The sequence below is a fragment of the Sphingopyxis sp. genome (assembly GCF_035565275.1).
Taxonomy (GTDB): Bacteria; Pseudomonadota; Alphaproteobacteria; order Sphingomonadales; family Sphingomonadaceae; genus Sphingopyxis.
This window is the reverse complement of record NZ_DATMST010000075.1, coordinates 1-50891: the sequence shown is the minus strand read 5'-3', so window position 1 is coordinate 50891 and position 50891 is coordinate 1. Positions and strand designations below refer to the sequence as shown.

65 protein-coding genes and 4 tRNA genes are annotated in these 50891 nt (G+C 62.6%); 40 read left to right on the top strand and 29 right to left on the bottom strand.

The window, feature by feature from the left end:
• Positions 1 to 262 precede the first annotated feature (262 nt).
• Positions 263 to 1297: a DUF7146 domain-containing protein gene (locus tag VN047_RS05865; RefSeq protein ID WP_062183721.1), complete on the bottom strand. Its 1035-nt coding sequence runs from the start codon at positions 1295 to 1297 to the stop codon at positions 263 to 265.
• A gap of 249 nt (positions 1298 to 1546) precedes the next feature.
• Positions 1547 to 2191 carry a hypothetical protein gene (locus VN047_RS05860; RefSeq protein ID WP_325540993.1) on the bottom strand — a complete coding sequence of 215 codons (645 nt, stop codon included), beginning with the start codon at positions 2189 to 2191 and terminating at the stop codon, positions 1547 to 1549.
• Here VN047_RS05860 and VN047_RS05855 point away from each other — a divergent pair.
• Positions 2181 to 2384: a hypothetical protein gene (locus tag VN047_RS05855; RefSeq protein WP_325540991.1), complete on the top strand. Its 204-nt coding sequence runs from the start codon at positions 2181 to 2183 to the stop codon at positions 2382 to 2384. The two genes, VN047_RS05860 and VN047_RS05855, sit on opposite strands and share 11 nt — an antisense overlap.
• A gap of 127 nt (positions 2385 to 2511) precedes the next feature.
• Here VN047_RS05855 and VN047_RS05850 read toward each other — a convergent pair whose 3' ends face one another.
• From VN047_RS05850 to VN047_RS05755, 20 genes are all read right to left on the bottom strand, one after another.
• Positions 2512 to 4107, bottom strand: coding sequence for a hypothetical protein (locus tag VN047_RS05850; protein WP_062179236.1), 1596 nt, complete (start codon positions 4105 to 4107; stop codon positions 2512 to 2514).
• A gap of 786 nt (positions 4108 to 4893) precedes the next feature.
• Positions 4894 to 6093 (bottom strand): tyrosine-type recombinase/integrase, encoded by a 1200-nt coding sequence (locus tag VN047_RS05845; protein WP_325540986.1) that lies wholly within the window; start codon positions 6091 to 6093, stop codon positions 4894 to 4896.
• A 299-nt stretch (positions 6094 to 6392) separates the two neighbouring features.
• Positions 6393 to 6608, bottom strand: a complete 216-nt coding sequence (locus VN047_RS05840) for a helix-turn-helix transcriptional regulator (protein ID WP_325540984.1) — start codon at positions 6606 to 6608, stop codon at positions 6393 to 6395.
• Between the two features lie 148 nt (positions 6609 to 6756).
• On the bottom strand, positions 6757 to 7005 hold the full coding sequence (locus VN047_RS05835) for a hypothetical protein (protein ID WP_325540982.1): 249 nt from the start codon (positions 7003 to 7005) through the stop codon (positions 6757 to 6759).
• Entirely contained in the window at positions 7002 to 7259 is a 258-nt protein-coding gene (locus tag VN047_RS05830; protein ID WP_325540980.1) for a hypothetical protein, read from the bottom strand. Before VN047_RS05830 ends, VN047_RS05835 begins: the two co-directional genes overlap by 4 nt.
• Positions 7256 to 7498, bottom strand: coding sequence for a hypothetical protein (locus VN047_RS05825; protein WP_325540977.1), 243 nt, complete (start codon positions 7496 to 7498; stop codon positions 7256 to 7258). The genes VN047_RS05830 and VN047_RS05825 overlap by 4 nt, the downstream gene beginning before the upstream one ends.
• On the bottom strand, positions 7495 to 7686 hold the full coding sequence (locus tag VN047_RS05820) for a conjugal transfer protein TraR (RefSeq protein WP_325540975.1): 192 nt from the start codon (positions 7684 to 7686) through the stop codon (positions 7495 to 7497). Before VN047_RS05820 ends, VN047_RS05825 begins: the two co-directional genes overlap by 4 nt.
• Positions 7687 to 7924: 238 nt before the next feature.
• Entirely contained in the window at positions 7925 to 8308 is a 384-nt protein-coding gene (locus VN047_RS05815; protein ID WP_325540973.1) for a hypothetical protein, read from the bottom strand.
• Between the two features lie 139 nt (positions 8309 to 8447).
• Positions 8448 to 8771 carry a hypothetical protein gene (locus tag VN047_RS05810; RefSeq protein ID WP_325540971.1) on the bottom strand — a complete coding sequence of 108 codons (324 nt, stop codon included), beginning with the start codon at positions 8769 to 8771 and terminating at the stop codon, positions 8448 to 8450.
• A complete protein-coding gene (locus VN047_RS05805) occupies positions 8768 to 8989 on the bottom strand; it encodes a hypothetical protein (protein WP_325540969.1) in 222 nt (73 codons plus the stop codon). Before VN047_RS05805 ends, VN047_RS05810 begins: the two co-directional genes overlap by 4 nt.
• Before the next feature lie 450 nt (positions 8990 to 9439).
• Positions 9440 to 10573, bottom strand: coding sequence for a DUF6551 family protein (locus tag VN047_RS05800; protein ID WP_325540967.1), 1134 nt, complete (start codon positions 10571 to 10573; stop codon positions 9440 to 9442).
• Positions 10570 to 10794 (bottom strand): hypothetical protein, encoded by a 225-nt coding sequence (locus VN047_RS05795; protein ID WP_325540965.1) that lies wholly within the window; start codon positions 10792 to 10794, stop codon positions 10570 to 10572. The genes VN047_RS05800 and VN047_RS05795 overlap by 4 nt, the downstream gene beginning before the upstream one ends.
• Complete coding sequence (locus VN047_RS05790) at positions 10791 to 11495, bottom strand: hypothetical protein (RefSeq protein ID WP_325540963.1); 705 nt, start codon at positions 11493 to 11495, stop codon at positions 10791 to 10793. Before VN047_RS05790 ends, VN047_RS05795 begins: the two co-directional genes overlap by 4 nt.
• Before the next feature lie 109 nt (positions 11496 to 11604).
• Complete coding sequence (locus VN047_RS05785; protein WP_325540961.1) at positions 11605 to 11802, bottom strand: hypothetical protein; 198 nt, start codon at positions 11800 to 11802, stop codon at positions 11605 to 11607.
• Positions 11799 to 12146 (bottom strand): hypothetical protein, encoded by a 348-nt coding sequence (locus tag VN047_RS05780; RefSeq protein ID WP_325540959.1) that lies wholly within the window; start codon positions 12144 to 12146, stop codon positions 11799 to 11801. Before VN047_RS05780 ends, VN047_RS05785 begins: the two co-directional genes overlap by 4 nt.
• On the bottom strand, positions 12143 to 12502 hold the full coding sequence (locus tag VN047_RS05775; protein ID WP_325540957.1) for a hypothetical protein: 360 nt from the start codon (positions 12500 to 12502) through the stop codon (positions 12143 to 12145). Before VN047_RS05775 ends, VN047_RS05780 begins: the two co-directional genes overlap by 4 nt.
• Positions 12499 to 12828, bottom strand: a complete 330-nt coding sequence (locus VN047_RS05770) for a hypothetical protein (RefSeq protein ID WP_325540955.1) — start codon at positions 12826 to 12828, stop codon at positions 12499 to 12501. Before VN047_RS05770 ends, VN047_RS05775 begins: the two co-directional genes overlap by 4 nt.
• On the bottom strand, positions 12825 to 13160 hold the full coding sequence (locus VN047_RS05765) for a hypothetical protein (protein ID WP_325540953.1): 336 nt from the start codon (positions 13158 to 13160) through the stop codon (positions 12825 to 12827). Before VN047_RS05765 ends, VN047_RS05770 begins: the two co-directional genes overlap by 4 nt.
• The gene (locus VN047_RS05760; RefSeq protein ID WP_325540951.1) at positions 13157 to 13939 is read right to left on the bottom strand and encodes a hypothetical protein; all 783 of its coding nucleotides are present in this window, start codon (positions 13937 to 13939) and stop codon (positions 13157 to 13159) included. Before VN047_RS05760 ends, VN047_RS05765 begins: the two co-directional genes overlap by 4 nt.
• A 192-nt stretch (positions 13940 to 14131) precedes the next feature.
• A complete protein-coding gene (locus VN047_RS05755) occupies positions 14132 to 14833 on the bottom strand; it encodes a S24 family peptidase (RefSeq protein ID WP_325540949.1) in 702 nt (233 codons plus the stop codon).
• A 310-nt stretch (positions 14834 to 15143) separates the two neighbouring features.
• On the opposite strand from VN047_RS05755, the gene VN047_RS05750 reads away from it, so the two are divergent.
• From VN047_RS05750 to VN047_RS05600, 31 genes are all read left to right on the top strand, one after another.
• Complete coding sequence (locus VN047_RS05750; RefSeq protein ID WP_325540946.1) at positions 15144 to 16136, top strand: CHC2 zinc finger domain-containing protein; 993 nt, start codon at positions 15144 to 15146, stop codon at positions 16134 to 16136.
• Complete coding sequence (locus tag VN047_RS05745; RefSeq protein WP_325540944.1) at positions 16133 to 17566, top strand: replicative DNA helicase; 1434 nt, start codon at positions 16133 to 16135, stop codon at positions 17564 to 17566. The genes VN047_RS05750 and VN047_RS05745 overlap by 4 nt, the downstream gene beginning before the upstream one ends.
• Positions 17559 to 18335 carry a DUF1376 domain-containing protein gene (locus VN047_RS05740; protein ID WP_325540943.1) on the top strand — a complete coding sequence of 259 codons (777 nt, stop codon included), beginning with the start codon at positions 17559 to 17561 and terminating at the stop codon, positions 18333 to 18335. The genes VN047_RS05745 and VN047_RS05740 overlap by 8 nt, the downstream gene beginning before the upstream one ends.
• Positions 18325 to 18597 (top strand): hypothetical protein, encoded by a 273-nt coding sequence (locus VN047_RS05735; protein WP_325540941.1) that lies wholly within the window; start codon positions 18325 to 18327, stop codon positions 18595 to 18597. Before VN047_RS05740 ends, VN047_RS05735 begins: the two co-directional genes overlap by 11 nt.
• Positions 18597 to 18992: a hypothetical protein gene (locus VN047_RS05730; protein WP_325540939.1), complete on the top strand. Its 396-nt coding sequence runs from the start codon at positions 18597 to 18599 to the stop codon at positions 18990 to 18992. The genes VN047_RS05735 and VN047_RS05730 overlap by 1 nt, the downstream gene beginning before the upstream one ends.
• A 31-nt stretch (positions 18993 to 19023) precedes the next feature.
• Positions 19024 to 19437: a hypothetical protein gene (locus tag VN047_RS05725; protein WP_325540937.1), complete on the top strand. Its 414-nt coding sequence runs from the start codon at positions 19024 to 19026 to the stop codon at positions 19435 to 19437.
• Complete coding sequence (locus tag VN047_RS05720) at positions 19421 to 19975, top strand: hypothetical protein (RefSeq protein WP_325540935.1); 555 nt, start codon at positions 19421 to 19423, stop codon at positions 19973 to 19975. Before VN047_RS05725 ends, VN047_RS05720 begins: the two co-directional genes overlap by 17 nt.
• 274 nt (positions 19976 to 20249) lie before the next feature.
• Positions 20250 to 21581, top strand: coding sequence for a terminase (locus VN047_RS05715; RefSeq protein WP_325540933.1), 1332 nt, complete (start codon positions 20250 to 20252; stop codon positions 21579 to 21581).
• Positions 21578 to 21754 (top strand): hypothetical protein, encoded by a 177-nt coding sequence (locus VN047_RS05710; RefSeq protein ID WP_325540930.1) that lies wholly within the window; start codon positions 21578 to 21580, stop codon positions 21752 to 21754. Before VN047_RS05715 ends, VN047_RS05710 begins: the two co-directional genes overlap by 4 nt.
• A gap of 150 nt (positions 21755 to 21904) precedes the next feature.
• Positions 21905 to 21980 (top strand) — tRNA-Pro (locus VN047_RS05705).
• A gap of 12 nt (positions 21981 to 21992) precedes the next feature.
• Positions 21993 to 22066 (top strand) — tRNA-Trp (locus VN047_RS05700).
• A 1-nt stretch (position 22067) separates the two neighbouring features.
• Positions 22068 to 22141, top strand: a tRNA-Gln gene (locus VN047_RS05695).
• A gap of 60 nt (positions 22142 to 22201) precedes the next feature.
• Positions 22202 to 22492 (top strand): hypothetical protein, encoded by a 291-nt coding sequence (locus VN047_RS05690; RefSeq protein WP_325540928.1) that lies wholly within the window; start codon positions 22202 to 22204, stop codon positions 22490 to 22492.
• The gene (locus tag VN047_RS05685) at positions 22492 to 23229 is read left to right on the top strand and encodes a LamG domain-containing protein (protein ID WP_325540926.1); all 738 of its coding nucleotides are present in this window, start codon (positions 22492 to 22494) and stop codon (positions 23227 to 23229) included. Before VN047_RS05690 ends, VN047_RS05685 begins: the two co-directional genes overlap by 1 nt.
• A 63-nt stretch (positions 23230 to 23292) precedes the next feature.
• Complete coding sequence (locus tag VN047_RS05680) at positions 23293 to 23487, top strand: hypothetical protein (RefSeq protein ID WP_325540924.1); 195 nt, start codon at positions 23293 to 23295, stop codon at positions 23485 to 23487.
• Between the two features lie 183 nt (positions 23488 to 23670).
• Entirely contained in the window at positions 23671 to 23829 is a 159-nt protein-coding gene (locus VN047_RS05675) for a hypothetical protein (RefSeq protein ID WP_325540922.1), read from the top strand.
• Positions 23822 to 25513 (top strand): portal protein, encoded by a 1692-nt coding sequence (locus tag VN047_RS05670; RefSeq protein WP_325540920.1) that lies wholly within the window; start codon positions 23822 to 23824, stop codon positions 25511 to 25513. Before VN047_RS05675 ends, VN047_RS05670 begins: the two co-directional genes overlap by 8 nt.
• Positions 25514 to 25780: 267 nt before the next feature.
• Positions 25781 to 26587 (top strand): hypothetical protein, encoded by an 807-nt coding sequence (locus tag VN047_RS05665; RefSeq protein WP_325540918.1) that lies wholly within the window; start codon positions 25781 to 25783, stop codon positions 26585 to 26587.
• 13 nt (positions 26588 to 26600) lie between these two features.
• Positions 26601 to 27635: a major capsid protein gene (locus VN047_RS05660; protein ID WP_325540916.1), complete on the top strand. Its 1035-nt coding sequence runs from the start codon at positions 26601 to 26603 to the stop codon at positions 27633 to 27635.
• Positions 27636 to 27659: 24 nt separating this feature from the next.
• Positions 27660 to 28082, top strand: coding sequence for a Bbp16 family capsid cement protein (locus VN047_RS05655; protein WP_325540914.1), 423 nt, complete (start codon positions 27660 to 27662; stop codon positions 28080 to 28082).
• A gap of 15 nt (positions 28083 to 28097) precedes the next feature.
• Positions 28098 to 28568: a hypothetical protein gene (locus tag VN047_RS05650; protein WP_325540912.1), complete on the top strand. Its 471-nt coding sequence runs from the start codon at positions 28098 to 28100 to the stop codon at positions 28566 to 28568.
• Between the two features lie 231 nt (positions 28569 to 28799).
• Complete coding sequence (locus VN047_RS05645) at positions 28800 to 29465, top strand: hypothetical protein (protein ID WP_325540910.1); 666 nt, start codon at positions 28800 to 28802, stop codon at positions 29463 to 29465.
• Complete coding sequence (locus VN047_RS05640; RefSeq protein ID WP_325540908.1) at positions 29465 to 30115, top strand: ubiquitin-activating E1 FCCH domain-containing protein; 651 nt, start codon at positions 29465 to 29467, stop codon at positions 30113 to 30115. The genes VN047_RS05645 and VN047_RS05640 overlap by 1 nt, the downstream gene beginning before the upstream one ends.
• Positions 30115 to 31884 carry a hypothetical protein gene (locus tag VN047_RS05635; protein ID WP_325540902.1) on the top strand — a complete coding sequence of 590 codons (1770 nt, stop codon included), beginning with the start codon at positions 30115 to 30117 and terminating at the stop codon, positions 31882 to 31884. Before VN047_RS05640 ends, VN047_RS05635 begins: the two co-directional genes overlap by 1 nt.
• Complete coding sequence (locus VN047_RS05630) at positions 31881 to 32330, top strand: hypothetical protein (protein ID WP_325540896.1); 450 nt, start codon at positions 31881 to 31883, stop codon at positions 32328 to 32330. The genes VN047_RS05635 and VN047_RS05630 overlap by 4 nt, the downstream gene beginning before the upstream one ends.
• Positions 32331 to 32332: 2 nt before the next feature.
• Complete coding sequence (locus tag VN047_RS05625) at positions 32333 to 32833, top strand: hypothetical protein (RefSeq protein ID WP_325540893.1); 501 nt, start codon at positions 32333 to 32335, stop codon at positions 32831 to 32833.
• Positions 32833 to 34962, top strand: a complete 2130-nt coding sequence (locus VN047_RS05620) for a transglycosylase SLT domain-containing protein (RefSeq protein WP_325540891.1) — start codon at positions 32833 to 32835, stop codon at positions 34960 to 34962. The genes VN047_RS05625 and VN047_RS05620 overlap by 1 nt, the downstream gene beginning before the upstream one ends.
• A complete protein-coding gene (locus VN047_RS05615) occupies positions 34959 to 41060 on the top strand; it encodes an acetyltransferase (RefSeq protein ID WP_325540889.1) in 6102 nt (2033 codons plus the stop codon). Before VN047_RS05620 ends, VN047_RS05615 begins: the two co-directional genes overlap by 4 nt.
• An 86-nt stretch (positions 41061 to 41146) precedes the next feature.
• Positions 41147 to 41374, top strand: coding sequence for a hypothetical protein (locus tag VN047_RS05610; protein ID WP_325540887.1), 228 nt, complete (start codon positions 41147 to 41149; stop codon positions 41372 to 41374).
• Positions 41371 to 41574 carry a hypothetical protein gene (locus tag VN047_RS05605; protein WP_325540884.1) on the top strand — a complete coding sequence of 68 codons (204 nt, stop codon included), beginning with the start codon at positions 41371 to 41373 and terminating at the stop codon, positions 41572 to 41574. The genes VN047_RS05610 and VN047_RS05605 overlap by 4 nt, the downstream gene beginning before the upstream one ends.
• Positions 41575 to 41635: 61 nt before the next feature.
• The gene (locus VN047_RS05600; RefSeq protein ID WP_325540882.1) at positions 41636 to 43582 is read left to right on the top strand and encodes a hypothetical protein; all 1947 of its coding nucleotides are present in this window, start codon (positions 41636 to 41638) and stop codon (positions 43580 to 43582) included.
• A gap of 79 nt (positions 43583 to 43661) precedes the next feature.
• On the opposite strand, the gene VN047_RS05595 is transcribed toward VN047_RS05600, so the two are convergent.
• Positions 43662 to 43838, bottom strand: coding sequence for a hypothetical protein (locus tag VN047_RS05595; RefSeq protein ID WP_325540879.1), 177 nt, complete (start codon positions 43836 to 43838; stop codon positions 43662 to 43664).
• Between VN047_RS05595 and VN047_RS05590 the strand changes: the two genes are divergently transcribed.
• From VN047_RS05590 to VN047_RS05565, 6 genes are read left to right on the top strand one after another with little or no spacing between them, the layout of a single operon-like run.
• Entirely contained in the window at positions 43818 to 44042 is a 225-nt protein-coding gene (locus VN047_RS05590; RefSeq protein WP_325540877.1) for a hypothetical protein, read from the top strand. The genes VN047_RS05595 and VN047_RS05590 overlap by 21 nt on opposite strands.
• Positions 44039 to 44686 (top strand): glycoside hydrolase family protein, encoded by a 648-nt coding sequence (locus VN047_RS05585; protein WP_325540875.1) that lies wholly within the window; start codon positions 44039 to 44041, stop codon positions 44684 to 44686. Before VN047_RS05590 ends, VN047_RS05585 begins: the two co-directional genes overlap by 4 nt.
• The gene (locus VN047_RS05580; protein ID WP_325540873.1) at positions 44683 to 45030 is read left to right on the top strand and encodes a hypothetical protein; all 348 of its coding nucleotides are present in this window, start codon (positions 44683 to 44685) and stop codon (positions 45028 to 45030) included. Before VN047_RS05585 ends, VN047_RS05580 begins: the two co-directional genes overlap by 4 nt.
• A complete protein-coding gene (locus VN047_RS05575) occupies positions 45027 to 45167 on the top strand; it encodes a hypothetical protein (RefSeq protein ID WP_325540871.1) in 141 nt (46 codons plus the stop codon). The genes VN047_RS05580 and VN047_RS05575 overlap by 4 nt, the downstream gene beginning before the upstream one ends.
• Before the next feature lies 1 nt (position 45168).
• Positions 45169 to 45612: a hypothetical protein gene (locus tag VN047_RS05570; RefSeq protein ID WP_325540869.1), complete on the top strand. Its 444-nt coding sequence runs from the start codon at positions 45169 to 45171 to the stop codon at positions 45610 to 45612.
• 28 nt (positions 45613 to 45640) lie between these two features.
• Entirely contained in the window at positions 45641 to 45811 is a 171-nt protein-coding gene (locus tag VN047_RS05565) for a hypothetical protein (RefSeq protein WP_325540867.1), read from the top strand.
• Positions 45812 to 45906: 95 nt separating this feature from the next.
• Here the strand turns inward: VN047_RS05565 and VN047_RS05560 are convergent, their stop codons facing one another.
• The 5 genes from VN047_RS05560 to VN047_RS05540 form a co-directional block, all read right to left on the bottom strand.
• Complete coding sequence (locus VN047_RS05560; protein WP_325540866.1) at positions 45907 to 46416, bottom strand: helix-turn-helix transcriptional regulator; 510 nt, start codon at positions 46414 to 46416, stop codon at positions 45907 to 45909.
• A 329-nt stretch (positions 46417 to 46745) separates the two neighbouring features.
• Entirely contained in the window at positions 46746 to 46955 is a 210-nt protein-coding gene (locus VN047_RS05555) for a hypothetical protein (RefSeq protein ID WP_325540864.1), read from the bottom strand.
• On the bottom strand, positions 46948 to 47358 hold the full coding sequence (locus tag VN047_RS05550; RefSeq protein ID WP_325540862.1) for an HIRAN domain-containing protein: 411 nt from the start codon (positions 47356 to 47358) through the stop codon (positions 46948 to 46950). Before VN047_RS05550 ends, VN047_RS05555 begins: the two co-directional genes overlap by 8 nt.
• Positions 47359 to 47366: 8 nt before the next feature.
• Entirely contained in the window at positions 47367 to 48638 is a 1272-nt protein-coding gene (locus VN047_RS05545) for a tyrosine-type recombinase/integrase (RefSeq protein WP_325540860.1), read from the bottom strand.
• A 183-nt stretch (positions 48639 to 48821) separates the two neighbouring features.
• Positions 48822 to 48907 (bottom strand) — tRNA-Tyr (locus VN047_RS05540).
• A gap of 80 nt (positions 48908 to 48987) precedes the next feature.
• Here VN047_RS05540 and rlmB point away from each other — a divergent pair.
• Positions 48988 to 49755 carry a 23S rRNA (guanosine(2251)-2'-O)-methyltransferase RlmB gene (gene rlmB, locus VN047_RS05535; protein WP_325540857.1) on the top strand — a complete coding sequence of 256 codons (768 nt, stop codon included), beginning with the start codon at positions 48988 to 48990 and terminating at the stop codon, positions 49753 to 49755.
• Positions 49756 to 49758: 3 nt separating this feature from the next.
• Here the strand turns inward: rlmB and VN047_RS05530 are convergent, their stop codons facing one another.
• Positions 49759 to 50076: a 2Fe-2S iron-sulfur cluster-binding protein gene (locus VN047_RS05530; RefSeq protein WP_058802016.1), complete on the bottom strand. Its 318-nt coding sequence runs from the start codon at positions 50074 to 50076 to the stop codon at positions 49759 to 49761.
• A gap of 101 nt (positions 50077 to 50177) precedes the next feature.
• Between VN047_RS05530 and VN047_RS05525 the strand changes: the two genes are divergently transcribed.
• The gene (locus VN047_RS05525) at positions 50178 to 50795 is read left to right on the top strand and encodes a DNA-3-methyladenine glycosylase 2 family protein (RefSeq protein WP_325540851.1); all 618 of its coding nucleotides are present in this window, start codon (positions 50178 to 50180) and stop codon (positions 50793 to 50795) included.
• Positions 50796 to 50891: the final 96 nt, after the last annotated feature.

Sequence of the window (50891 nt, the reverse complement as noted above, 5' to 3'; positions counted from 1 at the left end):
GCCGGCGGGGCCGGCGCCGCACCGCGGCCGAAGGCGGGGGCCGGAGCGTCAGCGGAGGATGGCAAGCCAGCGGCTATTTTGCTTCGCGATGCAAAGGGGCCGACGGCCCCGGCGGAAAATAGCCGCTTGCGCCGCCATTGCGGCTCCCGCCCCGCCTGCCGCAGTCGCCCTCTTGCGAAGGCCGGGGCACGGCCCCGACGGGCGTCCGCGATCCGGTTTCATGTCCTCCCTTTCGCTTCCCTTCTCCGGTTCATCTCTGGCCTCAGAGAAAGAACTGACGGTCCGACGGGTGAAGCTGGCGCTCAAGAGACCGGACGAGGCGATCGCGGCCAAGAAGCATAAGATCGGAGTTGAAATCGCCGCGCTCGGGTTCGAGCGAGATGATTTCGATCCCGACCGGATCGGCGCGCTCTGCCAGTGCTGCGGCCGCTCCGGCCCCCGCGGGATCGTCGTCGCGCGCGACGTATAGGCGACGCAAGACGGGCGGAAAGGCGATCGCCGCGAGATGCGCGGCCGACGTTGCGGCAATCAGGGACATGGTCGGCATCGGCTGGCGGAGCGATAGCAGGGTCTCTATCCCCTCGCCCGCTGCCATGACCGGCGATGCCGGCCCGAAGCGGACGCCATGACCGAGAAGCAAGCCCATGGCGCGGCGAGGATAGGTAACCGGCGCCTTGTCGGCGCCCCCCTTATCGAGCCAGGTCCGATGGACGCCGGTGACATGGCCGTCCTCGTCGGTCACTGCCGCGATCATCGCAGGCCATGCGGACCGACCTCCGGGCTCATCGTCCTTCGAGGGACGATAGAAGCAGCGCGGATGAAAGCGCAGCGGATCGCACTCGCGCACGTCGTTAATCGCCCGGGCAGCGAGATAGTCCCGGACCAAAGTGCCGGCTGTCGGTCGACAACTCGCCCAAAGCCGCTGTGCCGCTTCGGGCGACCCTTGCGCCCCTTTTCTGGCTTTCGGTCCCGCAGGCGTCATCTCCGGCATCGGCAGGCTCAGGAAATGCCGCGCTTCATTAAGCGTGTCGCGAAACCCCATGTGTGCACAACTCGCAGCAATGACGTCGAGAAGATCGCCATGGTCTCCGGTCGCGGCATCGGTCCACTTGCCTGCCGCCCCGCCGCCCGCGGCGCGCGTGGCGAGCCGGACATAGAGACTTCGGCCCGGACTATTGCTTATGTCGCCAACCATCCAGTAATTGCCTTCGCGGCGGCCGTTGGAGAGATAGCGGCGGCACACCGCTTCGGCATTGTCGGCAAGTCGGCGCGCGATATCAGCGGCGGAACTGGTCATGCGGGGCTCCTTCAGGCGGCCTTGCATTCGAGGGCTCGCGCGATCGGAAATCGATCGACGAGCGCCAAGAACACTTCGGCGCCAGCAGCCCCTGCCGGCACGTAGAACTTCAATTTTCACGAGACGATCTCCAAAATCAAGCCCCCAGCGCTCTGCCGATAAGAATCAGCGCGGTCCGGCCCAATATCGGTGAGCCCGACTATCATGCTGCGCTCCACCTGATCGCTGACGAGAGGCACCAAAGCGATATCAAGACGACACCAGCGGACGATAAGGCCCGCCCTCGTCCATATCCTCCGCCCAAACTTCCATTTGGAAGTCGTCGAGAGTGACACCGCACTGCTCAAGCATCCAGGCTGCGAGGGCCGGATGGTCGGCAACGGCCTCGGCGAACGCGTCGCCATGGCTGCGGCGATCGAACCACCAGCGATCATCTTCGACAATGGACGGATCGCGTTCGATCACGAGCTTCGACGCATCGATTTCGAGCATGGCGGCGAGCAGTTTCTCGCAGTGGACGACATCCAGCGTCTCGCGAGGACCGTGCTGGCGTTCATAGCCGACCGAGAGGTTTGTGCATTCGGGAATGATCCCGGCATATTCATTGGTGTCGGTATAGACGCCCGTATTGTCGGGCCTGTAACCGAAGTCCCGGTTGAGCCCATTGAGCTCCAGTGCGAGGCTCGATGCGAAGGCGTCGGAGCATGTTCGACCAAAGCTTTGATGGGTGATCACGTCATCCACTCCGGCACGATCGAATGCGATGGCCGCTTCGATGCCGCAAAGCAGGTCCGGGCTGTTCCGCTCGATCCAGCGAGATCCCAGGCAGCCCTGCTCCTCTCCGCGATGGAAAAGATATCGGCCAGGGAGGGCCGCAGCGATCATGTTGATCATGATCCATAATCCGGCCCCGTCGTCGGCGCCCAGCGACATGCCGGCCTTGCCGTCACACAATGACGCGACGCCATTCTCATCGATCCCCGACAGCCTGCTGCCCGCCTTTGGCAGCTACGGTATCGACGTGGCAGCTCCACAGGACGTGGGGCCGGTCACCGACGGTCAGCATTCTATTTCCGAAGGCATCTGAGCGCATGCCGGTAATTCGGTCGAGATATTCGCGGCAGAAGGCGCGTTCGGTGGCGCTGTCATGGGGGCGAGCCCATGAGAGGATTTCTAGCAGGCCCGCTCGGCCCGACAGGTCATAGGTCATGGAATCAAACTCCTGCGAAGAGTGGAAGTGCGGCAGCAGCCAATTGCGGTGCAGGGACGCGTGACGGATGACCGTCGCCCCGAGACACTTCGAGGTTGGCGGAGACGCAATCGTAGCCGGACCGTTCATGCGATGCACAGCAGGGCGCGTTTTGAAGAGGCTGCTCCCCAGGGTGCTGCGCACGCCGGAGCCACTCTGCGCGCGCCCGATCGCCGGCCGCCTGCCATTTGGCGACCTCAGCCGCGATGCCCGCCATATCCTCTTGGAACTGGCGGAAGGTCAGGACATGAGCGTTGAGCAGGAACGCGTCGTCGTCGGCGAATGCCACGGGAAGATGGTCGTCGCAGAGCCATTCGCCATGATACTCGGTAAGGTCGTCGGCATGGTACCAGTCGCCGCTGGCGTCGCATTGTCGGCAGCAGGTCGCGAGCCACCAATCACCACGATCTTCGACATAGACAGCCCCGAAAGCGTCGACATCCTCCTCGAGCACATCATGCTCGTCGCCATCGGCGAACACGGTGATGAAGGTTTCCGCGTCGCTGTATGGGCGCTCATTGTGGGCGCAGAAGACCGTGTGATCGGTGAAGCAGTGATAGCACCACTCCTCCGACGATCCGTCCCTAAAATAGACGATGTCGTGCTCGCTGCCATCTTGCTCGCAGCGCGGGCAGTACCAGATTCTATCGCCTAGGCCGTTGGTGTTTTCCGACGGAATGCTTCCATGTCCGACAATGAGGAATTTGCCGTCATCGGCCAGATCGTCTCCAGCATCGATGTAGGGGACGACGAAACTGTCGCCGTCCACGATACGCCGAATGCGTGCGCCATTCAGGCTGCCTTTGGAGTACCCCGCATTTTCTAGAAGCAGCTTGAGGCGAGATACGTCACCATAGATGCTGGTATAGATTTTGAGCTCAGGCCAGACCACGCTGCGAGCTCGCGCATCCGCCCGCGAGCCGATATAGGCGATGGCGGTATCCGGACCGGCATAAACCCTCGTCGGATGGCAGAAGCTGTCGAACTCGTTCGTCTCATGCGCCATGCAGCTCGACGGTCCGCCGACATAAACATCTTCTATTTCGTCAGCATCTTGCGTGATTTTGAGCGTGTCTTCATCGAGCTGCACCGAGAGCCGCGCGCACCAGCCCTCAATTGCGTTATTGTCGAGGTCTGAGGAGAAAAAGCGGTGAAGATAGCGCCCGGGCGACATAACTAGCTGGCGATCGACCTGCCCCTTGGCCGCATTTTCCGTGAAAGCAATTTTCCCGAGCTGTTCAGTTGAAACGTGGCAAAAATGCTCTTCATGCCTTGCTTGGTACCAGGCCTCTTCGTGCCAGGGCGTCGGCGCATAGGTGCCATCGGCAAATCTTAGCTTTTCTCGAGTGGGCCAATCGACGTCGCCGATGTCGGCACCCGCAAGTGCGATCCGAAGCTGGGCGCCCGGCGAATTTGCAAGCAATTGGCGCCGGGCCGCCTCAGCCTCCTCGAAGGAGGGCCAAAGATATTGCTGATCGCCTGTCGGAGCGAAACGGAAATCGATGGTTATCGGCCGCCACTCGTTTTCCGAGTGGGGGCACAGGATTTGAAACTGGGCCATGGACGTGACTCCGCGCAGCCGCGCGCATCAAGGCGCGGGCTGGTCTGATCTGTGAGATTTCGGAATGGTGCGGCGGCGCGAGATCAGCCCGCCGGCGGCGACCGCTGGATCTTGCGGGGTGGGCTCAATCGCTCGATAGGAGCGTCAGGAGGCGGACGCGGGGTGAAGTTTGATACCGAATGAACCATGGGTTTTCTCCATGGCGAACCGCCACAAGACTCTCTCTTGGCCTCAGGCTCGCCACGAGAATCCCCGTCTTCTCTCACTCTCGGCCTCGCAGCGCGGGGCCGGCGGCGGGGAGGCACGGCTTCTCGCGGCGGGGAAGGGCTGAATGTGATTACGCGGCCAGCGGCAAACCTCGCCACTGGCCGCCGAACTGACAGGCTGCCGCGGGTGTCGCGGCGGGGCACAGATTACTTGAGAAACAGCATTCGCTTTGAATTCAGCTTCCCGCGAAATGCTTCGGCGCGGATCGCCGGCGCGGCAACGAGCTTCGCCCGGCGGTCACGCTGCCTTACGGCGCAGCCGGATCGGAGCGGGCCAAATAAAGCTGTTGCAGGACCCGCACGACCAACCTTTATCGGGCAGTGGCATGGCGCCAAAACGTTCTACGCGATGCCGCGTGTCTGGATCACCGAGCAGTTCCTACACTCAGGTTTCTCTGGAGCATTGAAGTGAATTGGCTCGCCGCTTGCGATCCAAGCGTCGATGAGAGCGCGGTTCGAATACAAAGAGGACGGGCTAGGCTTCCACCATTAGCTGCTGCGCTTCGACACTTTTCCCACACTAGCCGTTTTCGTCGCCCGCCCCACGAGCGAGGCAATAATTTCCCCATGCGCGCATGAGATCGATACGAGCTCCGGGTTTGTCAGCAGTGCCAAGATATGTTGTGCGGCGATAGGCCGCTTGCACGGCATCGGGGGTCTTGTGGGCGAGCGCCGCTTCCACAACAGCATCGGGAAAACCCTCGTTCGCCGCCCAATCGGTGAATGTCGAGCGAAAGCCATGGACATGAAATGGCTCAGCCATGTCACGTAGCACCTTGAGCAGCGTCATATCGGACATCGTCTTCCCACTTGCACCGGGGAAAATCACGTCTGTGTCCGGGAGCCTGAAAGCATGCGCTTTTGCAATCACTTCCAGCGCGGCATCGGACAGCGGCACGATATGCGACTTGCCACGCTTCATATGATCGGCGGGCACAGTCCATAGCCGCGCTTCGATGTCGAGTTCGTCCCAGGTCGCCCGACGCACCTCCTGGCTGCGCGCACCGGTCAGGATGAGTAGTTCCAGCGCAAGCCTGCTGTAGGATGGCTTGCGCTGCAGTGCAGTGATGAAACCGGGCAAAGCCGCATATGGCATAGCCTTGCGATTCTCGGTCTTCTTGAGTTGCCGCGGCAAGCCACGCCCCGCTTTCAGGCTGCTATTACCTGAGGGAGCCTCGCGTGAACGCCAGCCCTTTGCATGCGCATAATCCAGCACGGTGCAGATCCGGTTGCGCACCTGACGGGCGGTGTCGGGTATCTCCTGCCAGATCGGCGTGAGCACGTTTATGATGTCAGCCGCGACAATCGCACCGGTCTGCTCGTCGCCCAGTTTCGGGAAGGCGTAATTCTCAAGGCTGGAAAGCCATTGGCGGGCGTAGATCTCGCTCTTCCATCCCGCCTCGTTCTCGGCGTGATATTGCCTCGCCGCCTCGCGAAACGTCACCTTGGCAGACGCCTCGTCCTTCCGCTCAGCCAATATGTCGCGCCGGTCGACCTTGACCGCCTTGCGAAGCTCTCCGGCCTTCTCGCGGACCTGCGCCAAAGTGAACAACTTCGCGCTGCCCAGCCCGATGTCCTGACGCTTGCCGTCGCGCTGCAGGCGAAGGGTCCAAGACGCCCCTCCCCGCTTGTCGACCTTCAAAAACAAGCCGTCACCATCCTGATAGGTGCCCGGATTCGCAAGAGCGGCCTTAACCGCAACCGCCGTGAGTTTGCCCATGGGAATCTTCCCCCACACTTTCTCCCCACATTCTGGGGAACACGAGTGTGGGGGAAAGACAATCTTCCCCCACACTTCCCCCACACTACGCTCCGGCTGCAGGCAAATTGCCCCGGACGCATGCGGACGATGCGTGGATGATACGCTAGGTTTTCCGGGATTTCTAGGGGGTTCGGCGGACACCCTCGGATGGGAGGATGGTGGACAGGGCTTCCGTTAAATTGAAGCCCATAAATGGCGCTTTCCAGCCGGTTTCCGGAGGGGGTAGAATTACGATACCCCCTAGCCTACCCCCATTTTTATTTTTGCTCCATTTCGGGAATAGAACCGTGGTTCGATTCGGGAAGCGAATTGAGCCAGTCGAGTATCTCCTGTTCGCGCCAGCAGACAACCCCTCCACCCAGGTCTTGCGACTTCGGGAAGGTGCCTGCTTTCATGCGGGCATAGATCGTCGACGAGCTGAGCGGGACCAGTTCGAGCACCTCTTTGAGGCGGATACGGCGCTGCGATGTCATCGCGATGCCCTCCTTGCTGCGGCGCGCTTTTCACGCCGGTACTCCCGGCCGTGATCGTTGAAGCACCTACGGCAGGCGGTGCCAGCGCCATTGCGGACGATCTTGGTGTTGGCGTCAGATCGAGGGTGGCCGCATTTCCATTCGGCGCTCATTGGCCTACCCTCGCCTCGATCATGGCGCGGTAGATGGCGATGGCATCGAGGCTGTCCGCGCAATCCACGGCGCCTCCGCCTGCCGCCGTCATCTCCTCAGTCGGATCGACCGGAACGATCGCAAAGCCGCAGTAGTCGAGCGCGATTACGACGGTCTTAGCAAGGTCTGCCGACGTATAACTCAGCGGCCGAGGTGACAGGGCAGCGTCGAGCGCGGCGGCGATAATGTCGGTGCTAGATTTCATGCGGTCCTCCGGGGCAATTTGCCGATAGCTTCGATAAGGTGCTGCGATGCGTGGTATTGCGCGGAGTGAATGGTGCTGCGAACCGAGCAGTCACCCGACCGCTGAATGTCAGCCGGGCTGGTCACCTTGCCGCGCAACACCGGATCGAGCAGGACATTGTCGCTGCAAATCTTCATGTTCTCTTCGCCGTAAATCTTCGCCAGTTCGACGACATCGGCGAGGGCCGCGCGGTAGCCGCGATCGAAGTCGTTCATCGCTTGCGCCGCCGTCCGATCTCGACGGCATGGCGAAGGCTCGTGCTGTCGGCCACCATGCTGTCGAGATAATGAAGAGCCAGTTCGGTCGCGCCCGACGCTATGGCGTGGGCGAGATCCGAGACGCTGATGACGTCGATGCCAGTGGAATCGTCGATACCACGCGAGCGACACTCCGCGCGGAGGTCATCGGTTTCGAAGTCGCTAAGGTCGACCTCGACCTCTACTGTTCGCCTCATCGCGGCCTCCTTCCGTCTCGGCAATATCCGCACCGGCCGTTGACCAGCCGTGGCATATCCTCGCCGCATTGGGTGCACTCACCGGGGGCGCCCGGCTGCTCGGCAGCGCGCGCGGCGCGCGCGGCGCGCAAACAACGGTCACGGTGCTGGTCGGCCAGCACGTTCGCCATGTCGACGTCGTCGGCCATCAGCACGCCCCCTGAAAGCCGTCGGCCTCAAACTCACCACACCAGTCATGCACATCGGTGATGGGGAAATGCGTAGCACGCTCGACCGCCATCATAGGAGATACGTTCGTGGTGCGTTCCCAATGGACGGCCAGCGCAGGCATCACAGCGGGAGGCCGAGCGCGACACTGTCCAGCGTCCTCGTCGTCGTGAATGCGGAGCCAGAACCGACATGGCGCGCCGCAGCATTCGGAGCCTTTCATTCCGGCTTCTCCGGCGCTGGGACCGAAACCCGCGCGATCTCCTGGCTGATGATGAACTCGGTGCCCGGGTTGCGCCCCGCCAACCGCTGCGCCTCGGCCTCCGCAATCTCGTAGGTGCGGTGCTGGCGCCGGGGTTTGTAGGGGTCGGCCTTGTTCAAGATAAAGGCCCCGGCGGGCCGCGTGGTCGCGCTCATGTCGTTCTCCTGCTGAGCGGTGGGAATATCGGTCGGCGGTGCCGTGGTCGGGCTGTCGTTGCCGCACTTCGGGCAGAACGCGGCCATCATCAGCCGCGCGGCCTCGCGAGCCTCCATCGGCAATTTGACGACGGACCAGACGTGGCCGCACTCGGGGCATTTCGCCCAGAAGTCGCCGCCGCTCACGCCCGGTCGCTCTTGACTATAATGAAGACGGCGCAAGCCACGAGGAGCGCGTCAAGCGCACTCACGGATCGCCAGCCCGTTACGGCAACTCCGATCGCGAAGAAGGCGAGGAACGCGATGCAGACAGATCGGTGGAAGCTCACGCGCGCTGGCCCTTGATCCGCGCCGGAAACACGGGAGCCCATACGATCGCGTTCTTGCCGCTCGCGTTCGGTCGGCGCTGGCCGCTGTCGCGGACCTTGCCGAGCCGTGACAGCTCGGTCATGCGCGGCCGGATCGAGAGTATCGAGAGGCCCAGCTTGCCCGCAACCTCGTCGGCCGTCATTCCGTTGGACTTTTCAACGACCGCGAGCGCCCGGCCGCGAAGCTGCGGTGCCGTCTCGGCGATGTCGGCGGCTGCCGCCCGCGACGTGTCGCGATCCTGCGCGCCGGGCGCGTGGGGATAGGTGAAGAGGTCGGTCACGATGCCTCCTCTGTCTTTGCTCGGAGCACGATCATTGTGCTGTCGTCGTTCACACTCTGCCGGACAAAGCCGCCCCGGCATTCATAGAATGAGCCGCGCTTTATGGTGATGTCCCGACCGGCATCGTGAAGCTTTCCGACTATGCCCTTCTCGGTGTCTGTTTCAGGGGTGAGCACGATCTGCTCGATGCCATCCTCGATGTAGAGCGCGATCTTCATGCCGGTTCCCTTTCAGGCTCGGCCGATGCGCCGCCGTCATCGTGACGCGGGCGATCGGGAACGACCGGCACCGAGCCAGGCGCCTCTGGCCGTCGGCGAGGCGAGCGCGGCGCCGGCTCAACCAGCACGCGACGGTTTGGCCTCTCAGTGACGTATCGGCGGCCGGGGACGACGCCCTGATATTCGGCGTCGCTATGGTCGCAGCCGAAAGGCTTTCCACACGCCTTGCACGTCATTGGCCGACCCCCAGCGCTTCGCAGCGCGCTTTAGTATGGGGCGGCTGAAACCGTCCGCTCTCGCGATCCGTGATGCAGTCGAATGCATCGAGGGTGGCGTCTACCCCACGCCGAAACCCCGCCCGGTCCCCGACAGAATGCCCGAGCATGAAGGCGAGTGCGAGCAGACCGCCAAGAATAACGCCACTTTCGAGCGACTTTGCGGTTGCCCCCTTCATGCCGCCACCTGCGCGTCGCTGTAGGCCGCGATGAGGAAGTCGCGGATATGCTTATTGCGCTCGGTGCCACCCTTGCACTCGGCGATGAGACTGGCCCAGCCCGGCATGTCGAGCGTACGGACCCCGGCGAGAAGCCGAGCGCAATCAGGCTTCAATTCCTGATCGCCAAGCATGGCACAGATACCGGTGAAGACGGGCGAGCCGACGACCAGACGTTGGTCTTTGAACGCTTCGGCCATGATCTCCAGCGCCGTCATCACGACGCGCTCGCCGTACCGGCGCTTGGCCTTGCTGATGGCGGTGGTGAACGCGACCTCGCCCGGCGCCCATGCGCCAGAGCCGGTCTTGCGGCTCACGGTGAAGCCCGCGCTTTCGATCAGGCCCTTGATCGCAAGAACCTCCTCGTCGCCGCTGGCCTGCGCGGCGTGGAAGTCGTCGAGCCGGTTGATGGCGCGCCGCGCGCGGTTCATCGCGACGAACATGGCCGCCTCCTCCGCGACGCTATCGAAGACGAAAACGCAGCAGGGCAGATATTGAATATCCTGCCGCATCTTCGCCGCGGCCAACCGGTGCTGACCGTCGATGACAAAGAAGCCGTCGGTCCGCTTCGACACGACCAGCGGCAGACACATGCGCCAGTCCCATTTGCTGGCGATTTGATTGATCAGCGTCCGGCTGGGGCCGGTGTCGATTGACCGCTGATAGCTGTCGTCGATGCGCAGCTCAGATGGGTTCCGCATCTCGATCGAGGGCGGCATTCCCTTCGGTAGCGCGAATTTACGGGCGGCCGGAGCATTCGGCTTCGGCGGCGAAACCGTCCGCATTTTGAACGGCTTGGGGGTGGCCGGACGCGGCGCATTCTTCGGGTCCGGCTTGTCCGCCTCGTCAAGATCCGCGATGAACCTGCGAGCATCGTCGGCATCGGGCCGCGTGTAAGCGACGCCTTGCCGCTCGAACACGATCGCCCCCATATGGACGCGCGCCCGCAAGTCCTCGTCCTTCCCGATTTTGGTGCGGATCAGGAACGAGCCGTTTTCATCCGGCCGCCCCACGGCGTGCGCGAGCAGCCAGTCGGGCCAAGCGGACTTTGGCTGACCCTTGTTGATGAATGATGGGATGGTGCCGGTCATGCTGCCGTCTCCGGCCCGGCAGCCTCGGCGTCGATCAGGGCACAAAGCGCCCTGCGGAGCCGCTGAACCTCGAGAAACTGGTCGAGTCGATCCTTGCGTTCGGCCGGCGTGTCCCACTCTTCGCTTGCGGTCGCGTAGAGGCCGTTCAGCCTTATCACTGCCGTATCGAACGCATCCCATGCGATCTCGACCGGCGTCCTGCTAGAAGCCAGGTGCATCATCGTGCCTCCTCGAAAATGTAGTCGAACGCTTCGAGCGCGGCCGGATCGACCAGCGTTTCGCCAAAGGTCATGGCGCTGTCGTCGAACAATCGCTCGTCGAGCGAGCGCGGGCCGAACTTGCTCTCGAAGGCTGCGACCGTGCGGCTGGCGTAGCGCTTCGCTTCGCCAGCGATGTCGTCGGTCAGGCGACCCTCAAGGTGTGCGACGTAAAGGTCGCTCAGAGCGTCGTCGCGGCTGGCGTCGGACAGCCAGTGCGGCATCGCGGTAGCCATCTTCGCATAGGCATCGTCGCGAATTGGGCGGAACGGAACCCGTGGCGTCGTGTCTGATCGGCGAGGATGCCGCGCTCGCTCAATCATCTTGCGTTCGGCGCGCTGCGCGTCCGACAAATGGCGGAGATAACCGCGCGCGCCATTTTCGAGGATGCCGAACCGCTTCCCGATGTCGGAGAACCGATCGCCGCGAAGGATCGCGGCAACGATAGCGTCGCGGCGGGGGCTCGATCCGCGCCGGGGCCGCGAGCCTTTGGCGCGCTTCCGCTGTTCGTGCTCGGCGGCCGACAGATAGCGCGCATAATGCTGCGCGCCCTTCACGCCGATGCCCCACTGGCGGGCAATGCTCGCGTAGGTGGCACCGCTGACAATGGCCGCGATGATGGCCTGACGCCGCGCGACCTGCGCATCGCTTGCGCGGCCGGTCATCGCAGCACCTGTGCGGCCAGATCGGCGACGCCGATGCAGAACCATGCGAGGGCGCCAGCCACTAGCGCAGCGAGGACAGCCAGCGGGCCATCGTCGGTGTGGTGCGACCTCATGCGGCACCGCCCGGCCGGAAGCACCCGCCCTGAACGTGCAGGGTGAGGCTCAGCCACTCAATTTCGAAATACCAGCAATCGGCATAGTCGACGCCGTCGACGCTCTCGATCTGATAGCCGCTGGGACGGAACCGGATTTGGGGCAGCAGGCAGGTCTTGACCACATGCCATGTGGTGCGGGCCGCAGCGCTCATGCCGCCCTCTCCGTCGCGATCCGCTCAAGGTCGGCGTAGATCGCCTGCCACCAGTCGTCGGGGAAGTCGCAGAAGTCCTCGTACCGAATGCGGCAATAGGCGAGTTTCCAGCGGACGTTCGCCGCGTCGTTGGTCGGCGTAAGGATCAGCGCGTCTTCTGCGTCGCAGCGCGCATCGGTGAGCCTTTCCGTCGCGGCGATGATTTCGTCCGGTACAGCTCCGCCCCCGGCCTCCTGAACATCGCAAGCCGGAATAAAGACTGCATCATCATATTCGACCTCCGCGATACGGGCGATAAGGAAGCGCTGCATCGAGTGCTCCCACAAGATGGCGGGGACGTTCATGCTGCTGCCCCCTTTTGCATTGCTCGCAGGGATGCCATCGCCGCAACGACAAGGCGCTCGTGCCAATCCATGTCGCCGCCTTTGCTGACGAAATAGTCGAGGTCGCCGCGCTGGATCGCTTCGTTGTCAGCTTGGTCGCTGGTGCTGTTCTCGAGGAACGTCCAAAGCTGAACCTCAACGCCCTTAGGTGTGGCAGCGGTTGCCTGCTGGATCACGCCCTCTTGAGCGCAAATCATATCCATCGCCGCGCGCTCAACATCGTTGTCGTCACGATCGCGCGGAACGTTGTAGATCGCGAGAGCGGCCCTCCAGCTTTCATAGGCAGCGAGGATGCCGGCGTCTGGGTTGACGGTCATGCCACCTCTCCTTCTCGCGAATATGGAAGCAGGCGCTCGGCATCGATTGCCAGCATGGCCAGCGCCTCTTTGGCGCACCACCAGCCGTCAGATATGTCATTGGCGTGCATCGCCTCGATCTTGAGGCGCAGATCGGCGGGGTGCTCGGCCGGCGTGAGGTAAACGGCGTCGAGCGCGGAGGCCATCGCCGTGTGCTTGGCGTCAGAAGTTTCTTCGCATTTCTCGTCGGCGAGCATAAATTCTGCGGTCGTGCGGCGATAATTGTCAGCGAGGGCCTTCCAGATGCCGCGCAGGCGGACAGGGAGGGAGTGCGTGGTGAAGGTCATTCCACACCCCCAATCCGCTTCGCGTCGGCGAGGATGATTGCGATCAGCTCTTTCGAGCCCTCGTAGTCGTCCATTTCGTCGCGCGCGAAAATCTCGATCTTCTGCGCCAGCTCGGCGGAGGTCGCGACTGGACAACGCACAGCGTTCACACCGCTGTCCGTCATCGCATCGACCAACGGCGTGTAAGCGTCGTCATAGTGGCTTTGCAGCGGATCGTCCTGAGCGAGCGGACCCTGACACTGGTCACGATGCTTCTCGTAAGATTCGCGCGCGATCCAGTAGGCAGCGGCGTGGATGCTGAACGGCGTTTGGCTGGTGATGGTGACGCTCATGCCACGCCTCCCGCGAGGCGAATGGCCTCTTCAAACAGCAACTCGACAAGATCGGAGCTGGCGTAAGCGCAGGTATGCATTTCCTCGGCGAGAAAAACGCGGCGCTTTTCGTTGAGAGCGGCGATGTCGGGTGCCGGGCAGCGCAGCAGCGCAAGGGCCGCGACTTCGGTCGCGTCGTTATAAGGCGCCCGCCCGTCTTCCCATGCTTCGATTTCAGGGCAGATGCCCGAGACGCCTTTCGGCCGGTTTGCGGCGTCGAAGTCGTCGCGATCCTTCCACGACCGTTCCCAGTTGCGCAGCAAAATGGCGAAGGCGTCACCGTCGGGCCGCGTCACGATATTGGTCATGTCCCGGAGAAGCGACTGGATGCCTTCGACAAGATACGGATCGTCGGTGCCGTCGAGCACTTCGGAAAGGATATAGTCGGCCTTGGCTACGATCTCCGGCACGCTGATAGCCGGTGTCGCACGGAGGATGCAGTTCGCACGCCAGCGGGCATCGCCGATGGCTTCGTACCCGGCCTGATAGGGCGCGCCCTCGGCGCCTGTCGGCTCGCTCTCGTTCGGGAACGGCCCCGCCCATACGTTCCACGCTTCATCAAGATCGTGGACGACCCTGAGCACGTTGGTGAACGTCGGCTCGGCATTCCCGAGCACTTTGCGGACGATGCTGAAATTGTGGTTGGCGGCCTCCGACTGCCGCATCGCCGCGAGTTTCGCGGCCTCTTCCATATTGGTGGTATCGCGGACAATCCGCGGCGCTTTGTCGACGGCGGCCATGGGCCAACCTCCTGCTAGAGTGAGCAGGTGGATCGGCGGAGGCTGGCCCCTATCGCGGGTGGCCGAGCGCGTCTTTCCGTACCTGCATCACCGTCCTCGGCCCGGAGGCGATCAGGTGATGCGGCACTTATGCCGTGTGCTGTGGCACACTGTCAAGGCTGTTAGGTGTTTTTTAACACAACCCGTTTAATATCAGACCTTTCGTCCGATCCAGACGACGCGGCCGGCAATGAACACGTCGTCGGCGTCGACCTCTTCGGGCGGAATGGTGGTGTTGTCGGACATGATGCGAACCCGGTTCGGACCGACCGTGCGAAGCCTTTTGATCATCGCGGCGCCGTGAACGCTCAGCGCCCAGATGCGATCCTGCATGGTTAGATGCCGCTGCGTCCTGTCGATAATGACCTGATCGCCGTTGATCATTGTTGGGAACATGCTGTCCCCATCGCCTTCCGCGACAAAGAGCATTTCCGGGGGCGCTTGCGTCAAGCTGCGCAGGAAGCCGGGATCGAATAGAACCGGCATCTCGTCGGGATAGTCGTCAAAATTGCTGCCCGCGCCCATTGCGTAGCTAATATCGACGTGCCGGAGCGCAATAGCTCCGTCGCCAGCGTGGGCGGAAATCAAAGGCGCGTGGTCTGAAGGGGTGCCCTGCACCGGCCGAGCTCGGCCCAGCGCGTCCGGCAATAGGTCCGATAGCGACATGCCGAGGGCGGCGGCGAGCTTCTCGATCGTGCCGAGCTTGACGTCCTTGGTCATGCCTTGAAGAATGTCGCGCACGACGGTTTCCCCCAGCCCCGCCGTTCGGGCCAAGCCCTTCGCGCTTGCGCCCCGGTGCTTCATCGCGGATTCGAGACGAACCCGCAGGATATCGATGGCTGCTTCTGTGCTCATGCTTCCGTGTGCCAAAAAACCGGACTTTCCGCCATATGGTGATACAAAACACCTTTTTGCTTGAAAAGTGTTACCTGACACACCTATAGAAGCGGTTAATGACCGAAAATCTTCTAGACGAGATCGAACGCTTCCTCGCCATAACGGGAATGAAGCCGACGGCTTTCAGCATTGCTGCGACTGGCGGCAAGGATCGCCATCTCGTGCGGACCCTTCGGGCTGGGCGACAGATGTGGCCTGACACGCAAGGGCGCATCCGAAAGTATATGACCGAGTATGCGCTCGCCGCTGCTCTTCGCGACGCCGCCGCGTGACCGCCGTGCGCGGGGCCGGGCGCCTTCCTGACGCCGAGTTCAATCGGCTCATTGACGAAGCGATCGGGCGGGTAAATCTGTCCGACGTCATTCGCCCATACACGGTGCTGAAACCGCGCGGACGGGAATTGGTCGGCCTATGCCCGTTCCACGACGAACGATCGCCGAGCTTCGAGGTCAACGACGCCAAGGGCACCTATCACTGTTTCGGATGCAGCAAGGCCGGAAACGCGCTGATCTTTCTCATGGAGCGGACCGGCCTGAGCTTCCGCGACGCTTTCGAGGCGCTGATGGGCGACAAATTCCCGCCGGTGTCAGAGGAGGATCGCGCGCGCCGCAAGGCGGAGGACGCAGCCCAGCGCGCGGAGGCCATCGCCGACGCAAAGCGGCTTTGGAACACGACGCGGCCGGTGCTCGGCACACCGGGCGAAACCTATGTGCGCGCCCGCGGCATTACTGCGACCCTGCCGGCGTCGATCCGCTTCGGTCACGTTCCGCTCAGCCGTGACGATGACGGCAACTGGCGGGAACCGATGCCGGCGCTCGTCGGCGCTATCACGATGGGAACCGACCTTGTCGCGATCCAGCGCATATTCCTGCGCAACGACGGCAGCGACAAACGATGGCCCAAGCCGCGTCGATCGAAATTCAGCCTCGGCCGGGTGAAGGGTGGCGCCCTTCGTCTCGACCACGGCCGGGCGGGCTCCGAGGTCATAATCACCGAAGGGCCAGAAGACGGGCTGACCCTGATGCAAGAAATGCCGGGGGCCCGCGTGTGGGTCGCACTCGGCACCGACTTGATGCCTTCCATCGAATTTCCCCCTGACGTCGATAGCATCCTGATCGCTGGCCAGAACGACAAGGCGGGGCGCGGCGCGGTGGAGCGTGCCGGCGAAGCGCTGTTAGCGCGCGGATATTCGGTCCGCGACACCTACCCCGATCCGGCTTTCAAAGATTGGAACGACCAGCTCCGGGGCATCCGGCTATGAGCGGAGTCGCGGAGCAGGTCGGCCAAGCCGAGAACATCAACCCGCTGGCGAACCCGGAAGCCGAGCTGCGCCTATTGGGCGACTTCATCGCAGACAACCGCCTCATCGATCCAGCCGCCGACAAGCTTCGCCCGGTGGATTTCTCTGTTCCTCTCTACGGCACCGCGTTCGGGGTGATGATCCAGCAGGCCTCGGCCGGTGCGAATGTCGACGTCGTTACGATCGCGCCATTCCTGACCCAGTTCGAAGATTGGCCGAGGCTGAGCAGGAGTCTCGCGGCGGCAGACCTCAATGCCGGAACGCGCCAGCAGTCAAAGGCATATCTCGAACAGATCGTCGACCTCTCCCGCCGCCGCCGGATGGTGCTCGGTCTGCAAGAGGTGATACAGGGTGCGCGGACGCCTGATGTCGGATGCGATGAGTTAGTCGTTCAAGCTGACGAGGCTGTCGCCGAAATGGCCGACCAGACTGTCTCCGATGAGCAGGCGTCGGCCGGTGAGCATGCCCAACGCGTCATCGACAGTTTCGGCAAGCCCATCGTTGGCGTCCGCTGCGGCATCAACTCGATAGACAGGATCGTCGGGACGCTTCGGCCCTCATGGTTTGTCGTCGGGGGCGGGCGGCCGGGCATGGGCAAGACTGCGATGGTGTCGAGTTACGCCATCGGCGCCGGGCTCCGGGGCCATGCCACCCTCTTCTTCAGCCTGGAGATGTCGGCCGATCAAATCACGCGCCGAATGCTCTCCGACCTTTGCCACAGCAGAGATTTCAGCGTTCCCTATGAACAGATTCGCGATGGCACGGTCAAAGGCCGAAACCTCGAAGCCGTTATTGCAGCGAAAGATCGCCTCGACCAATTGCCTATCGAAATCTGCGATCGCGGCGGCCTGACGCTCGCCATGCTCGGTCGCCGCGTGCGGCGCCAGAAGCGACGCCTAGCCGCGCAGGGCAAGCGGCTTGAGCTTGTGATTGTCGATTATCTGCAACTGATGCAGCCGAGCAAGGCGGGCATGTCGCCTTACGAGGCTGCGACCGAAATCAGCAAGGGCCTCAAAGTCCTCGCGAAGGATGAGGGCCTGACCGTCTTCGCCTTGGCGCAGCTCAGCCGCGGCGTCGAATCCCGCCCCGACAAGCGTCCGGTCCCCAGCGACCTTCGCGACAGCGGCCAAATCGAGCAGGACGCCGACGTGTTGCTCTTCCTCTACCGCGAGGAATATTACCTCAACCGCAAAAAGCCCGCCGACGAGTTCGGTCCGAAATTCGAGGACTGGCGCAACGATATGGAGGCGGTGCGCGGCAAGATCGAGTTTCTTGTTCCCAAGCATCGGCACGGCGCGGATGGCCAGTCGCTCGGTTTCTTCTTCGGCGAAACCGTCTGCATCCGGGGATCTGATTTCTATTCGGCCGGGGAGGGTCAGGACTATGGCTGAGTTTCCCGCCCTGCCCTTGTGGACGGATGCCTATCTGGGCGACACGACCCATCTGACGACATTCGAGCACGGGGCTTATCTCTTACTGCTGATCGTGTCGTGGCGTGCGCCCGGCTGCCGCCTCCCTGACGACGACGTTCTTCTCGCCCGTTATGCGCGTGTGCCGGTCGGCAAATGGCGCAAGCTGCGCCCGATCCTGTCGCCGTTCTTCAAGATCAGCGAGGGCCATTGGCATCAATCTCGGTTGCAAGATGAATTTCAGCATTTGCAAAGCCGGAAAACCCAGCAGAGCGAAGCTGGTAAAGCCAGCGCCAAGGCTAAAGCATTGAAAAGAGGACATCGCGGCTCAACGCCCGTTGCCTCCCCGTTGCAACGAGATGCCAACGAGACGGCAACCCCCATACCCATACCCAGTTCCTTATCTAAAGATAAGGGCGCTGGCGCGCCGTCTGATGATCCTTTGAAGGATTTGTTCGATGCCGGAATCGCACTGCTGACCAGCACCGGCACACCGGAAAAACGGGCGCGCTCACAAATTGGGAAGTGGCGAAAGAAGATCGGTGAAGCCGAGACGCTCGCGGCCATCGTCGCCGCGCGCGACGCGAAGCTGAGCCAGCCGATGGAATGGATCGAGGCCCGCGTGCTGGCGATCGTTGAGCGCGCCGGGGCCGACGAAGATGAGGAGCGTGCGCTGAGCCGGGCGACCGCTGAACGCTATCGGCGAATGGGGCTGGCCGATGCAGGATCGGGAGGCGAGCATGCGAATTGAACTGAGCAACGTCGGCGGTGTCCGCGTCTCGCAGCACGCGATAAATCGCTACCGCGAGCGAATTGCCGATCTCAGCGACGAGATGATCATCGCCGCGCTGAGCGGGAAGGCGTTTCAGGTGCTGAGCCTCCTCGGTCATGGCGCGGTGCGGATGGCCTGCGGCGCTCGGGCGATCGTACAGGCCGGCACAGTCGTCACCGTGCTGCCGCTCGGCCAGCGTGTGCTGAACTGGCACCGCTTCAGCGCGACGGAGAATTTCTGATGCGCCACGAGCAGCACCTTCTCAGCCAGGCGGAGAGCATCGGCGTCATCGACGAGGTCAATTCGTGGATCCGACGCACGGGGACGAATTACCTTCGGCTCATCACCGCTGCCGGCGTTGCCCCGTCGACACGTTCGGCCGTCCGCATCCGTCAGCGCCGATTGACGATCTGCACAGCTGACAAGCTGCGAGCGGCGATGGCGGCGCATCCTCACGGCATCGCGCGGGGTGAGCATAAGGCTCGTGTCCGACTGGCGGCGCAAAAGACCCTCGATCGCCAGCGCGACCGGCACCGCCGCGACTTCCCAGCCGCCGCGATCATCGTCGATCGCACCCCCTGCCCGCGATGTGGCATCCGCCGCGATCTGGGCTGTGTCCATACTGGCCGGTTTTGAGCGCCAGCGTACCGTATGAAAGGATTAAGCAATGGCTGAACTCCACACCTGTAAACCTACCCTTGGCGCCGTCGTCGTCGCCGGTGTTGCGGCGCAGACCGACCCGCTGGCCCTTTTCGATGGTGGAAAGGCGCCCGCGTTTAATCTGGCGATCGGTGCGACCGAAGACATGCTGCGCGGCCTTCTGCGCGGTGAGCATTCGAGCCTGCACTTGAGTTTCAACGATCACGCAGCAAACTATCTCGACGCGACGAAAGAGCGCGCCGACGGCGATCTGCCTGATGATGAATGGGTTTCGGAATCGGAACGCGACAAGGCGCTCGGCCTCAATCAGGTATGGACGTTGCAATGGTATCCGAACAGTCCGGTGGGGTTCTGTCGCAAGCGCGCGTCGTCGCTGGACGCTCTGTTGAGCTGGGTGGCTGAGAATGGCCGTACAGCCTAAGAAAGCGAAGCCGCGAACCAAGCGCGCGAACAAAGCACTGGACCGCGATAAGGCGATCCCGGTCATTCTGGCCGGGGTTGCTGCTGGCCAAGCGCTGGACGTCGTATTGAAGGACAATCCCGATCTTCCGTCCCCGTCGACGTTCTGGCGTTGGCATATGGATGACGAGGAATTGCGGGATAATCTCGCGCGAGCCCGTGAAATGGGCGTCGAAGTTCATATGGACGAGGCGCTCGCCATTGCTGACACGCCGATGCCGGGCACGATCGTCACGCGCAAGCTCGACAAAGACGGCAAGGAATATGACGAGGTGCGGACCGAGGACATGCTTGGCCACCGTAGGCTGATGATCGACACCCGTATCAAGCGGGCACAGATGATCGCGCCGCGGAAGTATGGTCCTAAGCTCGACCTGACCAGCGACGGCGAGAAAATCCAGATGGATGACGTCTCGGTTGCCACGCGCCTCGCCTCGATCTTCTCGGACATCGAGAAGCGCGTCGCCAGTGGAGTTGATGACGCCGATGCCGCAGGCTGATCCTGCCTATCTCGACGCGCTGTGGGAAGCCGCGACGCCCGAAGAGCGCGAAGAAATCCGACGCCTGCTCGATAACGACCTTTCGCAGCACCTGTGGCGCGCGCAGGTTGGTCGCCAGTCCGAGGCGGCCGACAGCTTGGCATTCATCACCGGCTATGGCGGCGCTGCTGGCGGCGGTAAGACTGACCTGATTGCGGGCCTGTCGCTCTGCGATCATCAGCGCACCGCGATCTTCCGACACGAAAAGACGCAGACCGAGGGCATCATCCAGCGCATGGGCGAGATACTCGGCAGCAATGACGGGTACAATTCGCAGAAGTCCGTCTGGAAAACGACGGTCGCCAATATCCCCCGCCTGATCGAGTTCGGCGGCTTGGCCGACGCGACCGATCACCAGAAGTGGCAGGGCCGCGCGCACGACGCGAAGATGTATGACGAGGTGACGGAGCAGCGCGAGTTTCAGGTGCGCTTCACGATGGGGTGGACGCGATCGTCAGACCCGAAGCAGCGCTGCCGTGTCCTGATGACGATGAACCCGCCGACGACTGTCGCCGGCCGCTGGGTCATTCCGTTCTTCGGGCCGTGGCTCGACGAAGCGCATCCGAATCCCGCCAAGCCGGGCGAGCTGCGCTGGTTCACGACGATCAAGGGCAAGGATGTCGAGTGCGACGACGATCGCCCGTTCGTCATCTTTCAGGGCGTGCCGCTGTACGATTTCGACCCGACCGAGTTTCCGGTCGAAAAGATCATCCGGCCGAAGTCGCGCACATTCATCCCGTCGCGGACGAAGGACAATTATTTCTATGTCCGCTCGGGCTACATCGACACGCTGCAAGGCCTGCCTGAGCCGCTGCGTTCCCAGATGCTGGACGGCAATTTCAACGCGGGCGCCGAAGACGACGACTGGCAGGTCATCCCGTCGTCATGGGTGCAGGCGGCAATGGATCGCTGGCAACCCCGCCCCGAAGGCAAAGGAGAGATGGACAGCATGGGCGTCGATGTCGCTTGCGGCGGCAAAGACAACTTCGTCATCGCCCCGCGCTATGGGACATGGTTCGATGATCTGGTCAGTATACCCGGCCACGAGATACCGCAGGAGACGGCCGGCCGCGTCGGGGCTGCAAAGGTCCATATGGCCCGCCGCGATCGTGCTCCTGTTCATATCGATCTGATCGGCTGGGGCCTGACGGTTCATAACGTCCTGCACGAGGACGAGGTTCAAGTGATCGGCGTGAATGCCTCGCGTGGTTCGACCGAGACATCCGCCGACGGCATGTTCGGTTTCTTTAACTTCCGCTCCGAGATGGTGTGGCGGATGCGCGAGGCGCTCGATCCCGACAACAAGGTTCAGATCGCATTGCCGCCCCGTCCGATCCTGAAAGCTGACTTGTGCGCCTACCGATGGACGCCTGTTAAGGGGCCGAAAAAGACCATCGTGAAGGTGGGATCGAAAGACGACATGAAGGATGATCTCGGACGCTCGCCAGATGAAGGCGATGCGGTCATCATGGCAAACATCGACACGGTCAAGACGGAGGTCCGAGAGGCACTGGCAAAAGCACACGCCCGCCGATCGCATGACCCATATGCGGACCTGCACCAATGAATGAATATTGCGACATCGGGCTCCACGCGTTCGGCGACTGGCACGACACCGGCAAGGCGCTGATGCAAACGCGACGGTGCAAGCAGTGCCGGGTCACAGAAGAACGGGAATGGGTGCCTGACGACAAGCCCCTCGCCCGCTGGCGCGATCCCTATGACGATCTGACGCGCTGATCGGCAACCTAGCCGATAGATTTCAGCGGATATTGCGAACCCGCGCCGATTCTGCCATAGGCTCCCGAATGTCGACCACGACCCGCCTTCAACGACCGCGACCCACCAGCGAGAACTGGCGAGGGTAAGCGTGCGCGCTGCTCCCGCTTTCAGGGAGTAGCTCAGTTGGTAGAGCGCTCGGCTTGGGACCGAGAGGCCGCAGGTTCAAATCCTGTCTCCCTGACCATCAATTACCAATGTCGGTGTAGCTCAATGGTAGAGCTTCGGCTTCCAATCCCGAAGACGTGGGTTCGATTCCTACCGCCGATGCCATTCCCGCTTCGTCTAGTGGCAGGACGCCGCGTTTTGGCCGCGGAAACGGACGTTCGAACCATCCAGTGGGAACCAGCATGCCATTTTGAGCGCCGTTCATTCGTATCATAGCGTGGCCCGCGAAAGGGGCGCTCTATGGCTACGCTCAGCATTTGGGAAACGGTTCGCTCGACGTCGGGGTTGCCCGTTCTCCGCCTTGATGACCGCACAAATTATCAGTCGGTCACCTTCACCGGCACGGCTGCGGCATCTGCGGCGTTCGACGTCGACACCTCCATCATCACCGTGTTGGCGAGCGCAAACTGCGCGATCCGCGTCGGCTCGAACAACCCGGTCGCGATCGTGACGGATTACCCGCTGACTGCTGGGACGCTGCTCGATCTGGAAGTCCAGCCAGGTCAAAAGATCAGCGCGATCACGGTCTGATGCGCAAGCTCGGCCTCGGCCTTGGCATAAAGTGGGGTCGGCCGCCGCCACCCGACAAGGTGTTCACCAAGCTGCTAATGGGCTTCGACAGCGGCGTTGATGCGTCACAGGTCTTTGTCGATGAAAGCCCCGTTGCCCGCTCTGGCGTCACGATCGCCGGCGGAAGCTCCGCAGCCATTGCGACGGCGCAGAAGAAGTTCGGCCCGTCGGCCCTCAGCCTGCCTACAGTCGATGACTGGGTTCAATGGCCCGATAGCGACGACTGGTTCTTCGGCACCGGCCCCTTCACGGTCGAGCTATGGCACCGGCCCGACGCCATCACTGGCGTTCGGCAATTGATCGGCCAGAATCAGGATTTGAACGCCGGCGCAGTCAATGCGAGCTGGGCGCTCTACGAGTTCAACGGCGTCATTCAGTTCGCCTTCCACGACGCGGGGCTCAACGACTGGCGAACCGTATCGGGAGGTTCGGCCTCTGTCCTTTCGACGTGGGTTCACACCCTTGTCGACCGCGACCTCGACGGCAAGATCAGGGTTTATCGTGATGGCGTGATGGTCGGCAGCTACGCCTATACTGGCGCGCTTCGACAGGTTGCCACCGCATTGGCGATTGGCGCCGCGGCGGACGGCTCAGCCGATTATCTGGGCTACATGGATGAAATTCGCATCATGAAGGGTCGGGCCGCCTGCGCCAGCGATGCAGGCTTCACCCCTCCCGCCGCCGCCTACCCTCGATAGTCGCCTCCATTTTGAGCGCCGATACCCGCTGAAATAGCGTCGCCTCGAAAGGTGACGTCCATCATGTTCGCTATCTCTGCACTCCTGATCCTCGCCGCTGCCTACTGCGGTGGCGCGTGGCTGTGGTTGTCGTGGACCGGCATTCGCCAAGGTGCCCGCTATTCCTACGACCAGCATGTCGAGATCGAGCGGCAGACCTTCCACCTCGGCCTTTGCTTCATCCTCGCCCTCGGCCTGCTCGGCCTGATCTGGAAATAACCGTCATGTGCATGCCGAAAGCTCCCGATGTTCCGCCGCCTCCCGCTCAGCGGCAGACAATGAAGGCCCCTGAATCGAAGGTGCCGGGCATGGTCGACGATCCCATGCGTCGCCGTCGTGGCTATGCGGCGCTGATGTCGGGCGGGGCTCCGTCCCTGAACCCCGTGACGACATCAACTCTCGGTGGCTGAGCGCATCGACATCCGGGGCACCCCGTTCGTTCGCTTCGAATGCGAGTGCGGCCAGCGCCAGCAGACTCCCGAGCGCACGCCCGAGGCGTTGGAAAAGTTCGGCCCGGTGAAGTGTGCCCGCTGCGGCAAGGAACATACTGTCGATGGCTGAAGGCACGCTCTCGCTCAAGAAGGCGCCCGAACATGCGCCGAAGCTGGAAAAGACGCGCCGCGATCACGTCGAGAAGGTCGCGAGCGCGCTGAAGGCGCAGCGCAGCGACCATGAGGGCGACTGGTACTCCATCGCCGACTATTCGGGTTACGGCTCCATCGACACGCTTGCGACCAGCCCGACCGGCGGCAAGCGCCCGAAGATGCGCCAGTTGATCGACAGTCACCCGATCTTCGCATTCCGCACGGTCGAGGCCGGCATGTATAGCGGGCTGTCGTCGCCGAACCGGCCGTGGATCGAGTTCAAGTTCGTCGACACCGAACTGAACAATTATCAGGTCGCGCGCGAATGGCTCGATGCTTTTCAGGCTGTCATCTACGCGCTGTTCGACGCCTCGAACTTCTATCAGGTCGCGCGCCAGAATTATGGCTCGATGGCACGGTTCGGGCCGGCCGCGGGCATAATGACCGAACACCCGATCGAGGTTGCTCCCTGCATGGGCCTCGGCATCGGCACCTATTGGCTTGGGCTGAACGACGCCTTCAGCGTCGACACCCTCGTCCGCACATGCCCCATGACGGTCGATCAGGTCGTCAAGAAATTCGTCGGGCGGCCGGGCGGCAACTACGACTGGGCTGCCGTCTCTACTGCCGTGCGCAACAAATGGGACGCCTCGAATTACGGTCATATCGTCCAGTGCAAGCAGCTCATTGAACCCGGCGCGAATGAAGCGTGGGACTCGGTCATCTGGGATTGCAACGACGACCGGAAGGACGGGCTGCTAGAAGCGAAGCGCTACAGCGAGCAGCCGTTCTGGGCGCCGCGCTGGATCACCCGCGACGGGGACGCGCCGAATTATGGTCGCGGCGTCGGGCACGACTGCCTCGCCGACATGCGCGAACTTGCCATGCAGGCCCGGCGCAAACGTGAATTGACCGATCTTCTCGCCAAGCCGCCGACCGTGGGCCCTGCCCGCGATCTCGATATGCGGCCAGGTGCTCATACCCACGTCGCGGATATGTCACAGGTCTCGGCCGTGAAGCCGATTTACGAGGTCCAGTACGGCGCGATTCAAGCGGTCCGCGAAGACATCAAAGACATCAAGCAGGCCATCGATCGCGGCACCTACGCCGACCTCTTCATGGCGATCACGAACATGCCCGGCATTCAGCCGCGCAATGTCGAGGAGCTGCTGAAGCGCGATCAGGAAAAGATGTCGCAGATCGGCCCCGTCATTGAGATGGTGAATGACGACATGCTGCCGGTCGCGGTCAATCGCATGATCGGCATCGCGCGCCGGGGCAACCTGATCCCGCCAGCGCCGGAGGAATTGCAGGGCAAGGCACTGAAGGTCGAGTTCGTTTCGGTCCTCGCGATGGCTCTCAAGATGCTGGGCCTCTCGACGACCGAGCGTGTTGTCGGATTCGTCGGCTCGCTGGGCTCGATCTTCGGCCCGCAGGTGCTCGACAAGATCAATCCCGACGCGATTATCGACGACTATGCCGAGCGCGCGAATATGCCGGCGAAGGCGATCCGCGACGCGGCCACGGTCGACAAGATGCGCGCCGATCGCGCGCAGCAGCAGCAGATGGCCCAAATGGCCCAAATGGCACAGCCCGCCAAGGATGCGACAACGGCGGCGCTCAACATCGCCGAGATGTCCAACGATACGGCGCGTTACTGATGGCGTCTCGCGGTCCTGTCCCTCCCGCCGATCGCGAGGAACTGCTTCGGCATCCTGCGTTCCGGCGCGTCCTTTTTGAGATTTATAGGGCGAGCGGTATCACCCGGTTTACTCGCGAAGAGCAGCAACGCCTTTTCCATGAAGGCAAGCGCTCCTTGGGGTTGGACATTCTCGGTTGGTTCTCCGCGACGCCCGCGGAGCCTGACGACGCCATCGCAATGGCGATCGAGGCCGGGAAACAACTCACACCCCCCAAAGGAGCGAAGCATGACGATCAAGAACCCCCTGAATAACCACCGTTCAACCCGCATCCGGCTGCTGTCCGGCTCTTGGCTTTCGCCGATCGAGCGACGGATGGGCCGCGTGATGCGCGCGCCGGATGAGCATGTCGAAACCGATCCGCCCGCCGATGCCGCTGAAACTGAGGCGACTACGGCGCTCGGCGATGCCGCCGCCGCCACCGACGCCCCTGCCGACGACGGTGCGGCCACGGATGCGGTAGCTGCTGGCGATAAGGCCGACGGCGACCAGTCAGACGCCGACAAGGCTGCGGCCGATGCCGGCGCTGAATCGATCGTCGGCGCCCCCGAAGCCTACGACGTCGAGGCGTTCACAATGCCCGAAGGTGTCGAGTTTGACGCCGAACTGTTCGATCTGGTCAAGGATGACCTGAAGGGAATGGATCTCAGCCAGAAGGGCGCCGAGCGCGTCGTCGGGCTGTTCGCCGATAAGGTCGCCCCCAAGATCGCCGAGCGCGCCGTCCAGCAGCTTGACGATCACGCGGCCGAACTTCGTGCAAACATGGCCCGCGACCTTCAGGCCGACAAGGAAGTCGGCGGCCCGAAGCTCAAGGAGAGCCAAGCCTACGCCGCGAAGGCAATCGCGCACTTCATCCCTGACGCGGCTGTCCGCTCGGACTTCTCGAAATTCCTGAACGAAAGCGGCCTCGGAGACCATCCGCTTCTGACCCGCGTCATTGCCGGCGCTGGTCGCGCGATCTCCGAAGCAAGCACCCCATCGGCCGAAACGGACACGGCTGGACTTACCGCATCCCAGAAATTTTACGGACGATAGAAAGGCATAAGACATGACTGTTCTCGGCTCTCAGCTTCACACGCTCGCCGACCTCACGGCCCGCCTCGATCCCGACGGCAAGGTCGCGGTCATCGGTGAATGGCTCTCGCAGCAGAACGAGGTTCTCGAAGATCAGCTTTGGGAGGAAGGCAACCTTCCGACCGGTGAGCGCACGACCGTTCGCACCGGCCTGCCGACCGTCACGGCGCGCGGCCTAAATCAGGGCGTTCCGCGTTCGAAGAGCCGCGTCGCTCAGATCGACGAGGGCGTGGCATGGTTCGAAGGCCAGAGCGACATCGACCGTCAGGCCGCGATGATGTCGGGCAACCCCGACAACTATCGTCTGACCGAAGCGACCGCGTTCTACGAATCGCTCGGGCAGGCGAACGCGCAGACCCTGTTCTACGGCAACGCCGCGTCGAGCCCAAAGGAATATACGGGGATGTTCCCTCGCTATAACAGCCTGTCGGGATCGACGAAGGACCAGATCATCGACGCTGGCGGCACGGGCACCGACAACAGTTCGATTGCCCTGATCGTATGGCACCCGATGGGCTTCAAGGGCATCTATCCCAAGGGCTCGAAGGCCGGCATCACGCACATCAACGTGACGGCTGGCACCGGCACCGCTGACGACGGCTATGAAACTGGCGCGTACATCACCGATGCCGACGGCAATCGCTTCCTTGCGGTGTCGGACAACTTCATCTGGAAGACCGGCCTGTCGATCAAGGATTATCGCCGCGGCGTTCGTATCGCCAACATCGACAAGTCGCTCCTGACGCCGAACTATTCGACCGGCGCACAGATCGAAATGCTGATGGCACGCGCACTTGAGCGTGTGCAGGGCCTGACCCTGCCGGGTGCGAGGGCAGCATTTTACATGCCGCGCAACATCCGCGAGAACTTCCGCATGCAGCTCGTCAACAACGCCAATAGCTCGAACTTCTCGTACGAGACGGTCGGCGGCAAGCCGATGATGGTGTTCGGCGGTGTGCCGGTTCGCGTCGCCGACGTCCTCAAGGCCGACGAAGCCCGCGTGGTTTGATCGAGACAAGAAAGGAATAGATCAATGCTTACCGATCGCGAAATGACCTTCTCGAATAACCAAGCGGTTACGACGGGCACTCAGGTCTCCACCGACGTTTACGACCAAGGCGTCGCAAACGTGAACATCAACACCGGCCGCGAGCTTCAGGTGTTCGTCAGCGTGACGACCCTGTTCGCCAGCGGCACCAGCCTCGCGGTGAACCTCATCCAGAGCGCAAACTCGGACCTGTCGTCCCCTGACGTGCTCATCGGTTCTGGCGTCATCGCCGAGGCCAGTCTGACCAAGGGCGCCGTCCTGCTGCGCGCCGCGGTCCCTCGGACGACCAAGCGCTATCTGGGTCTTCAGTTCGTTACCGTCGGCACCCACACGGCCGGCACCGTCTGGGGCGGGATCGTTCGCGATACCGACGACACCCTCATCCCCGCTGCCAACACCGGCTACTAAGGAAGGGCCTGAATCATGGGTAAGATCATCCAGGCGATCGTTCGCGGTCCCGAAAACTATTTCGATGGCGAGTTGCATCCTCCCGGCGCCATCGTCGATGTCGATGAGGACTTCGTCTCGGACGAAGACGAAATCGAAAAAGAGATCGAGGTGACCCTACCGACGCCTGTCGTTGTCGATGGCAAGCTCCAGCGCACGTTCAAGGAAACGGTGCGGGTTCCGGTCCGCTTCCGGCCGCTTGGCTCTGAACCGACCATTGCTGGCCCAGTGACGACTGCCGAGATCGCGACCGGCGGCGACCTCGATCGCCTCAACGTCACCGACTTTCTCAAGGGCGGCACCGATGACATCGTCAAGGCGATCGTCAACGGTAATGTCGATGACCACCTCGGCGCGATCGAGCAGGGCGAGCTTGGCCGCAAGGGTCCGGCACGCGCTGCCGTCAAGGATGCCATCGCGGCACGACTGGCCGCCAAGGCCGGTTAATCCGCCTTCTTGTGGACCACTTTCCTGTGGGGTGAAGGGTCGGGCGCTGCGAAGCGTTCCGACCCTTCGTTTTGAGCGCCAATAGGGGGCGGCCTAGCGTTCAACCATGGCAGCGCATCCCACCCACCCGCGCGGGTCCGCCCGCAAACCGAAGAGGCCCGCACCCACCGAACGGCGCCGCGTCGCCGCGCTCGAAGAAGCCGTGGAGCAGTTGCAGGAGGCCGCCCCGTAATGGCCCGCAACATCGTTCAGATATGCAATGAGGCAATCTCCGACCTTCCGGCGCACGCAATCACCGGCATCGAGGACACCCGCACCGAAGGCCGTGAATGCAACCGCCACCTGAACGGAGTGGTTGCGGACCTGATCGCTAGCCACGACTGGACATTCGCTCGACGTCGCATCTCCCTCGCCCTTGTTGCCAATGATCGCGAAGGCGAGTGGGCCTATGCCTACGCGCTGCCGGATGAGATCGTGTCGCCGATCGTGCTTGTGCGGGACCATAGCGCGTCGAGTGCTGGGGTTGTCGTGACGCCGATGCTCTATTGGCCAACGATCAGCGCCGGGTACGAGCTGATCGATTACACGCTCGCCGACAATTTGCTCTACACCAATCTCGAGTTCGCCATGCTCGAATATTCGCTCGACGCGGTTGAGCCGAACAAATGGCACCCGCTGTTTCAGCAGGCCGTCATTCGCTTGCTCGCCGCTCGCATCTACCGACCCGTCATGGGCGGCAAGGCCGACACGCAGGAATGGCTCGTGAAACAACAGGCAGCGCGCGCGGCCCTGAACGAAGCCATTGCCGATGATCTCAACCGCTTCCCGCGGCGCCGCAAAGACTTCGTGCCTGAAGCCGTGCTGGCCCGCGGCGCCGGTTGGCCGGTGACCCGCTGATGCCGAGTGTCAGCAAACGCAATTTCACGCGCGGGATATTCTCTCCGATCGTGCAGGCCCGCCGTGATGTCGATGCTTGGGCGGCCGGCGCTCGACGCCTGCAAAACGTGACGATCCTGAAATATGGCGGCGTCCGCAAGCGCCCGGGAACGCGCTTCGTCTACAAACTGCCTGCTGATGATCAGGACACGCGGCTGATGCCGTTCACCTATTCGCCGGGCCAGAGTTACGCCCTGCTGATGGGACAGGCGACAATGAAACCTCTGGCGCTGGGCGGCGCCGTCCTGTCTGAAGGTTTTGGGATTACCGCAATCACAGCGGCGAACCCCGGCGTCGTCACTGCGCCCTTCCACGGACTGGAAAGCGGCGCCGAAGTGTACCTTTCCGGCTTCGAAGGCATGGACGAGCTAGACGGTCGTGTCGTCACCGCAACTGTTCTCGATGATGACCGGTTCAGCATCGGCGTCGACACGAGCGGATACGTGCCCTTCGTGTCGGATGACGGCGATGTTCGTATTGAGCCTCCCGTCCCTCCTCCGCCGCCTCCTGTCGTCCCCGCCCCCACGCCCGCGCCGACCCCTGCCCCGACTGTTCCGCCTGGTGGTGGTGGCGGTGGTGGTGGCCGCTTCAATGAGCAGCACCTTCAATAATGGCCGTCTATCCCCTCTATAAGATGGCGACTCCGTACAACGCCCCTGAGCTGGTCGAAATCGACTATGCCCAGTCGTTCGACACCATCTATCTCGCCCATGAATATTACCCCGTGTCGAAGCTGGTCCGCGCGGATCATGCCGACTGGACATATAGCGAGGTGGCGTTTTCGCCCGGCATTGGTCCGCCTACGGCGGTCTCGGCCGTTGCCACCGTCGCCAACACGGACGCGGAAAACTCGGGCGATTCCTATTTCCCCCAGACCTATTCCTATATCGTCTCGGCTGTGAATAAGGACGGGCAAGAAAGCCGCGGATCGAGCCCTGACAGCGCGACGAACGACACCGAACTGCCGCGCAACTATACCACGATCACATGGGCGGCCCCTGCGGGGGTCGTCGACTATTACCGGGTGTACAAAGCGCACGAGAGCGGCAGCTATGGCTATATCGGCGAGACAAAATCGCTGAGCTTTGTCGATGACGGTTTCCAGTCCGACTATGCCGACGCGCCGATCGAGGCATTCAATCCGTTCAACGCCGTCGGAAAATACCCCGCGCGCCTCGGATTTTGGGAGCAGCGGCTATGGTTCGGCCGCATGACCAGCAACCCAAACGGCGTCTTCGCATCGCGATCGTCTGACTTCGAGAACATGGATTTTGCGCGACCGCAGCGCGAGAACGACAGCATCGCCATGTCGATCGCGACGGGCGAAAGCAATGTCATAGAGGCGTTCATTCCGATGGACCGCCTCATGGTTGGCACCAGCGACAACATCTTTTCGCTCGTCGGCCCGAATGATGACGTCCTCGTCCCGACGCCGCCGCCCGGTGCAAAGCGCCACGTCGGGCGCGGCATCGCCCAGCCCAAGCCTATCATGGTCGGCGAGGTCGCGTTCTATCAGCCACGTGTTGAGACGGGGCTGCGGACGATCGGCTACTCGTTCGAGATTGACGGCTACAAATCTAACGACGTCTCGATCTTCGCGCCTCATCTGTTCCAAGATTTCCGCATCATCCGCATGGCCTATCAAGCTGAGCCGGGCTCGGTGCTGTGGTGCGTCCGCAATGATGGCGCCCTGCTCGCCTTCACATGGGAAGCTGAGCAGCAGGTTTGGGGCTGGACGGAGATGGACGTCGGCGGGAAGGTTCTCGACGTGTGCTGCGTGCCTGAAGGAGAAGAGAGCCGCGTCTATCTGACTGTCGAACGCGAGATCGGCGGCGAGACCGTTCGATATGTCGAGTATCTCGACCGCCTGAAATGGACGGACTATCGCATCGCGTCGTTCCTCGATTGCTCGAAGATCTATGTCTTCGACGAGCCGCGGACTGAAATCCTCGGACTGGCGCACCTCGAAGGCGAGGCCGTCACTGTTCTGGCTGACGGCTTCAAGGTGCGAACGACTGTCGAGAACGGAGCGATCACGCTGGTAGAGCCGGCGTCCCGTGTCATCGTGGGCTTGTTGTTCGACGCGATCGTCGAGACGCTGCCCCTGCCAGCTGAGGGCAACAAGAAGATCACGGACGAAATCTTCGTCGAGTTGGTCAACAGCTTCGACGTCCAAGCCGGTAGGCTAGAAGATGAACTGGAACTGCTGACGACGCGCAAGGAAGGCGAAATTGGGGAGCCTATCATGTTCACCGGTCTGCCCGAGCCCGCCCGGCCTCAGCAGCTCGTCGACCGGGAATCGACGATCATCGTCAAGCAATCGAGCCCTTATCCGATGACGATCGCCGGTCTCTATTATGGCGTCGAGGGTCGCGGGTGAAGTTGGTCGAGGCCGACACTTCGCACATACCGTTTCTCGCTGACCATATGCGCCCAGCCGACGTGATGGAGTGTGCCGCGATCGGCCGGCGACCGGTGAGCGCGCTCACCAACGCCCTCAGGTCGTCACTCTGGGCGCTGACAGCGATCGTTGATGACCAGCCGCACGCGATGATGGGCGTTACTTCTCGCAGCATGGTTGAGGCCGTCGGCGTGCCGTGGATGCTGGGGACCGAACGCATCTATGATCATGCCCGCGATCTTGTCCGGTACGCGCCGGCCATCCTCGCTGAAATGCACCTGACGTTCGACCGTCTCGAAAACCTCGCGGCGGCCGATAACGACCGGGCCCTTCGTTTCCTGCGGCACGTCGGTTTTGAGATTTGCGCAGAGCCTATCAATGTCGGCGGAACCTCGTTCGTTCATTTCTTCAAAGGGGCGTTATAGCCGTGTGCAATCCCGCTCTTCTCGCTGTCGGCGCAGCCGCGGTTACGGCGACGGGCCAGATACAGGCCGGCATCTACCAGAGCCAGATGTCGCGGTATCAGGCGCAGGTAGCTGAGCAGAATAAGCAACTCACCCGTGAGAACGCGGCTGATGCGATCGTGCAAGGGCAGGATCAGCAGCGCCAGCTCGGCCGGGAAGTGTCGGCCCGCGTCGGCGCGCAGACCGCTCGCATGTCGGGAAACAACGTAGACATCACTTCAGGATCGGCGGCGCGCGTGATTGACGACACGCGCATGATCGGCCGCGAGGATAGCGACGCGCTGAACGAAAATATCCGCCGCAAGGTCAAGGGTTTGCAGGTCGATGCTTGGAACTTCGAAAGCAGGAAGCGAGCATCGAAGGCGGAAGGCAAGCAGGCTCTCGTGGCTGCTGGATTTAGTGCCGCGTCGACCCTCCTCGGCGGTGCGACGCAATATGCGAAATTCACCAGCGGGGGCGCATAATGGTTAGCGTTCCCGTCACTCCCGGCCGCTCTATCCAAGTGCAAGAACTGCCGTCGCAGCGGTTCAACTATTCGGAATCGCGGAACTTTGTCGGCGAAGCGTTGCAGCAGGCAGGCCAGCAACTCAACCGGGTCGCGTCTGGTTGGGATGAGGTGCAGGCAACCTATGACGAGGCGGCGGTCAAAAAGCTTGCCGTCGAAGTCGATCAGCGCAAGCGCGAACTGCTCTACACTGGCGACGATCCGTTCTTCAACAAGCAGGGGTTCGACGCTGGCGACGCGCGCGGCGACGTCGAAGCGCGTTTCACTGAGCTTCGCGAGGAAGCGATGCGAGGCGCGCAGAACGATCGCCAGCGCAGTATGTTGACCAATGTGCTCGAAAAGTCGTTCGGTGACAGCCTTGTCGATGTCGCCAAGCACACGACATCGCAGCTCAACGTTGAATGGCAAAAGCAGACCGAGGCGCGCCTCGCCGGGTTTCAGCAAGACGCCGTGCGGCTTTATAGTGACCCAGAGCGGTACGCCGATAACATCGCGGGCGGCCTCCTCGAAATCCAAGGCGCTGCCGAGCGTCAGGGCTGGTCAGAAGAGCGGGCAGACGAGGCCGAGGAACGGTTCATTTCCGGCGTCCATACCTCTGTCATCACCGGGCGGCTTACCGCTGATGACATTGACGGCGCGCTCGCGATCTTCGAAAAATATCGTGACGACCTCTCGTTCAACGATGCCCAGTCCATTCAGGATAAATTGCGGCCCGCGATCCAGTACCGACAAGCCGAAGACGACGCGCTCATCGCGCTCGGTTCCGTCCCCACCTCGGGCCCTGACGAAACGCCGACACCGGGAGTCGCCGCCGATCTCCATACCCAGCTCAAGGCGATCGAGAGCAACGAGAGCGGCGGCAAGCAATTCGACAAGGGCGGGCGTCCTTTGACGTCCAGCGCTGGCGCGATCGGCGTCATGCAGGTCATGCCCGGCACCGCGCCCGAGGCCGCGGCTTTGGCCGGCCTCGCTTGGGATCCGAAACGGTATCGCGAGGACGAAGCCTATAACCGCGCGTTGGGGCAGGCTTACTATAAAGAAATGCTGCGCAAGTTTGGTGGCGATCCGGTCAAAGCCGCCGCCGCCTATAATGCGGGGCCGGGCAGCGCTGCGAAGGGAACGGGCGTTAACGGCGCGATGGCGCGCGCGCGAAAGGCTGGCGAGCCCGACAATTGGATTGCTTACCTGCCTGCCGAAACTCGCGATTATGTCGACAAGTTCCAAAAGAAGACGGGGACGTCGGTCGGCGGGAGCAGCGAGGCCCGCAAATGGGATTTGTCCGCGGCGTACACTACCCTTGAGGATCGCGCGAAACGCGAAGGATGGACGCCCGAGCGACTTGAGCGCGCGCGCCAGCGTGTCGATGAGCACGTTCGCCGGGATGAGATGCTGGACAAGCGCCGCGATGACAGTGAATGGGATGCAGCCCTCGGTACGGTGGATAGCCTGGGGGACAACTTCACCGACGTCTCGCAGATTCCGAACTTCGATCGTCTCTCGCCCGACCGCCGCGTCCAACTTCGCAATTCGGCCGATGCCAATCGCCGCGCCATCGCGACGGGGCAAGAGGTCAAGGCGAACGGAGACACCTCGATCATCTTGGGCAAACTCGCGATCGAAGAGCCCGACGCCTTCCTGAAAGTCGATCTCCGCGAGTATCGCGGGAAGGTCACGGCGGCGGAGTATGACGAACTGCAAAAGTCCCAGTCGCGGATCAGCGCCAACCCCGCCGAGCAAAAGTCCCTGCTCGGCGTCGTAAGCGGTGCGATCAACGTGTTCGCCACGCCTGACATGAAGCTCAGCGGCGAGCGCAACGGGCTGCGCCGAAACCGTGTGGCAAATGCGATGCTGACCTATCTCACCAAGAACGTCGACCCGAAGCGCCTGCCCACCGATAGTGAGCGTCGTGCGGCCTTCAACTGGGCTGTGGGTGAAGTCGGCGGGAGCATGCGCGCCGACGATGAGGCGTTCGATGTCCCCGCCCAATTCATCAACGCCTATGGCGCGCGTATCAAGCGGCAGACCGGTGCATGGCCCAGCAACAGTCAGATTAAAGACGCGTGGGCACGTAGTCAGGCAAACCAATGATCATCGACGACTTTCTGGGGCCGCGCCAGCGCAGCCGCCGCTCCGATCCTTTGGAAGAACAAGCCCGCAAACTCGCTGATGAGGATGCAGGCCAAAACCTCTCTACGGGCCTGCTGCTCGCCGGTCCGCCCGATGTCATCGGACAGTCGAACCGCTTGGGTCGTAGCCTCGGTGTCCCCTCGCCGATCGTCGAGAGCGATCTTCCCGGCTTCCAGCGCCAGAAGGATATTCAGAACTTCGTCTCGACGAGCATGAAGTTTGCCGGGATGTCCGTCTGGGCGAGCGAGCCGCGAAACGCTGCTCTTGCGGTTGACGACAGCGATAACCTCGGCCTGCTCGGCAGCGCGTGGCAGGGCATCAAGAATATCGGATCGTCTCTGAAGGCGGGCACCTATGATATGATCGGCAACGTCGGCGACCTCACGGCCGGCGTCATTGAGAACGAAATCGCACAGACGCGCGCGAACTGGGCGGACCCGAACAGCGACATCAACAAACTGGGGCTCGGCGCACTCGATCAAAAGCTGACCGGTCCCGTCCTCGAAATGCTTGAGGAATATCAGAAGTGGAATGAGCGCGAGGCAAAGGGCTTCACGAACAAGGCGGACGACGCCGGGCCGGAATCGTCGGGGTTTGTCGTCGACAACCTCCTTTTGGGCGTGCGATCGATGCCGAACACGCTGTTCGGGATTGGGCTCGGCGTCGCGACCCGCAGCCCCGGCGCCGCATCGACGTTCATTGCCGTACCGACCGCAGGCGCCGCTTATCGGCAGGCCCGCGACAAGGGGCTCGATCCCGGCAAGGCGATGGATTTTGCCATCACGCAGGGCGGCATCGAGTATCTGACCGAGCGTCTGCCCGCATCCCAATTGATAGGCGACATCGCGAAGAAATCACCGCTCGGGAAAAAGCTACTGGGTCAGTTGCTGACCGAGGTTCCCGGTGAACAGGCGGCGACGTTCCTGCAAGACATGTCGGAATGGGCAACGCTTAATCCCGAAAAGACCGTCGGCGACTTCATGCGCGAGCGCCCTGAACGCGCCGTGCAAACGCTCCTCGCCACCCTCGGCGGCGTGGGCGGAACGGTCGGCGCGGTCACGCTGATCGAGAAGTCGGCCGGCGCTGGCAAGAAACTCGCCTCCCGCGTCGACCGGAGCCAGCAGGCGCAAGACGAGTTGGAATTGCTCGACGCTGCCGCAGCGGCGGCCGCAGCCTCAAAGGTTCGCGGTCGCGACCCTGAAGCGTTTAAATCCCTGATGGACGCGCTGGCGGAGGAAAGCCCGACAGACAAGATATACATTCCCGCCGAGGATGTCGTCGCCTACATGCAATCGGATTCCTACGACGGGTCTTTCGACCAGTGGAGCGAGCAAGCCTATGAGGCTGAAGGACTCGGCGGCGATCTGGTCATTCCCATCTCCGAGGCTCTTTCAAAGCTGGCCGGAACGCAGGCATGGGATGCCACCCGCGAGAGCATGCGCCTTTCGCCGGGCGGTCTATCGCCAAAGGAAGCACAGACCTTCGACGACGCGCTGGCCGACATCATTGCGGAGATGGAAGACACCGACATCGCCGCACCGACCGGCCGCGATGCGCTATTCCAGTCCATTGCCGACAAGCTGATGAACGCCGGTTACACGCCGACGATGGCGCGCACGCAGGCCGAGTTGCTCGCGCAGCGATATGCGACCCGGCAGGATCGCCGCGGGCGGCATGTGGCAGGCGATGAATTTGCAGGCGTCGAGGTGCGGCAGATATTGCCCGAAAGTGTCGCGCTCGCGCAAAAAGCTTCCGGCCTTGATCGCGTCATCGACGCGATGCGGCGCGGGGTGAAAGGCGAAAGCCTCGGCCCGTCTCTGCTCGAATTTATCGCCAAGCGCGGCGGCATTGATGACCCGGGCGGCGACATTACCTCTATGGGCGGCGAGGCATGGCACAAGGGCAAGCCGGGGACGCGCAAGCTCATCAAACCGACCGACAAACGCCAGGGCGATATGCTCGGCGCCAGCGGCCCCCGTGATACCTCGCCGGAGCTGGTGCTGCGCGCCGCGATCGATGCTGGGTTTTTCCCCGAATTGGAAGGCCGCGAGATCGTCGATGCGAACGACGCAATCGACAATCGCGTCCTGCTCGACGCGATCGGCGCCGAACTGTCCGGTACGAAGCGATTTGCCCGCGAGCGCGACACCACGTTGACCGATGGCGCCAGCGAACTGGAACGTCTGCTACGCGAACGTAACGTCGACCCTGCGACCGCCACTCGAAAGGAAATCAACGCCGCTGTCGAAGCCTACGCGGCTGAACAGGAAGCCGGACAGGCGTTCGACCAAGAGAAGGAAAGCGGGCCGCGCGGCCGGATCGTCTTTCCCGAATCCGGTTTTGACGGCTTCAACGCTGTCATTGAGCTTTTCAAAACCCGCGACCTGTCCACCTTCTTGCACGAAACCGGCCACCTCTGGCTTGAGGAACTGCGTCACGACGCCGCCGATCCCGAAGCCGCTGATTCCGTGCTGGCCGACTGGGTCATGGTCGAGCGTTGGTTCGCGTCCAACGGCCATCCGATCGTTGATGGAGTGATCCCCGTCGAGGCGCACGAGATGTGGGCGCGCGGCGTCGAGCAATATTTGATGGAAGGCAAGGCCCCGGTGTCGTCGCTTGCGCGCACCTTCGAGGCGTTCAAGACCTGGCTGACGAATATCTACCGCTCGGTGAAGCGCCTCAACTCCCCCGTCACGGCGGACATTCGGGGGGTGATGGACCGCCTCATCGCGACCGACGACGAGATTGCAGCGGCTGAAGGCCAGCAAGCCATCGACCTGATGTTCGAAGATGCTGACGCGGCCGGGATGACTGTCGAGGAATATTCTGCCCTGCAAGACCTTGCCAATTCAGCGCGCCAGAAAGCGAACGACGCGCTGCTCGCAAAGGTCATGGCGCCGATCCGCGCGCGCGTCACGAAAGAGCATCGTGAGCGCGCTGCGGTCGTGCGCGATGAAGTCTCAGCCGACGTCGATAGCCGCGCTGTTTTCCGCGCCATCAAGGCCCTGCGATCCACGCCGATGGATTCGGACCTGATCCGCGAGCGCATGGGCGACGACGTTATCGCGCGCCTCCCGCCGAACGTGCCGCCGCTCGTGAAAGCGGGTGGCGCGAACCCATCGGACATCGCTGAGATGGCGGGCTTCGGCACCGCGCAGGAGATGGTCGATGCACTCCTCGCCGTAGAGGTGAGCCGCAAGGAAATGCGGGAAGCCGGCGATAGTCGCTCGGTTCGCACCGCACTGATCGAGCAGGAAGTCGAGCGCATCATGAATGAGCGCTACGGCGATCCCTTCACCGATGGCACGATCGAGGACGAAGCGCTCGCACTGATCCATAACGACACTGCGGGCGAGGTGATGGCGGCCGAACTGCGCGTTCTCGCGCGCACGACGGGTCGCACTCCGACGCCATACCGCGTCGCCCGCGAGTGGGCCCGCAATCGCGTCCGCTCCGGCATCGTTAACGATGTGTCGAGCGCGTCGGCTATCCAGCGCTATCAGCGCGCGGCGGCGAAGGCTGGCCGCGCTGCGATGGATGCCGCCATCGCGGGCGACCGCAATGCCGCCTTCCGTGCCAAACAGCAGCAAATGATCAACAACGCGCTGGTCGCTGAAGCGAAGGCTGCTCAGGAAGACATTGAAACCGCACTCAACCGCCTCGGCAAAGTGGCGAAGCGACGCACCTCGCCATCTATCGATCAAGATTACCTGGAACGCGCGCAGGGGCTTCTTGAGCAAGTCGATCTCCGCCCGCGCTCTCAGCGCAACGTCAAGCGGCAAGCCTTGTTCGAAGAGTGGGCTCGGGGCCAAGAGGCGGACGGCGTTGATGTCGTGGTGCCCGCCTCGTTTGCGGCCTCGATCGGCACGACGCATTGGTCGAAGCTGTCAGTCGACGAACTGCTCGGCCTCGATGCTGCCGTGCGCCAGATCATCCACCTCGGCCGCCTCAAGCAGACCTTGCTCGACGGTGCCGATCGCCGCGCGTTCGATGAGCTGGTCGGAGAAGCGCAGGACGGCATGGGCGGCCTGCCCCAGAAACCACCAAGCGACCTATTCGAACCGTCGTGGTTCGACAGGCTGAAGTCGGGCATTGCCAGTGCCGACGTGGCTCTGCTCAAAATCGAGACGCTGGTTGACTGGCTCGATCGTGGCAATCCGAACGGCGTGTTCAATCGGATCGTCTTCAAGCCGATCGCAGACGCGCAAGATCGCGAAAACGATATGCTGGCTGATTATCAGACCCGCCTCGGCGACATCATCGGCAAGTTGTCGAAAGAGGATTTGCGGCGCTGGTCGGAGCCTGTCTCCACACCCCAGTTGCGCAATCGTGAAACGGGCAACGCTTGGAAGGGCACGCGCTCCAACCTGATCGCGATGGCTCTGAACGTGGGCAACGAAGGCAACCGGCAGCGTCTTGTCGATGGTTACGGATGGACCGAGGCTGGCGTGATGGACGTGCTCACGCGCGAGCTGAGCGAAACTGACTGGCAGTTCGTGCAAGACGTGTGGGACATGATCGACACCCTCTGGCCGGAAACTGCGGCGATGGAGCGACGCGTCAACGGTGTCGCGCCGGACAAGGTCGACGCGATCCCCGTCGAGACGCCCTATGGCATCTTGCGCGGCGGCTATTATCCGGCGATTTATGACTCGGCCAAAGATTACAATGCCGAGCGCAATGAGCAGCGCGCCGAGGATTTGTTCTCCGCGAAATACACCCGCGCAAATACCGCGGCCTCTTCTACCAAAGAGCGCGTCGAGCGCGTCGAGCGCCCGATCCTGCTGAGCCTCGGCGTGATCAATCGCCATATCGGCGAGGTCATTCACGACATCACGCACCGCGAAGCTGTCATGCAGGCGCACAAATTCTTGAGCGATCCGCGCATCAAACGCGGCATCGACGAGACGCTCGGCCCCGAATATCGGAAAGCTTTCACGCCTTGGCTGAAGCACGTCGCGAACCAGTGGGCCAATGAGCGCGCCGGCAATGAAGGTATCGGCAAGTTCATGCAGGGGCTGCGGTCGAACACGACCGTCGTCGGCATGGGCCTGCGCTTCAGCACCGTCGTCATGCAGGCGGCCGGTTACTCGAACAGCCTTGAATATATCGGCGCCGAGTGGGGTGCGAAGGGCGCTGCCCAGTTCGCCGCGCATCCTGTCGAGACGTTCGACTTCGTCATGGAGAAGTCGGGCGAAATGCGCCACCGCATGGACACGCTCGATCGCGATATTCGGTCCACGATCGCGAAGATGGCCGGGCAGCAAAATCCCCTGACCGCCGCGAAGCGTTTCGCATTTCACGGCATCGGCTACATGGACCGCTTGGTGACAATCCCGACGTGGATCGGCGCCTATAACCGGGCACTGCACGAAGGGATGACCGAGGACCAGGCCGTCTATTATGCTGACAAGACCATTCGTTCGACGCAGGGCTCGGCCTCGGCGAAAGACCTTGCTGCCGTCGCGACCGGGCAGGGGCAATGGGGGCAGGCCCTGAAGCTGATGACCCTATTCTATAGCTACGTGTCGACTGTGTATCAGCGTCAGCGCACCTTGGCGCGCGACCTCCGCCACGGCGGCGTGAAGGACATTCCGCAACTCATGGCCCGCGCGTGGTGGCTGATGGTCCTGCCTCCCCTTCTCTCCGAACTTCTCGCCGGTCGTGGCCCTGAGGACGATGAGGACTGGGGCGCATGGGCATTCAAGAACATGCTGTTTCAGACCGTCGGTGCTATCCCGGTGATCCGTGACGCGGCCCGGCCGCTCTATGACAAGCTCGCTGGCAATCGCGGTTTCGACTACCAGTTGTCACCGATTCAGCGTTCGGTGCAGACGGTCATCAATGCGGCCGGCGACATCAAAAGCATCGCATCGGGCGAGGAAACGAAGAACGCAACTCGCACCATTATGGAAGCGACTGGCTATCTCACCGGCATGGTGCCCGGTCAGATCGCACAGTCGACGCAATTCCTAGTCGATGTCGGCTATGGCGATCAGGATCCACAGACGTTTATGGATTGGCTCGACGGGTTGAAGGACGGTAAAATCGAGGATTAACCCTTTGCTGGGACAAGTCGTTTAGCAACGCCATGTTGAAAAGGCGCTCGCTGACGAATAAGGCTTGGCGACCAAGGGGAACGAATATGCGACTGTTTCTTTCGATTGCTACACTTGCCCTGGCTGGCTGCGCCACAACCGGGGCCAATGTGACGGGCAACGAGGTCGGCGTCACCGTCAACAACGTGTGGAACCGCAACGCCGCCTTTCCCAAGGCTGATGAGCACTGCCGCAAATTCGGCAAGGTTGCGAAGCCCACGAGCAGTGACGGCGAATATGCCTTCACGTTCGAATGCGTGAAGGTAGGCACATGATTGAGCGATTGGGCGAACTTGGGGCCGACATCGGCGTCATCCTGCTTTGCGTGGGCGCGTTTGCTGCCGCAGCGGCGGCGGGGTATCTGATCTCCGAGAAGGCGAAGAGCAAGGTCGCGGGCTGGACCGTCGGCATTGCGGGCTTTGTCGCGCTGAGCGTCATGTTCGCCCCGGCGATCGAGGCGCTACAGCAGGTCTAAAGAGACCGGCGTTTTTTGAGCGCCGATACCGGTCGGCTTACCTCTCTGTCGAGGTGAGCCAATGCCCGTATCTAGTGAAAATTCCATCACCGGACCCTATTTCCCGAATGGGGCGACGAAGAGCTTCGCGTTCGATTTTAAGGCGACCGCGGCGAATGAAGTCGTGGCGCTCGATCAGAGCGGCGCAACAATCTCGACAGCGCTTTACAGCGTCACGCTCGACGAGGATGAGGGCGGGACGCTTACGTTCGCCACTGCGCCTCTGCTCAGCGACTATGCCGAGATCTATGTTGTCAGCAATCCGTCCCTAACCCAGCCGTCCGACTTCGACAATTCCGGCCCGTCGTTCAATCCGGCCGCTGTGACCCGGGCGTTCGATCGTGCTGCTGCGCGCGATCTGAAGCAACAGCGAGAGATTGACCGGGGTCTGAAGTTGCCCTTCGGCGAGGCTGCTCCGCCGCTGCCGTCGATCGAGAGCCTAAAGGGCCGCTTTACCGCTGTCGACCTCGACGGCAATTTCTTCGGCTCCTATGGCACGGGCGCCGACGGTGGCCTTCGCGAGGACTTGGCTGACGGCCCGGCCCTTTCGCTGATCAAGGGCGGGCCCGGCTATGTTTCGGCGCGCGCCGAGATGGACAGCAAGGGGCCGGTTGCGACGAAGTCAACGGCGATCGACGCGAACCTCTATCCGGTGGATTTTCGGCTCGGTCGCGACCATCCGCCGCATCCGTTCGAGTTTGTGCCGGCCGTACAGCACAATGCGATTATCGCGCAAAACTCCGCCTATGACTGCGCACCCGACCTGCAAGCGATGCATGACGGCTGGAATCCCGATACCGGTTCGGCCGGCATCATTCCGTTCCCCAGCGGCCGCTTCATGCTGGGGTCAGAGGTCCGCTTTCCGAACTGGATTTCGTGGCAGGGCTTCGGGCGCTGCACGATGATCGTCCCGCTCCCCGACTTCACGATCCCATCCACGCCCGGCATTCCTACTTCAATGCTGCGTTTCGACAGCGATCCCGCAAAGACGGGTTCTCCGACAAGCCAGTTTGAGAACCGGCTGATGAACCTAGACATCGACGGCAACGGCTTCACCGGCCTCGACGCGATGATCTACGCCCCTTCATGGAACGAAAAGAGCGGCCTCTATAACATCTTGATGCGCCGCACCGGTTGCACGGCGCTTCTGGTCAACGAGTTCCACGGTGGAAGCTCGGGCTGGGCGATTGAGCATTGCGAGTTCATGTTCACAGCCGATGCGACCGTCGGCCTCAAGCTGCTCGGTCGGACGCGCGCCGGCGGCTTCATCGGCAACCGACCCCAGATCAACATGCACAACAACTCGATTGTTGGTCCCGTTGAGCCGGCCGTCGATGCGACAGAAGGCTTCACATCTATTCAGGTCGACAACCTGATCCTGAACTCGCGAGGCGGCAATCATCTTGAAAAGGCTTTCGTTGGCCTCGACGTCGCCAACAATGGTGATCTGACCGGGGTCGGCTGGACGGGCTCCGACAATGGCGGGCGCGTGCGGTACATCGTCGGCCGCGCGGTCAGCCACACCGGGCAGATTGATGTCGATGGCATCGACCTCGGGACCGCGTCGGGGGCGAACGCCTTGCTCGACAGCAAGGTCGGCATGACTCAGACAGTGCCCATCGGCAAGCGCATTCAGGTGCCCTCGCTGCCGGGAACGCCGTGGGCCGATGGCCGCTTCAAGGTGTCCGGCGGTGCTGTCACCGAGAGCCAGCTTCGCGGCTGCTCGGCGGTCATTCGCGACGGTGCGACCGGGTTCTTCAAGGTGACGCACGCCAATTCCTTCGCCTCTGGCGATCAATATTACGTTGTCGCACAGGCACATGATGAGAATGTGCGCCTCCGCGTCGACACTTGGATTTCGGAGAGGGTTGGCGGGACCGTGCATCTTCGCGTCTATCGGACCACTGACAACACGCTGTTTGATCCCGCTGAGGTGACCTTTCAAATCTATCGGAAGCCGGGGCTGTGATCCCGTAATGGACACGCAGACAATCCTCAGCATAGCGCCATGGCTGGTCGCGGGTGCGACTGGCGGGTGGGCCGTCTACCTACACTTTCACGCCGTCAAAAAGGACGAGCGGAAAGAAGCAGCTGCCGTCGAAATCCACCGCGACGATCTCGTCATCAAACTTCTCGCGGCGGCGCGGGAAGAGGTCGCCGAGGGCCGCGCCGAAGTCGAAGAGGTCAGGCAGGAAAACAAGGCGTTGCGCGCGATCGAACAGCATTTCTACCACTTCGAACAGGCGCTTGAACATCTCGAAGCCGTCCTGTCATCCGCCGATGATCCCGACGCCCGCGCCGTAGCTGAGAAGAACGCGACGGCATTCCTTCAGCGGATGCGCCGCCTGCAACAGGCGAAGGGCAACATCCAGCAGGAAATTCAGGTGGTCGAGAGCGCGAACCGATTGGAACGGAAGGACCAGGCATGACCGACGCTCGCACAATCTTCGAGACTGTCCGCCCTTGGCTCGACGCCAAAGGCTTCACGCCTGATCGCATTGCAGCGCTCGACGCTGCCATCGCGGGCGCTCCGGCGCCGGTCACACCTATTCCGACGGCGGCTGACCTGACACCCTTCGACCGCGCAATTGAGGCTCATCTGCGGGTAGAGGAAGGCGACAAGGCCCGCGCCTACAAGGACCACCTCGGATACTGGACCATCGGCATCGGTCGCCTTATCGATCCGCGCAAGGGCGGCCGGATCACGGCGGAGGAAAACGCCATCCTGCTCGCCAATGATCCGAGCCGTCGAGGCGGCACCATTATGGATTGGACGCTGACGTCGGCCGAGCGCTCGATGCTGCTCAAGAACGACGTGAAAAGGTTCACCGACGCAATGAAAGATTGGCCATCGTGGAAGCGGGTTCAGTCTGACGTGCCCCGCATGGTCGCCATGGCCAGCATGTGCTTTCAGATCGGCGTCGAGGGCTACCGCGATTTCGTGAACACGCACAAGATGATTGCTGCGGGCCAGTTCGCCAGCGCCGCCGACAACATGCTCAAATCGCTGTGGGCGAAGCAGACGCCGGAACGCGCCGCGCGCGTCGCCGCTATGATGCGGACAGGTAAGTGACGGGCGGCATCCTCAACGCCCTGAAGGGCATCGGCGGCGAATATGAGGTTCAGCGCGTCCTCGGCGCGATCGGCACGCTCACCTATATCGTTATCGCCCCCGTCTTCGCAGCCGTCGGCGTCATCAAAGACGTATCGATGACCGAGTTCTGCATTGCCTACCCGGGCGGCCTTGCCGCGTGCATCGGCGCGACTGCCGGCGCTATCGCGTGGAAAGACAAGAGCGTCGCGTCGGCCAAGGTCATCGAGCAGACCGGAGCGGTCCCCGCCCCGCCACCGGCTGGCCCCTCGGTCAAGCCGGGATCGATGGACGAGCAACCGCCAGCATCAGGCGAGGCGGCATGATCGCCGGCCTCGCCTTGGTGCTCATGGACGAATGGACCTTGGACGCGACGCCCGCCTACGCCGCCGCATGGGCCATCGTGCTCGGCGGCGCCGGGCTGCTCGGCGGTTTCATCTATCTCATCATCAACGGAGGCTGACATGGCCCTGCCCTTAATCCCGCTGCTCGGCCCGCTTCTAATTAAGGGCGCGGTTAAAGCCCTGCCCGGCCGCCTCGCCGAAACATGGGCGCCGCGGATCGGCAAGTTCATCGCCCTCGCAATCGTGGCCGGGCTGCTCTGGCTCGCGATCAACGCGGTGATCGGCGCTATCCGCACCGATGCCCGCAATGACCTTCTGGCCGAGCAGGCGGAGCGTCAGCGCCTCGCCGACGAAGCCCAGCGCATTCGCGAGGCCGCGGCGGCCGGGGCGCGCGATGCCGCCCTTGCGGCCGGTGCCGAAACCGACGCCGAACAGCAAAAGGAAATCACCGATGCAACGAAAGACCTTCCTGATACTCGCCCTTCTGCCCGCCAGCGCGCTCGTTTCTGCGTCGAGTTGCAGCAGCAGGATAAAGCCGCAGGTCGCGCTCCGCGTCCCTGCTGACACCTTCGACCGTACCGACTGGCCTCAGATGACCGCAGCGGCGCTGGACAGCGAGGCGGAGGCCGAGCGGGTGCAGGATGCCCGCACCGCATGGGGCAAGGCCGTTGCCCGCCAGCTCGACGCCGCGTGCCGCTTGATGCGCGATAGCGGGGTGAAGGGTCTCAAGCCCTGTCGGCCGGAAAGGGCTGAATGGGAGTGATCTTAAACTCCGAGGGGTAGGCCTCGCTCAGGCGACTGGCATTGATCCTGAGGACGGGCGGCGAGGCTTATGCTTCGCTGCCCTTTTTGTGCCCGCTACCGGCGCGGTCGATGGATGAAATCAGGAGCCATCGCCCGTCGATATTCGGGGATCACCCATAAAGCATCGTGGACCTCGCGCGGCTTGATCCTATAGACCAGCGTCCACTCCGGAATGCGGCTGAGCAGGCGAAGAAGCTGCCCGACGGTATCAGCACGCGCCCAGTCCGAGTTGCAGGCGCCGTATGACGAGATATATTCCTCGCCGCCGCGACCGGTATTATCGACAACCAGCATCGGCGGGGACATTTCCTCATCCCACACGATCATTGCGTTGCGCAGCGGTATGTCGCCCTCCATTTTTTCGAGGTCGCGGGCGTCGTACATCGGCGTCAGTTCGTTGTAGAGCTGGCGCACAGCGAGCGCCGTTCGCGGCTCGATCGCCTGCTTGCCTCGCTCCATTCGCCCGACGAATTGGGGCGTCACGCCGAGGCGTTCTGCAAGCTCCCCTTGCGTGAGCCCCATTTCCTGCCGGGCCTCTTTCAATTCGTCGGGTTGCATCGTCATATCTATGGCCTTATCTTGCACCCTATCCCGCCCCGGATCACTACTCCGGGGCGGGGGCTCTTAGGCTTGGATTGTGAAGCTAAAGGTCACTTTCCAAACCCGGAGCCGGATCGAGAATGACATTCTCTTTCCTTTCGGGTTTGTCGGCGGGATCAGGTGGGTTCCCTCTCCGTCCGACAAGATGACTATGAAACCTCAGATTGCTTTCGTCAACCGAAAAGCGACCTGAGGTTTCTTTTTTGGTGGTGCTGAAACCGATGCGAATCGGGTGCAAAGGCGCAGAAAACTGCGCCGCGAGGGTGGTGACCTCCCTGTTTGCGAATCGTACCCTAAAGCGCTCTCGCGACCGCCCGCCCCTTCCCCTTCAATTCCGCATACGCCTTATCGAAATTGTCGGTGTACCGCTGGACGAGGCCGCGCGCGGCAAGCGCGTCGTCGGTGCGGGTCCATGGCAGCGACTTCTCCGATCGCGCGAGCGTCATGATGCGGCGCTGCTGCGCTCCGGTGAGCTGGTCGGCGACATAGGCAGGGTCAAACATCGTCGGGGTACTCTGGATCAGGATACCAGTCTTGCTCGGGCTCCTGCGATGGTCCCTCGGGATTACGAGGGACCACGGGGCCGGGCTCGGGCAGCGTCGGCGCCTCGTCGAAGCCGATGCGGATAAAGGCGCCGAAATCGTCGGCGCCCTGAAATATCGCTGTCACGTCGCCGCGCGTCATCATCATGCCGATATAGGGCGCGCGCTCGGCGGGAACATAGCCCATCTGCACGCCCTCAACCGTATGGACCGCAATCGCGTTCGGGTCAGCCGGGTTCTTCGGCTCGCGGCGCAGCTCGACGGGATCGCCGGGACGCTGGAGGTCGACGGCGAAGCGGCGGCTCACCCCCTTCATATTCGGAAACTGGACGCCGACGATCGGCAAGGTGATTTGCGACGGCATCGGCGCTCCTAGTTGCGCAGCCCTTCGAGCAGATCGGCGGCCGGTTGAATATCCTCAAAGAGCATGTCGGCCCATATCTGGGCCAGCTCGCGGCGGCGCTCCATGTGCGCTGCCCGATTATATGCGCCCTCGACCTTATCCTCGACGACGTGCGCCAGCATCAGGTTGATGACTTCGCGATCGTCGGGGGTCTTATTCTGGCGGCGCCATTCGTTCATGATCGTCGAGAAGGCGGAGCGCCAGCCGTGCGGGCAATGCCGGTGCAGATAGATGCCGTTGGCGGCGCGGATCATCAGCGCGCGCACGGCATTCTCTGACATCGGGCGATGCGCGAAGCGGTCGTTCGGGAAGATATAGGGCAGATGGCCCGTCAGCGGCCGGACGGCCTCGAAAGCCTCGACCGCCTGCCGCGACAGCGGAACGATATGCTCATAGGTGACATCGTCTTTCAGCTTGAGCGCGAGCTTCATCGCGTCGGGCGGGATGCGCCAGATAGGCTCGTCGCCGTCCAGCCCTTCGAGCTGCTCCCAGCGCGCGCACCGCTGCACGGCCGAACGAACCGCGGTGAGCGCGAGGACGCGATTTGCGAGCTTCGTTATCGGGCTGGCGCGCTCCTCCTCGACGTCGCGGATCAACTGGCGGCATTCGGCCAGGTCGGTGAGCGCCGGCTGCTTTCCCGACTTCGGTTTCGGCTTGAGCAGCGATTTGACGACCTCGGCCGGATCGCCGGTGCGAAGGCCACCGGCCGCCGCGAAGGCGAACACGCCGCTGGCCCGCTGGCGCAGGCGGTGCGCCGTCTCGATCGCGCCGCGCTTCTCGACCTTGCGCAGCGCATCGAGCAGCAGCGCCTCGTTGACGTCCTTGATAGCCATCGAGCCGATCGCGGGGAACAGGTCGGCCTCCATGCTGTCGATGACGTTGCGCGCGTGGACCTCGCCCCAGCGCGGCTTATTCAATTCGTGCCATTCGCGGGCACACGCCTCGAAAGTGTTGGACGTCGCGAGCGTCCGCGCTGCGGCGGCCTGCTTCTTCTCAACGGCCGGATCGCGACCCTCGCGCAGCGTGGCCTTGGCGGCGTCGCGCAGCTCGCGCGCACGTTGAAGCGTCACGTCGGGATAGGCCCCGAAGGTCAGCAGCTTCTCCTTTTGACCGAACCGATATTTCAGGCGCCACGACCGGTTCCCCGTCGTCGACACCAGCAGGAACAGCCCGCCGGAATCGGATAGCTTATAGGGCTTGTCGGCGCCCTTGGCCTTCTTTGCCTGTATATCGGTGAGCACGCCTGTTCCTCCATCATATGGGGGTATCGGCGGAGGGGGTACTGTTCGACACCCCCAACGCTACCCCCAAATTCGTTCGCAGAGGTCGGAAGGTCTCGGACAATGCCGGACAGCGGAACCCCCGCGTTTGCAGGGGTTACTTACGCTTTCTCGGAAGATAATGGAAGCTCCCGGAGGAACATATGGTGGACAGGGCTGGATTCGAACCAGCGTACGGAAACCCGGGCAGATTTACAGTCTGCTGCCTTTAACCACTCGGCCACCTGTCCATTGGGGCCCGCTTTGGGAAGCGGTCCAATGGCGAAACGAGGCTTGCCTGTCAATGGCAGTCGTGGGAAAGGCGCGCGCTATGAGACAATTTTCCCGTCACCGCCGTCCCGCCGGCCAAAACGCGCGTGGACAAGCCGTTCGCTTCTGGGGCCGCCACGCCGTGCTGGCCGCGCTTGCCAACCCCGAACGCACCGTCAAGCGCATCTGGGGCACCCGCGAGGCTCTCGGCCAGCTCGACTTGCCGCCGGTGATTCCCATCTCTTACGCCGAGGTCACAGACCTCGCTCGACTGGTCGCCCGCGACGCACCGCATCAGGGGCTCGTGATCGAGGTCGACCCGCTCGAGGACGTCTATCTCGGCGACCTGCTTCAGCAAGAAGCCGACGCGGACAGCAGGCGCCCGCTCGTCATTCTCGATCAGGTCACCGACCCGCATAACATCGGCGCGGTGCTCCGTTCGGCCGCAGCGTTCGACGCCGCCGCGATCATCACGCAGGACCGTCACAGCCCGCCCGAAAGCGGCGTGATCGCGCGCTCGGCGTCGGGCGCGCTCGAAATCGTACCATGGGTGCGCGTCGTCAACCTGTCGCGCGCGCTCGAGGAAATTGCCGAGGCACAATATTGGCGCATCGGGTTGATGGGCGACACCGAAACGACGCTCGGCTCGACCCTCGACGGCAGCAAGGTCGCGCTCGTGCTCGGTTCCGAAGGCGACGGGATGCGCCACAATGTCATGGAGCATTGCGACGTGCTGGCGAAACTTCCGATCTCGCCGCGAATGGAAAGCCTCAATATCTCGAACGCCGCGGCGATCGCGCTCTACGCGGTCGCGACGACGGGACAATAAGCCTCAGTCCTCGGCGGCGATCCGCACGCGGAGGCCGTCGAGCGCGTCGCTGAACGGGATCTGGCACGACAGACGCGAGCCTTCGTCGCGGTCGGTGGTCGAATCGAGCAGGTCGTTCTCGTCTTCGCTCATGGCTGGCAGCTGGTCGGTCGCGCCCGCTTCGACATGGACGTGACACGTCGCGCACGAACAGCAACCGCCACACAGCGCGAGCAGTTCGTCGAACCCGGCGTCGCGGATATTTTCCATCACCGTCAGGCTCGTGTCGCCTTCGATCTCATGCTCGGTCCCGTCGCGCGTCACGACAATCAGCTTCGCCATGCTAGTCCCCATATCTTCGATGTTGCTGGCGCTATGTCGTGCGTTGCACGGCAAATCAAGCGTTGCTATCAGCTACCTATGGAACAAAAGGAGAATATGCGATGGGCCTCAGCCAGCAGCAGCTGAACGCGGGAATCGACGCGCTGGCGGCGCGCGACCCCAATTTCGCGCGCGCCCTCGGCAACGCAGGCTACCCCGAACCGCGGATCCGCGCGCCGGGCTACACCACGCTGCTGCGCACCATCGTCGGCCAGCAAGTCAGCGTCGCCGCAGCGAATTCGATCTGGAACAAACTCGAGGCGCAGTTTGGCGAGGGCTGTCCGGCCGAAGTGATGGCAGCTGCCGATTTCGATACTTTGCGCGCCTGCGGCCTGTCGGGCCAGAAACAGGGTTATGCCAAGAGCCTTGCCCAGCTTATCCTCGACGGTGAACTCACGTTCGACGCCCTCCCCGCCGACGACGAGGAAGCGATCGCGCTGCTGACCAAGGTGAAGGGCATCGGCCGCTGGTCGGCCGAAATCTATCTGCTCTTTGCCGAAGGCCGCCCGGACATCTGGCCCGCTGGCGATCTTGCCGTACAGGAAGCGGTCGGTCGCATCCTTCAGCTCGGCGCGCGGCCGGGCGAGAAGCAGGCCCGCGAACTGGCCGCAGCCTGGCGCCCGCACCGCGGCGCGGCGGCGATCTTCAGCTGGCACTGCTACAATATGGATGTGATCTGAGAGCGCCGGGCGCGTCGGCCGTGGGCCGGACGCTATTCGCGGGGGGCAGCCCAATCGGAGGCGCGGAATACCCCGACATATTGCACCAGCCGGCGC

Coding starts and splice junctions, on each gene's coding strand:
- VN047_RS05865 (WP_062183721.1), bottom strand. CDS start 1,297: ATGACCAGTTCCGCCGCTGATATCGCGCGCCGACTTGCCGACAATGCC.
- VN047_RS05760 (WP_325540951.1), bottom strand. CDS start 13,939: ATGGCCGCCGTCGACAAAGCGCCGCGGATTGTCCGCGATACCACCAAT.
- VN047_RS05620 (WP_325540891.1), top strand. CDS start 32,833: ATGGTTAGCGTTCCCGTCACTCCCGGCCGCTCTATCCAAGTGCAAGAA.
- VN047_RS05820 (WP_325540975.1), bottom strand. CDS start 7,686: ATGGCCGACGACGTCGACATGGCGAACGTGCTGGCCGACCAGCACCGT.
- VN047_RS05780 (WP_325540959.1), bottom strand. CDS start 12,146: ATGAACGTCCCCGCCATCTTGTGGGAGCACTCGATGCAGCGCTTCCTT.
- VN047_RS05525 (WP_325540851.1), top strand. CDS start 50,178: ATGGGCCTCAGCCAGCAGCAGCTGAACGCGGGAATCGACGCGCTGGCG.
- VN047_RS05550 (WP_325540862.1), bottom strand. CDS start 47,358: ATGCCGTCGCAAATCACCTTGCCGATCGTCGGCGTCCAGTTTCCGAAT.
- VN047_RS05560 (WP_325540866.1), bottom strand. CDS start 46,416: ATGACGATGCAACCCGACGAATTGAAAGAGGCCCGGCAGGAAATGGGG.
- VN047_RS05725 (WP_325540937.1), top strand. CDS start 19,024: ATGGCTGAACTCCACACCTGTAAACCTACCCTTGGCGCCGTCGTCGTC.
- VN047_RS05555 (WP_325540864.1), bottom strand. CDS start 46,955: ATGTTTGACCCTGCCTATGTCGCCGACCAGCTCACCGGAGCGCAGCAG.
- VN047_RS05610 (WP_325540887.1), top strand. CDS start 41,147: ATGCGACTGTTTCTTTCGATTGCTACACTTGCCCTGGCTGGCTGCGCC.
- VN047_RS05670 (WP_325540920.1), top strand. CDS start 23,822: ATGGCTGAAGGCACGCTCTCGCTCAAGAAGGCGCCCGAACATGCGCCG.
- VN047_RS05825 (WP_325540977.1), bottom strand. CDS start 7,498: ATGAGGCGAACAGTAGAGGTCGAGGTCGACCTTAGCGACTTCGAAACC.
- VN047_RS05685 (WP_325540926.1), top strand. CDS start 22,492: ATGCGCAAGCTCGGCCTCGGCCTTGGCATAAAGTGGGGTCGGCCGCCG.
- VN047_RS05585 (WP_325540875.1), top strand. CDS start 44,039: ATGACCGACGCTCGCACAATCTTCGAGACTGTCCGCCCTTGGCTCGAC.
- VN047_RS05765 (WP_325540953.1), bottom strand. CDS start 13,160: ATGAGCGTCACCATCACCAGCCAAACGCCGTTCAGCATCCACGCCGCT.
- VN047_RS05655 (WP_325540914.1), top strand. CDS start 27,660: ATGCTTACCGATCGCGAAATGACCTTCTCGAATAACCAAGCGGTTACG.
- VN047_RS05835 (WP_325540982.1), bottom strand. CDS start 7,005: ATGAAATCTAGCACCGACATTATCGCCGCCGCGCTCGACGCTGCCCTG.
- VN047_RS05680 (WP_325540924.1), top strand. CDS start 23,293: ATGTTCGCTATCTCTGCACTCCTGATCCTCGCCGCTGCCTACTGCGGT.
- VN047_RS05570 (WP_325540869.1), top strand. CDS start 45,169: ATGGCCCTGCCCTTAATCCCGCTGCTCGGCCCGCTTCTAATTAAGGGC.
- VN047_RS05775 (WP_325540957.1), bottom strand. CDS start 12,502: ATGACCGTCAACCCAGACGCCGGCATCCTCGCTGCCTATGAAAGCTGG.
- VN047_RS05785 (WP_325540961.1), bottom strand. CDS start 11,802: ATGAGCGCTGCGGCCCGCACCACATGGCATGTGGTCAAGACCTGCCTG.
- VN047_RS05640 (WP_325540908.1), top strand. CDS start 29,465: ATGCCGAGTGTCAGCAAACGCAATTTCACGCGCGGGATATTCTCTCCG.
- VN047_RS05660 (WP_325540916.1), top strand. CDS start 26,601: ATGACTGTTCTCGGCTCTCAGCTTCACACGCTCGCCGACCTCACGGCC.
- VN047_RS05740 (WP_325540943.1), top strand. CDS start 17,559: ATGGCTGAGTTTCCCGCCCTGCCCTTGTGGACGGATGCCTATCTGGGC.
- VN047_RS05690 (WP_325540928.1), top strand. CDS start 22,202: ATGGCTACGCTCAGCATTTGGGAAACGGTTCGCTCGACGTCGGGGTTG.
- VN047_RS05860 (WP_325540993.1), bottom strand. CDS start 2,191: ATGATCAACATGATCGCTGCGGCCCTCCCTGGCCGATATCTTTTCCAT.
- VN047_RS05840 (WP_325540984.1), bottom strand. CDS start 6,608: ATGACATCGCAGCGCCGTATCCGCCTCAAAGAGGTGCTCGAACTGGTC.
- VN047_RS05720 (WP_325540935.1), top strand. CDS start 19,421: ATGGCCGTACAGCCTAAGAAAGCGAAGCCGCGAACCAAGCGCGCGAAC.
- VN047_RS05665 (WP_325540918.1), top strand. CDS start 25,781: ATGACGATCAAGAACCCCCTGAATAACCACCGTTCAACCCGCATCCGG.
- VN047_RS05845 (WP_325540986.1), bottom strand. CDS start 6,093: ATGGGCAAACTCACGGCGGTTGCGGTTAAGGCCGCTCTTGCGAATCCG.
- VN047_RS05565 (WP_325540867.1), top strand. CDS start 45,641: ATGACCGCAGCGGCGCTGGACAGCGAGGCGGAGGCCGAGCGGGTGCAG.
- VN047_RS05795 (WP_325540965.1), bottom strand. CDS start 10,794: ATGATGCACCTGGCTTCTAGCAGGACGCCGGTCGAGATCGCATGGGAT.
- rlmB (WP_325540857.1), top strand. CDS start 48,988: ATGAGACAATTTTCCCGTCACCGCCGTCCCGCCGGCCAAAACGCGCGT.
- VN047_RS05850 (WP_062179236.1), bottom strand. CDS start 4,107: ATGGCCCAGTTTCAAATCCTGTGCCCCCACTCGGAAAACGAGTGGCGG.
- VN047_RS05595 (WP_325540879.1), bottom strand. CDS start 43,838: ATGCTGTTCGATCGCGCGCAACGCCTTGTTTTCCTGCCTGACCTCTTC.
- VN047_RS05530 (WP_058802016.1), bottom strand. CDS start 50,076: ATGGCGAAGCTGATTGTCGTGACGCGCGACGGGACCGAGCATGAGATC.
- VN047_RS05745 (WP_325540944.1), top strand. CDS start 16,133: ATGAGCGGAGTCGCGGAGCAGGTCGGCCAAGCCGAGAACATCAACCCG.
- VN047_RS05715 (WP_325540933.1), top strand. CDS start 20,250: ATGGGCGAGATACTCGGCAGCAATGACGGGTACAATTCGCAGAAGTCC.
- VN047_RS05605 (WP_325540884.1), top strand. CDS start 41,371: ATGATTGAGCGATTGGGCGAACTTGGGGCCGACATCGGCGTCATCCTG.
- VN047_RS05855 (WP_325540991.1), top strand. CDS start 2,181: ATGTTGATCATGATCCATAATCCGGCCCCGTCGTCGGCGCCCAGCGAC.
- VN047_RS05830 (WP_325540980.1), bottom strand. CDS start 7,259: ATGAACGACTTCGATCGCGGCTACCGCGCGGCCCTCGCCGATGTCGTC.
- VN047_RS05790 (WP_325540963.1), bottom strand. CDS start 11,495: ATGACCGGCCGCGCAAGCGATGCGCAGGTCGCGCGGCGTCAGGCCATC.
- VN047_RS05800 (WP_325540967.1), bottom strand. CDS start 10,573: ATGACCGGCACCATCCCATCATTCATCAACAAGGGTCAGCCAAAGTCC.
- VN047_RS05710 (WP_325540930.1), top strand. CDS start 21,578: ATGAATGAATATTGCGACATCGGGCTCCACGCGTTCGGCGACTGGCAC.
- VN047_RS05615 (WP_325540889.1), top strand. CDS start 34,959: ATGATCATCGACGACTTTCTGGGGCCGCGCCAGCGCAGCCGCCGCTCC.
- VN047_RS05600 (WP_325540882.1), top strand. CDS start 41,636: ATGCCCGTATCTAGTGAAAATTCCATCACCGGACCCTATTTCCCGAAT.
- VN047_RS05755 (WP_325540949.1), bottom strand. CDS start 14,833: ATGAGCACAGAAGCAGCCATCGATATCCTGCGGGTTCGTCTCGAATCC.
- VN047_RS05805 (WP_325540969.1), bottom strand. CDS start 8,989: ATGAAGATCGCGCTCTACATCGAGGATGGCATCGAGCAGATCGTGCTC.
- VN047_RS05730 (WP_325540939.1), top strand. CDS start 18,597: ATGCGCCACGAGCAGCACCTTCTCAGCCAGGCGGAGAGCATCGGCGTC.
- VN047_RS05575 (WP_325540871.1), top strand. CDS start 45,027: ATGATCGCCGGCCTCGCCTTGGTGCTCATGGACGAATGGACCTTGGAC.
- VN047_RS05770 (WP_325540955.1), bottom strand. CDS start 12,828: ATGACCTTCACCACGCACTCCCTCCCTGTCCGCCTGCGCGGCATCTGG.
- VN047_RS05645 (WP_325540910.1), top strand. CDS start 28,800: ATGGCCCGCAACATCGTTCAGATATGCAATGAGGCAATCTCCGACCTT.
- VN047_RS05650 (WP_325540912.1), top strand. CDS start 28,098: ATGGGTAAGATCATCCAGGCGATCGTTCGCGGTCCCGAAAACTATTTC.
- VN047_RS05735 (WP_325540941.1), top strand. CDS start 18,325: ATGCGAATTGAACTGAGCAACGTCGGCGGTGTCCGCGTCTCGCAGCAC.
- VN047_RS05635 (WP_325540902.1), top strand. CDS start 30,115: ATGGCCGTCTATCCCCTCTATAAGATGGCGACTCCGTACAACGCCCCT.